This window comes from Burkholderia sp. E168m15 (assembly GCF_016586105.1).
Classification (GTDB): Bacteria; Pseudomonadota; Gammaproteobacteria; order Burkholderiales; family Burkholderiaceae; genus Burkholderia; species Burkholderia orbicola.
This window is the reverse complement of sequence record NZ_BCPO01000177.1, coordinates 1-57,278: the sequence shown is the minus strand read 5'-3', so window position 1 is coordinate 57,278 and position 57,278 is coordinate 1. Positions and strand designations below refer to the sequence as shown.

At 68.1% G+C, this 57,278-nt stretch carries 49 protein-coding genes and 2 pseudogenes (1 of these 51 running past the window's edge); 22 read left to right on the top strand and 29 right to left on the bottom strand.

Going from position 1 to position 57,278, the window contains the following annotated elements:
• On the bottom strand, positions 1-75 hold the 5' portion of the coding sequence (locus JMF86_RS28485; RefSeq protein WP_011548926.1) for an MgtC/SapB family protein. The gene continues 624 nt to the left of window position 1, outside the view; the window shows 75 of its 699 coding nt (coding positions 1-75); it begins with the start codon at positions 73-75; the stop codon falls past the left edge of the window.
• Positions 76-190: 115 nt separating this feature from the next.
• Here JMF86_RS28485 and JMF86_RS28480 point away from each other — a divergent pair, with 115 nt between their 5' ends.
• Complete coding sequence (locus JMF86_RS28480) at positions 191-1,300, top strand: AGE family epimerase/isomerase (RefSeq protein ID WP_027812333.1); 1,110 nt, start codon at positions 191-193, stop codon at positions 1,298-1,300.
• Here JMF86_RS28480 and JMF86_RS28475 read toward each other — a convergent pair.
• Positions 1,273-2,892, bottom strand: a complete 1,620-nt coding sequence (locus tag JMF86_RS28475; RefSeq protein WP_011548924.1) for a methyl-accepting chemotaxis protein — start codon at positions 2,890-2,892, stop codon at positions 1,273-1,275. The two genes, JMF86_RS28480 and JMF86_RS28475, sit on opposite strands and share 28 nt — an antisense overlap.
• A gap of 277 nt (positions 2,893-3,169) precedes the next feature.
• Here JMF86_RS28475 and JMF86_RS28470 point away from each other — a divergent pair, with 277 nt between their 5' ends.
• A complete protein-coding gene (locus tag JMF86_RS28470) occupies positions 3,170-3,613 on the top strand; it encodes a PaaI family thioesterase (protein ID WP_006480333.1) in 444 nt (147 codons plus the stop codon).
• Positions 3,614-3,655: 42 nt separating this feature from the next.
• On the opposite strand, the gene JMF86_RS28465 is transcribed toward JMF86_RS28470, so the two are convergent.
• The 4 genes and pseudogenes from JMF86_RS28465 to JMF86_RS28450 all read right to left on the bottom strand — a co-directional run bounded on the left by JMF86_RS28465 (position 3,656) and on the right by JMF86_RS28450 (position 6,226).
• Positions 3,656-3,874, bottom strand: a complete 219-nt coding sequence (locus JMF86_RS28465) for a type II toxin-antitoxin system RelE/ParE family toxin (RefSeq protein WP_011548923.1) — start codon at positions 3,872-3,874, stop codon at positions 3,656-3,658.
• Between the two features lie 47 nt (positions 3,875-3,921).
• Positions 3,922-4,157: pseudogene (locus JMF86_RS28460) on the bottom strand (type II toxin-antitoxin system Phd/YefM family antitoxin).
• Between the two features lie 128 nt (positions 4,158-4,285).
• Positions 4,286-5,338 (bottom strand): CaiB/BaiF CoA-transferase family protein, encoded by a 1,053-nt coding sequence (locus tag JMF86_RS28455; RefSeq protein ID WP_011548921.1) that lies wholly within the window; start codon positions 5,336-5,338, stop codon positions 4,286-4,288.
• 123 nt (positions 5,339-5,461) lie between these two features.
• Complete coding sequence (locus JMF86_RS28450) at positions 5,462-6,226, bottom strand: IclR family transcriptional regulator (RefSeq protein ID WP_011694884.1); 765 nt, start codon at positions 6,224-6,226, stop codon at positions 5,462-5,464.
• 134 nt (positions 6,227-6,360) lie between these two features.
• On the opposite strand from JMF86_RS28450, the gene JMF86_RS28445 reads away from it, so the two are divergent.
• The 7 genes from JMF86_RS28445 (at position 6,361) to JMF86_RS28415 (ending at position 13,871) form a co-directional block, all read left to right on the top strand.
• Positions 6,361-7,143: a crotonase/enoyl-CoA hydratase family protein gene (locus tag JMF86_RS28445; protein ID WP_011548919.1), complete on the top strand. Its 783-nt coding sequence runs from the start codon at positions 6,361-6,363 to the stop codon at positions 7,141-7,143.
• Positions 7,144-7,223: 80 nt separating this feature from the next.
• Positions 7,224-8,444, top strand: a complete 1,221-nt coding sequence (locus JMF86_RS28440; RefSeq protein ID WP_011548918.1) for a CaiB/BaiF CoA-transferase family protein — start codon at positions 7,224-7,226, stop codon at positions 8,442-8,444.
• The gene (locus JMF86_RS28435; protein ID WP_011548917.1) at positions 8,441-9,238 is read left to right on the top strand and encodes an enoyl-CoA hydratase/isomerase family protein; all 798 of its coding nucleotides are present in this window, start codon (positions 8,441-8,443) and stop codon (positions 9,236-9,238) included. Before JMF86_RS28440 ends, JMF86_RS28435 begins: the two co-directional genes overlap by 4 nt.
• A gap of 81 nt (positions 9,239-9,319) precedes the next feature.
• Entirely contained in the window at positions 9,320-10,372 is a 1,053-nt protein-coding gene (locus JMF86_RS28430; protein ID WP_011548916.1) for a porin, read from the top strand.
• A gap of 10 nt (positions 10,373-10,382) precedes the next feature.
• On the top strand, positions 10,383-11,702 hold the full coding sequence (locus JMF86_RS28425; protein WP_011548915.1) for an MFS transporter: 1,320 nt from the start codon (positions 10,383-10,385) through the stop codon (positions 11,700-11,702).
• A gap of 37 nt (positions 11,703-11,739) precedes the next feature.
• Entirely contained in the window at positions 11,740-12,894 is a 1,155-nt protein-coding gene (locus JMF86_RS28420; protein WP_011694885.1) for an acyl-CoA dehydrogenase family protein, read from the top strand.
• Positions 12,895-12,932: 38 nt separating this feature from the next.
• Positions 12,933-13,871, top strand: a complete 939-nt coding sequence (locus JMF86_RS28415; protein WP_011548914.1) for an alpha/beta hydrolase — start codon at positions 12,933-12,935, stop codon at positions 13,869-13,871.
• Positions 13,872-13,929: 58 nt separating this feature from the next.
• On the opposite strand, the gene prpF is transcribed toward JMF86_RS28415, so the two are convergent.
• From prpF to prpB, 4 genes are all read right to left on the bottom strand, one after another.
• On the bottom strand, positions 13,930-15,120 hold the full coding sequence (gene prpF / locus JMF86_RS28410) for a 2-methylaconitate cis-trans isomerase PrpF (RefSeq protein ID WP_011548913.1): 1,191 nt from the start codon (positions 15,118-15,120) through the stop codon (positions 13,930-13,932).
• Between the two features lie 26 nt (positions 15,121-15,146).
• Complete coding sequence (acnD, locus tag JMF86_RS28405; protein WP_011548912.1) at positions 15,147-17,741, bottom strand: Fe/S-dependent 2-methylisocitrate dehydratase AcnD; 2,595 nt, start codon at positions 17,739-17,741, stop codon at positions 15,147-15,149.
• A gap of 81 nt (positions 17,742-17,822) precedes the next feature.
• Positions 17,823-18,995, bottom strand: coding sequence for a 2-methylcitrate synthase (gene prpC / locus JMF86_RS28400; protein WP_006480321.1), 1,173 nt, complete (start codon positions 18,993-18,995; stop codon positions 17,823-17,825).
• A gap of 40 nt (positions 18,996-19,035) precedes the next feature.
• Positions 19,036-19,929: a methylisocitrate lyase gene (gene prpB / locus JMF86_RS28395; protein WP_006480320.1), complete on the bottom strand. Its 894-nt coding sequence runs from the start codon at positions 19,927-19,929 to the stop codon at positions 19,036-19,038.
• A gap of 170 nt (positions 19,930-20,099) precedes the next feature.
• Between prpB and prpR the strand changes: the two genes are divergently transcribed.
• Positions 20,100-22,088, top strand: a complete 1,989-nt coding sequence (gene prpR, locus JMF86_RS28390) for a propionate catabolism operon regulatory protein PrpR (protein ID WP_011548911.1) — start codon at positions 20,100-20,102, stop codon at positions 22,086-22,088.
• 22 nt (positions 22,089-22,110) lie between these two features.
• Here prpR and JMF86_RS28385 read toward each other — a convergent pair whose 3' ends face one another.
• Positions 22,111-22,770, bottom strand: coding sequence for an ABATE domain-containing protein (locus tag JMF86_RS28385; RefSeq protein WP_011548910.1), 660 nt, complete (start codon positions 22,768-22,770; stop codon positions 22,111-22,113).
• 254 nt (positions 22,771-23,024) lie between these two features.
• On the opposite strand from JMF86_RS28385, the gene JMF86_RS28380 reads away from it, so the two are divergent.
• Complete coding sequence (locus tag JMF86_RS28380) at positions 23,025-23,408, top strand: VOC family protein (RefSeq protein WP_011548909.1); 384 nt, start codon at positions 23,025-23,027, stop codon at positions 23,406-23,408.
• A 189-nt stretch (positions 23,409-23,597) separates the two neighbouring features.
• On the opposite strand, the gene JMF86_RS28375 is transcribed toward JMF86_RS28380, so the two are convergent.
• On the bottom strand, positions 23,598-24,446 hold the full coding sequence (locus tag JMF86_RS28375) for an ureidoglycolate lyase (protein ID WP_011548908.1): 849 nt from the start codon (positions 24,444-24,446) through the stop codon (positions 23,598-23,600).
• Between the two features lie 660 nt (positions 24,447-25,106).
• On the opposite strand from JMF86_RS28375, the gene JMF86_RS28370 reads away from it, so the two are divergent.
• Both JMF86_RS28370 and JMF86_RS28365 read left to right on the top strand, forming a co-directional pair.
• A complete protein-coding gene (locus JMF86_RS28370) occupies positions 25,107-25,928 on the top strand; it encodes an IclR family transcriptional regulator (protein ID WP_006480315.1) in 822 nt (273 codons plus the stop codon).
• A gap of 174 nt (positions 25,929-26,102) precedes the next feature.
• On the top strand, positions 26,103-26,654 hold the full coding sequence (locus JMF86_RS28365) for a hypothetical protein (RefSeq protein ID WP_011548905.1): 552 nt from the start codon (positions 26,103-26,105) through the stop codon (positions 26,652-26,654).
• Positions 26,655-27,318: 664 nt separating this feature from the next.
• Here JMF86_RS28365 and JMF86_RS28360 read toward each other — a convergent pair.
• The 5 genes from JMF86_RS28360 to JMF86_RS28340 form a co-directional block, all read right to left on the bottom strand.
• Positions 27,319-29,676: a GNAT family N-acetyltransferase gene (locus JMF86_RS28360; RefSeq protein ID WP_011548904.1), complete on the bottom strand. Its 2,358-nt coding sequence runs from the start codon at positions 29,674-29,676 to the stop codon at positions 27,319-27,321.
• A gap of 579 nt (positions 29,677-30,255) precedes the next feature.
• Complete coding sequence (locus tag JMF86_RS28355) at positions 30,256-30,561, bottom strand: H-NS family nucleoid-associated regulatory protein (RefSeq protein ID WP_011548903.1); 306 nt, start codon at positions 30,559-30,561, stop codon at positions 30,256-30,258.
• Positions 30,562-30,664: 103 nt separating this feature from the next.
• Positions 30,665-30,937, bottom strand: coding sequence for a hypothetical protein (locus JMF86_RS28350; RefSeq protein ID WP_011548902.1), 273 nt, complete (start codon positions 30,935-30,937; stop codon positions 30,665-30,667).
• 61 nt (positions 30,938-30,998) lie between these two features.
• Positions 30,999-31,535 carry a BON domain-containing protein gene (locus JMF86_RS28345; protein WP_011548901.1) on the bottom strand — a complete coding sequence of 179 codons (537 nt, stop codon included), beginning with the start codon at positions 31,533-31,535 and terminating at the stop codon, positions 30,999-31,001.
• 54 nt (positions 31,536-31,589) lie between these two features.
• Positions 31,590-33,077, bottom strand: a complete 1,488-nt coding sequence (locus JMF86_RS28340) for a sigma-54-dependent Fis family transcriptional regulator (protein WP_011548900.1) — start codon at positions 33,075-33,077, stop codon at positions 31,590-31,592.
• Positions 33,078-33,403: 326 nt separating this feature from the next.
• Here JMF86_RS28340 and JMF86_RS28335 point away from each other — a divergent pair, with 326 nt between their 5' ends.
• A complete protein-coding gene (locus JMF86_RS28335) occupies positions 33,404-34,807 on the top strand; it encodes a GntP family permease (RefSeq protein WP_011548899.1) in 1,404 nt (467 codons plus the stop codon).
• A 345-nt stretch (positions 34,808-35,152) separates the two neighbouring features.
• Positions 35,153-35,404 carry a DUF4148 domain-containing protein gene (locus tag JMF86_RS28330; RefSeq protein WP_011694888.1) on the top strand — a complete coding sequence of 84 codons (252 nt, stop codon included), beginning with the start codon at positions 35,153-35,155 and terminating at the stop codon, positions 35,402-35,404.
• Positions 35,405-35,443: 39 nt separating this feature from the next.
• Here JMF86_RS28330 and JMF86_RS28325 read toward each other — a convergent pair whose 3' ends face one another.
• A complete protein-coding gene (locus JMF86_RS28325) occupies positions 35,444-37,039 on the bottom strand; it encodes a thioredoxin family protein (RefSeq protein WP_011694872.1) in 1,596 nt (531 codons plus the stop codon).
• A 260-nt stretch (positions 37,040-37,299) separates the two neighbouring features.
• On the bottom strand, positions 37,300-37,800 hold the full coding sequence (locus tag JMF86_RS28320) for a GNAT family N-acetyltransferase (protein ID WP_011548896.1): 501 nt from the start codon (positions 37,798-37,800) through the stop codon (positions 37,300-37,302).
• A gap of 592 nt (positions 37,801-38,392) precedes the next feature.
• Here JMF86_RS28320 and JMF86_RS28315 point away from each other — a divergent pair.
• The 3 genes from JMF86_RS28315 (at position 38,393) to JMF86_RS28305 (ending at position 42,413) form a co-directional block, all read left to right on the top strand.
• Complete coding sequence (locus tag JMF86_RS28315) at positions 38,393-40,726, top strand: phosphocholine-specific phospholipase C (RefSeq protein ID WP_011548894.1); 2,334 nt, start codon at positions 38,393-38,395, stop codon at positions 40,724-40,726.
• A gap of 270 nt (positions 40,727-40,996) precedes the next feature.
• Positions 40,997-41,266 (top strand): hypothetical protein, encoded by a 270-nt coding sequence (locus tag JMF86_RS28310; protein WP_006480304.1) that lies wholly within the window; start codon positions 40,997-40,999, stop codon positions 41,264-41,266.
• A gap of 154 nt (positions 41,267-41,420) precedes the next feature.
• A complete protein-coding gene (locus JMF86_RS28305) occupies positions 41,421-42,413 on the top strand; it encodes a DedA family protein/thiosulfate sulfurtransferase GlpE (protein WP_011548893.1) in 993 nt (330 codons plus the stop codon).
• Positions 42,414-42,467: 54 nt separating this feature from the next.
• Here the strand turns inward: JMF86_RS28305 and JMF86_RS28300 are convergent, their stop codons facing one another.
• From JMF86_RS28300 to JMF86_RS28270, 7 genes are all read right to left on the bottom strand, one after another.
• On the bottom strand, positions 42,468-43,940 hold the full coding sequence (locus JMF86_RS28300) for an OprD family porin (RefSeq protein ID WP_027810513.1): 1,473 nt from the start codon (positions 43,938-43,940) through the stop codon (positions 42,468-42,470).
• A gap of 167 nt (positions 43,941-44,107) precedes the next feature.
• The gene (locus JMF86_RS28295) at positions 44,108-45,127 is read right to left on the bottom strand and encodes an ABC transporter ATP-binding protein (protein ID WP_011548891.1); all 1,020 of its coding nucleotides are present in this window, start codon (positions 45,125-45,127) and stop codon (positions 44,108-44,110) included.
• On the bottom strand, positions 45,124-46,116 hold the full coding sequence (locus JMF86_RS28290; RefSeq protein WP_011548890.1) for an ABC transporter ATP-binding protein: 993 nt from the start codon (positions 46,114-46,116) through the stop codon (positions 45,124-45,126). The genes JMF86_RS28295 and JMF86_RS28290 overlap by 4 nt, the downstream gene beginning before the upstream one ends.
• A 1-nt stretch (position 46,117) precedes the next feature.
• A complete protein-coding gene (locus tag JMF86_RS28285) occupies positions 46,118-47,020 on the bottom strand; it encodes an ABC transporter permease (RefSeq protein ID WP_011548889.1) in 903 nt (300 codons plus the stop codon).
• Positions 47,021-47,033: 13 nt separating this feature from the next.
• Positions 47,034-47,972: an ABC transporter permease subunit gene (locus tag JMF86_RS28280; RefSeq protein WP_006480299.1), complete on the bottom strand. Its 939-nt coding sequence runs from the start codon at positions 47,970-47,972 to the stop codon at positions 47,034-47,036.
• Positions 47,973-47,983: 11 nt separating this feature from the next.
• Entirely contained in the window at positions 47,984-49,597 is a 1,614-nt protein-coding gene (locus tag JMF86_RS28275; RefSeq protein WP_006480298.1) for a peptide ABC transporter substrate-binding protein, read from the bottom strand.
• Between the two features lie 179 nt (positions 49,598-49,776).
• The gene (locus tag JMF86_RS28270; RefSeq protein WP_011548888.1) at positions 49,777-50,355 is read right to left on the bottom strand and encodes a cupin domain-containing protein; all 579 of its coding nucleotides are present in this window, start codon (positions 50,353-50,355) and stop codon (positions 49,777-49,779) included.
• A gap of 497 nt (positions 50,356-50,852) precedes the next feature.
• Between JMF86_RS28270 and JMF86_RS28265 the strand changes: the two genes are divergently transcribed.
• Positions 50,853-52,373, top strand: coding sequence for a peptide MFS transporter (locus JMF86_RS28265; RefSeq protein WP_011548887.1), 1,521 nt, complete (start codon positions 50,853-50,855; stop codon positions 52,371-52,373).
• A gap of 120 nt (positions 52,374-52,493) precedes the next feature.
• Positions 52,494-52,700, top strand: coding sequence for a hypothetical protein (locus tag JMF86_RS28260; RefSeq protein ID WP_011694889.1), 207 nt, complete (start codon positions 52,494-52,496; stop codon positions 52,698-52,700).
• Positions 52,701-52,743: 43 nt separating this feature from the next.
• On the opposite strand, the gene JMF86_RS28255 is transcribed toward JMF86_RS28260, so the two are convergent.
• The 3 genes from JMF86_RS28255 to JMF86_RS28245 all read right to left on the bottom strand — a co-directional run bounded on the left by JMF86_RS28255 (position 52,744) and on the right by JMF86_RS28245 (position 55,511).
• Positions 52,744-53,868 carry an OpgC domain-containing protein gene (locus JMF86_RS28255; protein WP_011548886.1) on the bottom strand — a complete coding sequence of 375 codons (1,125 nt, stop codon included), beginning with the start codon at positions 53,866-53,868 and terminating at the stop codon, positions 52,744-52,746.
• Between the two features lie 428 nt (positions 53,869-54,296).
• On the bottom strand, positions 54,297-55,196 hold the full coding sequence (rarD, locus tag JMF86_RS28250) for an EamA family transporter RarD (RefSeq protein WP_011548885.1): 900 nt from the start codon (positions 55,194-55,196) through the stop codon (positions 54,297-54,299).
• A gap of 18 nt (positions 55,197-55,214) precedes the next feature.
• Complete coding sequence (locus JMF86_RS28245) at positions 55,215-55,511, bottom strand: acylphosphatase (protein ID WP_006480292.1); 297 nt, start codon at positions 55,509-55,511, stop codon at positions 55,215-55,217.
• 152 nt (positions 55,512-55,663) lie between these two features.
• On the opposite strand from JMF86_RS28245, the gene hpnA reads away from it, so the two are divergent.
• Together hpnA and JMF86_RS28235 are read left to right on the top strand one after the other, a co-directional pair.
• Positions 55,664-56,671 (top strand): hopanoid-associated sugar epimerase, encoded by a 1,008-nt coding sequence (hpnA, locus tag JMF86_RS28240; RefSeq protein ID WP_011353724.1) that lies wholly within the window; start codon positions 55,664-55,666, stop codon positions 56,669-56,671.
• Between the two features lie 108 nt (positions 56,672-56,779).
• A pseudogene (locus JMF86_RS28235) lies at positions 56,780-57,278 on the top strand (phage tail protein); the annotation flags it as partial.

Sequence of the window (57,278 nt, the reverse complement as noted above, 5' to 3'; positions counted from 1 at the left end):
GCGCTCGAAGCCGATGACGCTGCCGAGCGCCGCCGCGAGAACGAGCCGCATCACGAGTTCCAGGTTGCTGAGCATCCGATTTCTCTCCTTTTTTTGGTGCCGGCCGCGCGGAATGTTTTATCCTTGGCCCCGGCCGCGCCGATTCTCCGGGCCGCGCCGACACGTTTCGATCCAAGCGCTCAACCCCGCCATGTCCGTTTCCGACTCCGCTTCCGCCCAGGCCGCCCAGTTGCGCCACCATTTCGCGCACGTCGTCTTGCCGATCTGGCGGGGTTCAGGGTTCGACTCGGCGTTGCAATTGCCGTTCGAGGCCGTCGATCCGGCCACCCACGCGCCGCTGCCCGTGACCCGTTATCGCGCAATGGCGTGCGCAAGGCAACTCTTCGTGTTCGCGCAGGCCGGCGACACCGCCCACGCGGCCACGCTGTTCGACGCGCTGTGCCGGCACTTTCGCGACCCGCGCCACGGCGGCTGGATCTACAGCGTCGATGCGCAGGGCGCACCGCTCGATACGACCAAGGATCTCTATACGCACGCGTTCATCGTGTTCGCGTGCGCTGCGTGGCATGCGGCGTCGGGCGACGCCGCCGCGCGCACGGTGGCCGAGGAAACCGCCGCGCTGATCCAGGACCGCTTCGCGCCGCGCCACGGCGACGCGTTGCTCGATGCCGCGCGCCATGCCGACTTCTCGTCATCCGGCAGCGGTGCGCTGCAGAATCCGCTGATGCACCTGACCGAAGCGTGGCTCGCGGCCGCCGATGCGTTCGGCGACCCGGCATTCGACGATGCGCTCGCACGCACCGCGCAGGCCGTCGAGCGCACGTTCGTCGATGCGGCGACCGGCTGCGTGGCCGAGCTGCCGCTCGGATCAGCCGACAACCGTTTCGAGCCCGGCCATCAGTTCGAGTGGTTCTATCTGGTCGATGCGGCCGGTGCGCGGCTCGCGCAGACCGGGCTGCCCGCCGCGCTGTCGCGCGCGTTCGCGTTCGCCGAGCAATACGGCGTCGATCCGCAGACGGGCGGCGTGTGCGCGGCGCTCGACGCGCAAGGCGCATGCATCGACGGCACGCAGCGGATCTGGGCGCAGACCGAATACCTGCGCGCGCTCGCAACGCACGGCGGCACGCCGGCCTCCGCGCCGCTCGCGCGCCAGATCGAGCGGTTCGCCACGCGCTTCCTGCATCCGCGCGGCTGGTTCGAATGCAAGACGGCGGACGGACAGGTATCGCGCGCCGACATGCCGTCGACGACGCCCTATCACCTCGCGACCGCCTACGCGGCGCTGCCGACCGGTTCGTAATCCGTCGCGGCGAACGACGGCGCCGCGCGGCCGCCGTGGGCGACGCGTCCGTCGCCCAGTTCGAACACCGACACCGCCTGCATCAGGTGCGCGGTCTGGTCGTTCAGCGATGCGGCCGCCGCCGCGACTTCCTCGACCAGCGCCGCATTCTGCTGCGTGAGCTGATCCATCTGCGTGACGGCCTGGTTCACCTGCTCGATCCCGACGCTCTGCTCGACCGACGCCGCCGTGATCTCCGACATCGTCTGCACGACGCGCGTGATCGACGCCGACACCGTGCGCATCGCGTCGCCGGCGCGCTCGACGAGTTCCGCGCCGCCGTTGATCTGCGCGACCGAATCCTCGATCAGCGCCTTGATCTCCTTCGCCGATTGCGCGCTGCGCTGCGCGAGCGAGCGCACTTCGCCCGCGACCACCGCGAAGCCGCGCCCCTGTTCGCCGGCCCGCGCGGCCTCGACCGCCGCGTTCAGCGCGAGGATGTTGGTCTGGAATGCGATGCCGTCGATCACCGAGATGATCTCCGCGATGCGCCCCGAGCTCTGCGCGATGCCGCGCATCCGGTCGATCACGCTGTCGACCACGCCGCCGCCGTGGCTCGTCGCTTCGAGCGCCGCGTCGGCCAGCGCGCTCGCCGCGCGCGCGCTGTCGGTGTTCTGCCGGACGGTCGCGGTCAATTCCTCCATGCTCGCGGCGGTTTCCTCAAGCGACGCGGCCTGCGTGCCCGTGCGCGCCGACAGGTCGGCGTTGCCGCCCGCGATCTCGCCCGCGCCGAGGTGGATCGCATCGGACGCCTGGCGCACCGTGCGCACGGTGCCCGCGATACTCGTCTGCATCGCGCCGAGGGCGCGCAGCATCCGGTCGATCTCGAACACGCCGCCCGCCTGCACGGCTTCGTCGAGACGGCCCTGCGCGATCCGCTCGAAATGGCGGCCGGCCTGCTCCAGCGGCGCGACGACCGCGCGCCGCGCGGCCGCGTAGATCGCGGCGCTCGCCGCGAGCATCGCCACCAGCAGCACGATGCCGACCGACTTGAACCACAGCATGCCGCCGTCGATCGTGTCGAGCGCCGCGCGGCTCGACGTGCCGCCATAGTCGGTGAAGCGATGCAGCTCGGCGATGTACGCGTCCTGGAAGCCCTGGGTCGGCTGGTCGAGGAACGCCTGGATGTTGTCGGCGTCGAGGAACTGCACGAGCTCGCCCAGCGCGCCGCGCAGCGCGCGATAGCGCTCGGTGAGCGCCGCGACGCGCGCGCGGTTGGTGTCGTCGACCGCCTGCGCGGCCGTCAGTACCGCGAACGCCTTGTCCGCTTCCGCGAGCGACGTGCCCGCGTGACGGATGATGTCCTCGGGCTTCGGCCCGCCGCGCACCATCCGCGTGCCGGCACGCGACAGGTTGATGCGCGCGTCGAGCAGTTGCTCGGTCGCCCGGCTGGCCGCGTCGACCTGCGCGATCGCGACGTTCGACAGATCGTCGACGCCGCTGCGCGTCGACGTGAGCGCCCAGAAGCCGAGCGCTTCGATCGCGAACAGGAAGAGGCAGAACACGGTCAACACGCCGAGCAGACCCGACGCGAGCTTGATTTTTCCGAACATGGGGATTCCTGGAGAGCGGACGATGAGGCAATGCCCCGGCATTAGCGGCATTTCTTCGTCGGACTTTAGGCGGAATGGCCACCACGCAGGTCAATCGCGCGCTTCGCGCGCGCATTCGCGTCGAATCGCCCGCAAACGCGGAGATCTTGCGTATTCGACGCAATAATCGCGTCGCATCGCGCCGGGATTTGCACGAAACGCGGACGAATTTCCTTGCTTATCCGGAGCCCCCTTCCTAGAGTTCAGCGCAAGCGGGCACTCATTTCAAGGAAGTTCGATGACCGACATCACGGACCACGCGCGCGGCGCATTGCGCGCGCAGCCGTTCAGCATGCTGCTGGGCACGGAGCTGATGCATATCGGCGACAACGAAGTGTCGCTGTGTCTGCCCGTGCGCGAGGAACTACGGCAGCAGCATGGTTTCGTGCACGGCGGCGTCATCAGCTATCTCGCGGACAACGCGCTGACGTTCGCCGGCGCGCTCGTGCTCGGCCCGCGCGTGATCACCGCCGAATACAAGATCAACTATCTGCGGCCGGCCGTGAACGGCACGCTCGTCGCCCGCGCGAAGCTCGTCTACGCGGGCCGGCACCAGGCGACCTGCCAGTGCCACGTGTTCGTCATCGACGGCGATCACGAGCGGCTCGTCGCGATCGCGCAAGGCACGATCAACCGCGTCGGCGACGGCAAGATGCCGGATGCGCCGGTGGAGACGGCGTGAATTGCTGCGTCGGCAAGCATCGATGCCGCGACGCCTGTCGCGCTAGCGTTTCATCGCAGCCAGATAGACCGCATCACGCTCGCGGCGGCCCACCGCGACCACCAGCACGATGACTTCCGCGTCGCGCACTTCGTAGACGAGGCGATAACCGACACCGCGCAGCTTGATCTTGTAGCGATCCGGGTGGCCATGCAATTTGGCTGACGGGATACGAGGATGCGCGAGCCGCTCGGCGAGCTTGGCCTTGAATTGATCGCGCACGGTGCGATCGAGCTTCCCCCTTCAATGCAGGCTCGAGAAAGGCGAGATCAAAGGTCATTCAAATTGACCTTGACGATCTTCTCCCTGGCGCGCGAATCGGCCAACGCATTGTCGTCGGTGTCTTCCAGGCGTTCGACCATCGCCTCCCACGTCTTCGCGGGAATGCAGTAGAACGCGGGTTCGTTGTGATTCAGGAGGCGACCGGAAAACCCTCGCCCGCGGCAACGGTTCCCATCGGATTCCGCTTCAGCTCCGAGACGCTAGCCAGAATGGTATGAGGCATATCTGCTCTTTCTCCAATCGAGCGCCGATTGTACTTAATTTGATACGAGACTAAGCACCAAAATTGACACTCTGATGCACTCGACACTCGACCGTCGACGAACGGAAACCACCTCCTGAAAGACAGCCCTAGTCTGTCTCATCCCCCGCCAACGGCAAAAACCGCGGCGCCACCCGCGCCCGCACGTTCCCGTGCTCATCGGTCCGATAGATCCCGCGCGCCGCGTTGTGCGGGTGCACGGCCGCGTCGACCACGCTCAGCACCGGCGCGAAACACGCATCGGTGCCTTCGAGCAGCGCGCGCCAGTGCGCGGATGGCTGCTGCGCGAACACCTCCGCGAAACGCGCCTTCAGCGCAGGCCAGTGCGCGCGGTCGTACTGCGACGCGGGATCGACGTCGGTCAGCCCGAGCCGTTCGACCAGCAGCGCATAGAACGGCGGCTCGAGCGCGCCGATCGTCACGCATTCGCCGTCCGCGCAGCGATACACGTCGTAGAACGGCGCGTCGTGGAACAGGCTCGGCTGCGCGCCGTCGAGCTGCCCGTTCGCGCGCGCCCACAATGCGAGCGAACCGAGCATCGACACGATGTCGACGATCGCGCCGTCGACCACGCGCCCCGGCCCGCCGCCGCGTACGTCGAGCAACGCGCAGACGATGCCGAACGCAAGCCCGAGCGCGCCGCCCGCATCGCCGACGACGGTCGGCGGCACGCCCGGCCGGCCGTCGCGCGGCGCGGACAGCGACAGCAGCCCGGTCAGCGCGACGTAGTTCAGGTCGTGCCCGGCCGCGGCCGCGAGCGGTCCATCCTGGCCCCAGCCCGTCATGCGCCCGTAGACCAACTTCGGATTGCGGCGCGCGCAAGCGTCGGGCCCGAGGCCGAGCCGCTCCATCACGCCGGGCCGCAAGCCCTCGATCAACGCATCGGCCTGCGCGATCAGGTCGAGCGCGGCGTCACGCCCGGCCGGCGCCTTCAGGTCGAGTTCGACGATCGTCTTGCCTTCGCGCAACAAGTCGCCGTCGCGAGCCCGCAGCGCGTCCGGCGCGCTCGTGCGGCCGGACGGGCGCGCGATCAGCGTGATGCGCGCACCCATGCCGGCGAGCATCCAGCCCGCGAGCGGGCCGGGGCCGAGACCTTCGAATTCGACGATGTGGATACCGGCAAGCGGTGCATTCAATGACATGGCGACCTCGCTGAACTGCAGTCGGGACAGGAGCGGCGAAACTTTCCGATTCTATGCGAATGCCTGCGCGCACCGGCTTCGCGACCAGCGCCTGCTCACGCTAGTGACGGGCTTGCGCTGGCCCTAGCGCAACCCGTCGCCCGCCCGCTCCGCCAGCGCCGACCGCATCGCGCGCACGATCGCGTCCCGATGCGGGTCGATCCGCTCGACCGGCCCGGCCACGCCCATCGCCAACGGCAGCCCGTTCCAGCCGTCCGCGATCACCATCGAGATCATCGCGGCGCCCTGCGTCACGGTATGCGCCGAATACGAATAGCCGAGCCGGCGCGTCTGTTCGACCTTGTCGAGCACGACGTCCTCGTCGATCGTCCTGCCCGACTTCCCGATCCGTCGGATGCTGCGCGACACGAGCCGGCGAATCGCGCTGTCGGGCTGAATGCTCAGCAACGCCCAGCCGAGGCCCGACATGCAGATCTCGCGACGCGTGCCGATCGGCGCATAGAACTGCACCGGAATCGAATGCGAGCCCTCGACCGCGTCGATGTACTGCACGTACAGGTCGCTCTGCACCGCGATCACGACCGCCTCGTGCGTGCGCGCCGCCAGTCGCTTCGCGACCGCATGCCAGTGCCGCCGGCTGCCGGCCGCCGAATCGACCAGCGCTTCGCCGAGATTGACGAGCCGCGCGGTGGGCGCATACGCATGGGTTGCATCGTCGTAGGCAAGATAGCCGAGCGTCTTCATGCTGGTGAGCAACGCCGCCGCGCTCGACCCCGGATACCCGCAGCGCGTCGCGATCTCGCGCACGCTCAGCGGCCGCTGCAAGGTGCTGAAGAGTTCCAGCACCTCGAATACGCGCGCCGCGCTCTTGACCACGTTTCCGCTCATCCCGCCCCCTCCGCAGCGACCGGCAGGGGCCTTCCACGTATGTGGAACGGAATTTCCCGCCGTCGACCGTCGTGACGATACTAGGCTTCGGCCCGCGACGTGAAGTCCCGCGGCACAGAACATACGGAGACACCATGGCAGCCTTTTTGATCCGTGAACGGCAGGGCCCGATCCTGACCGTCACGATGAATCGTCCCGACACTCGCAACGCCATTTCGGACACCGATGCGATCGACGCGTTGACCGAATGCTGCGACGAAGCGAACCGCGACGAATCGATCCGCGTGCTGATACTGACCGGAGCCGGCACGACGTTCTCGTCGGGCGGCAACGTGAAGGCGATGCGCGCATTCGTGGAAGCCGGCCCACACGACCCTGCCGCGATCCGGACCAGCTATCGCCGCGGCATCCAGCGGCTCGCGCATGCGTTCGAGCACCTCGAAGTGCCGGCCATCGCGGCGGTCAACGGCGCGGCCATCGGCGCCGGCACCGATCTCGCATGCATGTGCGACATCCGCATCGCCGCCGAGCGCGCGCGCTTCGCGGAGAGCTTCATCGCGCTCGGTCTCGTGCCAGGCGACGGCGGCGCATGGTTCCTGCCGCGGATCGTCGGCGCCGCGGTCGCCGCGGAAATGTCGTTCACCGGCGATGCGCTCGACGCGCAGGCCGCGCTGCGCTGCGGGCTCGTGTCGCGCGTCGTGCCTGACGGCGACCTCCTCGCGCATGCGCACGAACTGGCCGACCGCATCGCCCGCCATTCGGGCAGCGCGCTGCGGCTGACCAAGCGGCTGCTGCGCGAAGGCCGCCACGCAAGCCTCGACACGCTGCTCGACCTGTCGGCGTCGTACCAGGCGTTCGCGCACGCCAGCCCCGAACATCGCGCGGCGGTCACCGCGCTGTTCGCCGCGCGCGACTGAACCCGCGACGCATCGCGACCGTGCAGCCGGCGCAGGCCGGCCTGCCGGCCCGCCGAATCCACATCGAAGGAGACATCGTCATGACCAGCAGCAACGAAGGCGCACTCGCAGGCGTGCGCGTGGTGGACCTGAGCCGCGTCTATGCGGGGCCGTTCTGCGCGCAGACGCTCGCCGACCACGGCGCGGACGTCATCAAGATCGAACCGCCGCAGGGCGACGAAACGCGCGACTGGGGGCCCGCGATGCCGAACGGCATCTCCAGCTACTACTGGGGGCTCAACCGCAACAAGCGCAATCTCGCGCTCGATCTGTCGCATCCCGACGGACGCGACGTGCTGTTGCGCGTGCTCGAAACGGCCGACGTGCTGATCGACAACTTCAAGCAGGGCACGCTCGAACGCTGGGGCATCGGCTACGAAGACTGCCTGCGCGCACGCTTTCCGCGCCTCGTCCACTGCTCGATTTCCGGCTACGGCACCGACGGCCCGCTCGCGCGGTTTCCGGGCTACGACGCGGTCGCGCAGGGCCTCGCCGGCTTCATGTCGATCAACGGCGAGCCGGGCGGCATGCCGCTCAAGGTGCCGTTTCCGGTCGTCGATTACGCGGCCGGCCTGAGCGCCGTCTCCACCATCCTGATCGCGCTGGTCGAGCGGACGCGCTCCGGCCTCGGACAGCACGTCGACATCGACCTGTTCAGCACCGCGCTGTCGATGCTGCATCCGGTCAGCACGAGCTGGATGGCGACCGGCGACGTGCCCGTCGCGACCGGCAACGTGTACGGCGCGATCGCGCCGTACGGCGTCTATCCGTGCAAGGACAAGCCGGTTGCGACCGGCGCCGGCAACAACCGCACGTTCGCGCGGCTCGTCGACGCGCTCGGCGTGCCCGAGCTGGCGCGCGATCCACGCTTCGCGACCAATGCGCAGCGCGTCGCGCATCGCGAGGCGCTCGACACGCTGCTCGGCCAGCTGACCGCCGAACTGCAGGCGGACGAGGTCGTCGAGCGGCTGATGCACGCCGGCGTCGCGACGGGGCCGGTGAACACCGTGGCCGATGCGTTCGGCCATCCGCAGGCGGCGCGCAACGCGATGTTCGTCGACACCGATACGTACACCGGCGCGGGCATCCCCGCCAAGCTGTCCCGCACGCCCGGCGCGATACGCCGGCCGCCCCAGCCGTTCGCCGCCGACACCGACGCCGTACTCGACGCATTCGGGATCGACGCGGCGCGCCGCGACGCGCTGCGGCAGGCTGGCGTGCTGCACGACACGCGGGCGGACGTGGCCGGGAGCGCGTCATGACCACCCCGCGCTTTGCTTCACCGGCGGGCGACGATGCCCCGTCGATCCTGCGCGACGACGCCGACGGCATCGCGTGGCTGACGATCCATCGCCCGCACGTCGCCAATGCGCTGTCCGCCGACGCGATCCGCCGCCTGTGCGACGAGCTCGTCACGCTCGACGACAACCCGTCGATTCGCGTCATCGTGATCCGCGGCGCGGGCGAACGCGCGTTCAGCGCGGGCGTCGATCTCGGCGACCCCGAGATCCGCGGAATGCAGCCGATGCGTGGGCTCGCACGCAACGTGCACGAGCTGATCCTGGAGCTGCGCAAGCCGACCATCGCGGCCATCAACGGCTACGCGATCGGCGGCGGCTGCGAAATCGCGCTCGCGTGCGACCTGCGGATCGCCGCCGATCACGCGACCTTCGCGTTGCCCGAAGCGCGGGTCGGCATGGGTGCGAACTTCGCGAGCGTGCTGCTGCCGCGCATGTTGCCGCACGCGATCGCGATGGAGCTGCTGTTCACGGGCCGCCGCTTCGACACGGACGAAGCGCAGCGCGCCGGCCTGCTGAACCGCGTCGTGCCCGGCGCCGCACTCGACGACACCGTGCGCGAGCTCGCGCAGACGATCGTCGCGAACGCGCCGCTCACGATCCGCCGCATCAAGGAAACCGCGACGCGCAGCCAGGGGCTGCCGGTGGCCGCCGCGCTGCGGCTGGACGTCGGCCCCGACGTCTACGCCAGCGAGGACCGGATCGAGGGCGCCCGCGCGTTTCTCGAGAAGCGCAAGCCGGTGTTCAAGGGACGCTGAGCCCGGCGCCGCACCGCAGCACCCGCGCGCACCGCTCCCAGAACGCGGGCGCGTCCAAAAAACATGGACGGAGACACCTTCATGCAACGGAAAGCATTCCTGGTCGGCGCGTGCGTGCTGTGCGCCACGCCGGCGCACGCGTCGTCGGTCACGCTGTACGGGATCGTCGACAGCTACGTCGAATTCGATCGCATCGGCAGTCTATCGAGCATGCGGCAAAGCGGCGGTGGCGCGTCGACGAGCCGCTTCGGCCTGACGGGCGTCGAGGATCTCGGCGGCGGCACGTCGACGAAATTCGTGCTGGAAAGCGGTTTCTCGCCGGCCGACGGATCGTTCCAGGGCGGCACGCTGTTCTACCGGCAGGCGTACGTGTCGCTGCAGAACACGCGCTACGGCGACCTGCGGCTCGGCCGGCAATACACGCCCGCGTTCTACGTCGTGTACGACGGCGATCCGTTCGGACTCAACGAACGGCTGTCGCCGCTTGCGCTGCTCGCCACGTCGACGGACACGATCACGAGCAACACGACGCCGCCGATTCCGCGCTTCAACCAGGCGGCGTCGTACCTGAGCCCCGACTGGAACGGCCTGCGCGTGATGGCCACGTACGGCTTTCCGACGCCGAACGCGCTCTCGACGCAGGCTGGACGCAACTACGGCGCCGGGCTGCAGTACCGGATCGGCGGGCTGTACGTCGGCGCCGGCTTCCAGGGCGATACGTCGGCCGGCAACCTCGCACCCGTCATCTCCCCGTCGACGACCCGCCACTACGTGTTCGCGGCCAACTACGCGTTCGCGCGCGTCAAGCTGTACGCCGCGTTCCTGTACGGCGTCGGCACGGCCGCGCGCCTGCCCGCGTTCTCGACCGCGAGCGTCGGCGCGTCGATCAACGTCGGTGCGCTCGATCGCGTGCTCGTGTCGGTGGTGCGCCGCGACGTGAAGGGCTCGGCGAACGACGCGACCGCGCTCGGCGTCGGCTACGACCATCCGCTGTCGAAGCGGACCTCGCTCTACGCCCGCTATCTCTACATGAAGAACGGCGGCGACGCCCGCAATACCGTCGTCGCCGGCCTGCAGCCGCAACCGGGCGGCACCGAGCAGGTGTTCGCGCTCGGCATCGTTCACCGCTTCTGACGGAGTGCCCATGGCCTCGACCCTTTCGACCCACCCGGCCGCCGTCGACGACGGCGCGACGCAGGCGCTCTATCGCCGGATCTCGCGCCGGCTGCTGCCGTTCCTGATCCTGTGCTACACGCTGTCGTTCATCGACCGGATCAACATCGGCTTCGCGCACGCGCAGATGGCCGCCGAACTGCACTTCTCCGACGCCGTCTACGGGCTCGGCGCGGGCATCTTCTTCATCGGCTACATGGCGTTCGAGATTCCGAGCAACGCGTGGCTCGCGCGAATCGGCGCGCGCCGGACGATTGCCCGGATCATGGTGCTGTGGGGCCTCGGCTCGGCCGCGACGATGTTCGTCACGACGCCCGCGCAGTTCTACGCGTGCCGCTTCCTGCTGGGCGTGTTCGAGGCCGGCTTCTTCCCCGGCATCCTGTTCTATCTCGGCGCGTGGTATCCGCCGCGGCAGCGCGCCAAGGCGTTCGCGCTGTTCATGACCGCGCTGTATCTCGCGGGGTTGATCGCCGGCCCCGTGTCGGGCGCGATCCTGTCGTACTTCGACGGCGTGGGCGGCCTGAGCGGCTGGCAATGGCTGTTCGTCGTCGAAGGGCTGCCGAGCAGCGCGCTCGGCCTCGTCGCACTGCGCTTTCTCGACGACCGGCCGGACGACGCCCGCTGGCTGTCGGACGCCGACAAGGCCGCGCTGCGCGCCGCCCACGCGCAGGCCGAAGCCGATACGCCGGCCGCGAACGCGGCGCGGCCGTTGCTCGCGCATCGCGATTTCTGGCTGCTGTGCGCGGCCAATTTCGCGATCGCGGCCGCCGGCTACGCGCTCGTGTTCTGGATGCCCGTGATCCTGCATCGCGGCGGCCTGCATGGCGCGATGCAGATCGGACTGCTGTCCGCACTGCCGTACCTGTGCGGCATCGTCGGCATGCTCGCGATGGGCTGGCGCACCGAGCGCCGGCGCGAATGGCGCAAGCACGGCGCCGTCGCGATGCTCGCGTGCGCGGCGGCGCTCGCCGGCCTCGCGAGCAGCGCCGGCACGTCGCATCTGATGATCGCGCTGTGCATCGCGGTCGCCACGCACGCCGCGGCACTGCCCGCGTTCTGGGTGCTGCCGGGGCTCGCGCTGCCGAAGCGCTCGATGGCGGTCGCGATCGCGGCGATCACGATGACCGGCGCGATCGGCGGATTCGCGAGCCCGTTCCTGATGGGCGTGCTCAACACGGCCACCGGATCGATGCGCGGCGGCCTCTATTTCAATGCCGCGCTGCTGGCGGCCGGCGCGCTCGCGTTGCTCGGCACGCTGCGCGCCCGCGCGGCGCACGCGAACGCCGGCTGACGGCGCGCCTTCTTTCTCTCCTGAACGGACCACCCTCATGAATTTCGAACTCGAACTCGAACACCGGATGATCCGCGACCTCGTCGCGCGTTTCGTGAAGGACGAACTGATTCCGCTCGAAGCGGCGGTGATGGCGCGCGAGGCCGACGGCCAGCGCTTCGGGCTGCTCGCCGACGAACGTGCGCACCTCGACGAACGCTCCCGGCAACTCGGCCTGTGGGGACTCGACGCGCCGCTCGACGCGGGCGGCTCGGATCTGCCGGCCGTCGCGATGGTCGGCGTGAACGAGGCGATCGGCACGACCGTGACCCCGTACATCCTGCCGCCCGACTCGCCGAACCTGCGGATGCTGTGCGATGCGGCCGACGCGGCGCAGCGCGCGCGCTATCTCGACCCGTACGCACGCGGCGCCACGCGTGCCGCGATGGCGATCTCCGAGCCGGGCGCCGGCTCCGATCCGGGCGCGCTGTCGACGACCGCCGTGCGCGACGGCGACGGCTGGGTGCTGAACGGCCGGAAGATCTGGATCAGCCACGCGGCCGAAGCCGACTGGACGATCGTGATGGCGCTGACCGATCGCAGCAAGGGCAAGCGCGGCGGCATGTCGGCGTTCATCGTCGATCGCGACACGCCGGGTTTCGTCATCGAACGCAGGATTCCGATGATCGGCGGGCTGTCGACCTACGAAATCGCGCTGGAAGACTGCCGCATTCCCGGCGCGCAACTGCTGGGCCGGGAAGGCGCCGGCTTCGCGCCGATGCAATCGCGGCTCGCGAACCGGCGGCTGGAGATGGCCGCGTGGTGCATCGGCCGCGCCGAGCGCGCGGTCGCGCTCCTGTGCGACCATGCGAAACAGCGCACGACCTTCGGCGTGCCGCTCGCGGAGCGCCAGGCGGTCCAGTGGTGGGTCGCCGACGCGCTCACGCAGATCCACGCATGCCGCCTGATGACTTACGAAGCGGCCGCGCGCGTGGATGCCGGGCAGGACGCCCGCACGCAGATCTCGATGGTCAAGGTGTTCGCGACCGAAATGGCGTCGACCGTCATCGATCATGCGATGCAGACGCTCGGCGCGATGGGCATGACGAAGGAAATGCCGTTGCAGCAGATGGCCAGCGAGGCGCGGCTGATGCGCATCTTCGAAGGCCCGACCGAGGTGCACCGTTGGGTCGTCGCACGCAGCGTGCTCTGACCGCGGCGCGCCGCCCACTTCCACGATGGAGCCCTGCGTTGAACACCCTGCCTCTCGTCGATCCCGAAATCCGCCCGCTGCTCGAGACCTGGCCGACCGTCACGCTCAGCGCCGACAACCTCGCACAGTCGCGCCAGCGCGTGCTGCCGCTGCCGCCGCCCGATCCGGCCGGCAGCACGCTCGAACGCCGCACGGTACCCGGCCCGGCCGGCGCGCCGGACGTCCCGGTCCTCGTCTATTTGCCCGACGGCCACGCGCGCCCGCTCCCGGCGATCGTCCACATGCACGGCGGCGGCTACGTGCGCGGCGCGGCGAAGGAGCTCGAAGCGGTGCACCGGTTGCTCGTCACACACCTCGGCTGCGCGCTGATCTCGATCGACTATCGCCTCGCGCCGGAAACGGTGTTTCCCGGCGCGATCGAAGACTGCTACGCGGCGCTCGCATGGGTGTTCCGTCACGCCGATACGCTCGGCATCGACGCCGCGCGTATCGGCGTGGCGGGCGAAAGCGCGGGCGGCGGACTGGCCGCCGCGCTGGCGCTGCTGGCCCGCGACCGCGGCGAATTCCCGCTCGCGTTCCAGCACCTGATCTATCCGATGCTCGACGATCGCACCTGCACGCGCCCGCCGCATCCGCATGCCGGCGAATTCATCTGGCATGCGGCCAACAACCGGTTCGGCTGGACCTCGCTGCTCGGTCACGCGCCGGGCATCGACGGCGTGTCGCCGTACGCGGCGGCCGCGCGCGCCACGCGGCTCGACGGCCTGCCGCCCACGTTCCTGTCGATCGGCTCGCTCGACCTGTTCCTCGACGAAAATCTCGACTATGCGCAGCGCCTGCTCCGCGCGGGCGTGCCGACCGAACTGCACGTGCTGCCCGGCGGCGTACACGGATTCGACATCGTGCCCGGCGCGCGGGTCTCGGAAACGGCGCGCCGCCTCAGCCACGACGCGCTGCGCCGTTTCCTGCACGGCTAACGAAAACGACGCGGGTGGCCGAAGCGGCCCGCATCCGCGCCGATCCCAACGGCAACGATCAGAACGCATCCCCCGGCACCCGCACCCACCCTTCCATCAGCACGCGCGCGCTGCGGCTCATGATCGCCTTCGTGACGGTCCATTCGCCGTTCTCCCGCCGCGCTTCCGCCCCCACGCGCAGCGTGCCCGACGGATGCCCGAAGCGCACCGCGTTGCGTTCGCCGCCGCCCGCCGCGAGATTGACGAGCGTACCGGGGATCGCCGCGGCCGTGCCGATCGCGACCGCCGCCGTGCCCATCATCGCGTGGTGCAGCTTGCCCATCGACATCGCGCGCACCAGCAGGTCGACGTCGCCCGCGTTCACGCGCTTGCCGCTCGACGCGACGTAGTCGGCCGGCTTCGCGACGAACGCGATCTTCGGCGTATGCTGCCGCGTCGCGATTTCGTCGAGCGTGTCGATCAGGCCCATGCGCAGCGCGCCGTGCGCGCGGATCGTCTCGAACTTCTCGAGCGCCTTCGGGTCGCCGTTGATCGCGTCCTGCAGCTCGGTGCCCGTGTAGCCGATCGCTTCCGCGTCGACGAAGATCGTCGGGATGCCCGCGTTGATCATCGTCGCCTTCAGCGTGCCGATACCCGGCACGGCCAGGTCGTCGACGAGGTTGCCGGTCGGGAACATCGAGCCGCCCGCGCCTTCCTCCTCGGCGGCCGGGTCCATGAATTCGAGCTGCACTTCGGCGGCCGGGAACGTGACGCCGTCCAGTTCGAAGTCGCCCGTCTCCTGCACCGCACCGTTCGTGATCGGCACATGGGCGATGATCGTCTTGCCGATGTTCGCCTGCCAGATCCGCACGGTCGCGACGCCGTCGCGCGGCACGCGCGCCGGATCGACCAACCCGCCGCTGATCGCGAACGGGCCAACCGCCGCCGACAGGTTGCCGCAGTTGCCGGTCCAGTCGACGAACGCCTTATCGATCGCGACCTGACCGAACAGGTAGTCGACGTCGTGGCCCGGCCGCGTGCTCTTCGACACGATCACCGTCTTGCTGGTGGACGACGTCGCGCCGCCCATCCCGTCGATCTGCTTGCCGTACGGGTCGGGGCTGCCGATCACGCGCAGCAGCAGCGCGTCGCGCGCGGCGCCCGGCGCCTGCGCGGCATCCGGCAGATCCTGCAGCCGGAAGAACACGCCCTTGCTGGTGCCGCCACGGATATAGGTCGCGGGAATCCTGATTTGAGGAATATGAGCCATGTTTGCGTAATCCCTGTGTGCGCCGGTCAAGCCGCCTGCGACGATTCGAGGAAGTCCTGCGCGAAACGCTGCAGCACGCCGCCCGCCTCGTAGATCGACACTTCCTCGGCCGTATCGAGCCGGCACGTCATCGGCACCTCGACGCGCTCGCCGTTCTTGCGGTGAATCACGAGCGTCAGATCGGCGCGCGGCGTGCGCTCGCCGATCACGTCGAAGGTCTCGGTGCCGTCGATGCCGAGCGTCGTCCGGTTGGTGCCCGGCTTGAACTCGAGCGGCAGCACGCCCATCCCGATCAGGTTCGTGCGGTGAATCCGCTCGAAGCCTTCGGCGGCAATCGCCTCGACGCCCGCGAGCCGCACGCCCTTCGCGGCCCAGTCGCGCGACGAGCCCTGGCCGTAGTCGGCGCCGGCCACGACGATCAGCGGCTGCTTGCGATTCATGTACGTCTCGATCGCTTCCCACATCCGCATGACCTTGCCTTCCGGCTCGACGCGCGCGAGCGAGCCCTTCTTCACCGCGCCGTCGACGACCGCCATCTCGTTGACGAGCGTCGGGTTCGCGAAGGTCGCGCGCTGCGCGGTCAGGTGGTCGCCCCGGTGCGTCGCGTACGAGTTGAAGTCTTCTTCCGGCAGGCCCATCTTCGCGAGATATTCGCCGGCCGCGCTATCGAGCAGGATCGCGTTCGACGGCGACAGGTGGTCGGTCGTGATGTTGTCGCCGAGCACCGCGAGCGGGCGCATGCCCTTGAGCGTACGTTCGCCGGCCAGCGCGCCTTCCCAGTACGGCGGACGGCGGATGTACGTGCTCTGCGCGCGCCAGTCGTACAGCGGCGCCGCGCGTTCGCCCGCGTCGGCGCTGCGTGCGAACATCGGCTCGTAGACCTTGCGGAACTGCTCGGGCTTCACGCTCGACGCGACGATCGCGTCGATCTCCTCGTCGGTCGGCCAGATGTCCTTCAGCGTGACGGGCTTGCCATCCTGATCGTGGCCGAGCACGTCCTTCTCGATGTCGAAGCGGATCGTGCCGGCGATCGCATACGCGACGACGAGCGGCGGCGACGCGAGGAACGCCTGCTTCGCATACGGGTGAATGCGGCCGTCGAAGTTGCGGTTGCCGGACAGCACGGCCGTCGCGTACAGGTCGCGCTCGACGATCTCCTGCTGGATCTTCGGGTCGAGCGCGCCCGACATCCCATTGCAGGTCGTGCACGCGAACGCGACGATGCCGAAGCCGAGCTTCTCGAGCTCGGGCAGCAGGTTCGCCTCTTCCAGATACAGCTCGACCGCCTTCGAGCCGGGCGCGAGCGAGCTCTTGACCCACGGCTTGCGCGTGAGGCCCTTCGCGTTCGCGTTGCGTGCGAGCAAGGCGGCGGCGATCACGTTGCGCGGGTTGCTGGTGTTCGTACAGCTCGTGATCGCGGCGATGATCACCGCGCCGTCGGGCATCTCGCCCGGCTTCTCGTCCCACTGGCCGGCGATCCCGCGCGCGGCGAGATCGGACGTCGGCAGCCGCTTGTGCGGGTTCGACGGGCCGGCCATGTTGCGCACGACGCTCGACAGGTCGAACGTCAGCGTGCGCTCGTACTGCGCGTTCGCGAGCGTATCGGCCCACAGGCCGGCCGCCTTCGCGTAGGTTTCGACGAGCTTCACCTGCTCGTCGCTGCGGCCCGTGAGGCGCAGGTAGTCGATCGTCTGGCCATCGATGAAGAACATCGCGGCCGTCGCGCCGTATTCAGGCGCCATGTTCGAGATCGTCGCGCGATCGCCGAGCGTGAGGCTCGCCGCGCCTTCGCCGCGGAACTCCAGGTACGCGCCGACCACCTTTTCCTTGCGCAGGAACTCGGTCAGCGCGAGCACCACGTCGGTCGCGGTGATGCCGGGCTGACGCTTGCCGGTCAGCTCGACGCCGACGATGTCGGGCAGGCGCATCCACGACGCGCGGCCGAGCATCACGTTCTCGGCTTCGAGCCCGCCGACGCCGATCGCGATCACGCCGAGCGCATCGACGTGCGGTGTGTGGCTGTCGGTGCCGACGCAGGTGTCCGGGAACGCGACGCCGTCCTGCGCCTGGATCACCGGCGACATCTTCTCGAGATTGATCTGATGCATGATGCCGTTGCCCGGCGGGATCACGTCGACGTTCTCGAACGCCTTCTTCGTCCACTCGATGAAGTGGAAGCGATCCTCGTTGCGACGATCCTCGATCGCGCGGTTCTTCGCGAACGCGTCCGGGTCGAAGCCGCCGCACTCGACGGCGAGCGAGTGGTCGACGATCAGCTGCACGGGCACGACCGGGTTCACCTTCGCCGGGTCGCCGCCGCCGTCGGCGATCGCGTCGCGCAGGCCGGCGAGATCGACGAGCGCCGTCTGGCCGAGGATGTCGTGACACACCACGCGCGCCGGGAACCACGGGAAATCGCGTTCGCGCTTGCGCTCGATGATCTGCTTCAGCGAATCGGCGAGGATCGCCGGATCGCAGCGGCGCACGAGGTTTTCGGCGAGCACGCGCGACGTGTACGGCAGCGTGTCGTAGGCGCCGGGCGCGATCGCGTCGACCGCGGCACGCGCGTCGAAATAGTCCAGCGACGTGCCGGGCAGGGGTTTGCGGTTGGCGGTATTCATGATGTGGGGCGGAATTCGAGGTAAGACGTGCCGCACGCGCCGGCCGCCCGCATCACGGGCGCCGACGTGCGCGGCAGACGATCAGCGCTTCTCGATCGGCACGAACTGCAGGTCTTCCGGACCGGTGTAGTTCGCGCTCGGACGGATGATCTTGTTGTCGATGCGTTGCTCGATGATGTGCGCGCTCCAGCCCGACGTGCGCGAGATCACGAACAGCGGCGTGAACATCGCGGTCGGCACGCCCATCATGTGATACGACACCGCGCTGAACCAGTCGAGGTTCGGGAACATCTTCTTCGCGTCCCACATCACCGATTCCAGGCGCTCGGCGATGCTGTACAGCTTGGTATCGCCCGCTTCCTTCGACAGCTTGTGCGCGACGCCCTTGATCACCTTGTTGCGCGGATCGGAGATCGTGTAGACCGGATGGCCGAAGCCGATCACGACTTCCTTGTTCTCGACGCGGCGGCGGATGTCGGCTTCGGCGTCGTCCGGCGAGCTGTAGCGGCTCTGGATCTCGTACGCGACTTCGTTCGCGCCGCCGTGCTTCGGCCCGCGCAGCGCGCCGATCGCGCCGGTGATCGCCGAGTAGATGTCCGAGCCCGTGCCCGCGATCACGCGGCCCGTGAACGTCGACGCGTTGAATTCGTGCTCGGCGTACAGGATCAGCGACGTGTGCATCGCCTCGACCCACGACTTCGACGGCGTCTTGCCGTGCAGCAGGTGCAGGAAGTGGCCGCCGATCGAGTCGTCGTCGGTTTCCGTCTCGATGCGCTTGCCGTTGTGCGAGAAGTGATACCAGTACAGCAGCATCGAGCCGAGCGACGCCATCAGGCGGTCGGCGATGTCGCGCGCGCCCGGCAGGTTGTGGTCGTCCTTCTCCGGCAGCACGGTGCCGAGCACCGACACGCCGGTGCGCATCACGTCCATCGGGTGGGCCGACGCCGGAATCTGTTCGAGCGCGGCCTTCAGCGCGCTCGGCAGGCCGCGCAGCGCGCGCAGCTTAGTCTTGTAGGCGGCCAGTTCCGTCAGGTTCGGCAGCGTGCCGTGCACCAGCAGGTGCGCGATTTCCTCGAATTCGCACGATTCGGCGACGTCGAGAATGTCGTAGCCGCGATAGTGCAGGTCGTTGCCGGTCTTGCCGACCGTGCACAGCGCGGTGTTGCCGGCCGTCACGCCCGACAGCGCCACCGACTTCTTCGGCTTGAATGCGCCTGCGGCGGCCGGTGCTGCTGCGTCTTTCGTCTCGCTCATGTTGTCCTTCTCCAATGGGTATCGGGGGGTGCGGGCCGCGTTACTTCTTGCCCTGCGCGAACAGTTCGTCGAGCTTGCGCTCGTATTCGTGATAGCCGAGGAAGTCGTACAGCTCGGCGCGCGTCTGCATTGTCGGTACGGCCGCCTTCTGCGTGCCGTCGCGGCGCAGCGTCTCGTAGAAGTTCAGCGCGGCCTTGTTCATCGCACGATACGCGCCGCAGCAGTACAGCGCGATGTCGACGTTCGCCTCGCGCAGTTCGTCGACGGTGAACAGCGGCGTCGAGCCGAACTCGGTCAGGTTCGCGAGGATCGGCACCTTCACGGCGGCCTTGAAGCGGCGGTAGTCGTCGAGCGTCTTCATCGCTTCCGGGAAGATCATGTCCGCGCCGGCTTCGACGTACGCGACCGCGCGCTCGATCGCCGAGTCGATCCCTTCCGCGGCGGCCGCGTCGGTGCGCGCCATGATCACGAACTGGTCGTCGGTACGCGCATCGACCGCGGCCTTCACGCGATCGACCATTTCGTCGATCGGCACGACTTCCTTGCCCGGGCGGTGGCCGCAGCGCTTCTGGCCGACCTGGTCCTCGAGGTGCACGGCCGCGACGCCGGCGTTGATGAACGAGCGGACCGTGCGCGCGATGTTGAACGCGCCGCCCCAGCCCGTGTCGATGTCGACCAGCAGCGGCAGATCGGTCGCGTTGGTGATCCGGGTCGCGTCGATCAGCACGTCTTCCATCGTGCTGATGCCGAGGTCGGGAATGCCGAGCGAGTTCGCCGCGACGCCGCCGCCCGACAGGTACACGGCCTTGAAGCCGACGGCCTGCGCCATCTTGGCCGCGTACGCGGTGATCGCGCCGACCACCTGCAGCGGCTGCTCGGCCGCGACTGCCGCGCGGAACTTCGCGCCGGCGCTCTGAAGATGCGTATTGCTCATGAACGGCCTCCTGATGGAATGCCCGATAACAGCAAGGTCCGGGCCAGCTTGCGGAATGTCGCTAACCCACTGATTCTTAAGCAAGCGCCTTCAGCATTGCATCGCCCGTCGATTTCAATTTGGCAATTCCATGTTTCAAAAATGAAATCGTGCGCGCATAATCGGCCGTCATGGACCTCTCCTCGACCAAGGCCGTCGGCCCGGCCGACCGCGCCGTGCGCCCGCGCATCTGGGCGATGGGCATCAGCCGGCTGCGCGAGCTGTTTCGCGAGATCGCCGGCGAATTCGACGAACGCGCCGACGTGCGGATCGTCACGCGCGCCTACGAAGATGCGCTGAGCGCGATCGCCGAGGCCGGCACCGCGCGCCCCGACGTGATCGTCGCGGCCGGCTCGAACGGCGGCTTCCTGAAAACGCGTGCGCAGGTGCCGGTGGTGGTCGTGTCGCCCACCGGCTTCGACGTGATGCAGGCGCTGGCGCGCGCGCGGCGCGACGCAGCGCGGATCGCGCTCGTGAGCGCCGGGGAAACGCCGCCCGAGGTGCGCCGCTTCGTCGCCGCGTACGGCCTCGACGTGCAGTTTGCGTCATATCAGTCCGCCCAGGAAGCGGAGGCCTGCGTGCACGACCTGCGCGATCGCGGCATCGAGACGATCGTCGGCCCGGGCCTCGTCACCGATCTCGCGGCCAGCGTCGGCATGGGCGCGGTGTTCCTGTATTCGCATGCGTCGGTGCGCAAGGCCGTCGAGACGGCGCTCGAAGTCGCGTATGCGACGCACGCCGAGGCGTTCCGCCGCCAGCGGCTCGATACCCTGCTGCAACATCTGCGCGACGGCGTGGTCGCGCTCGACGCGCACGGCCGCGTCGAAGCGATCAACCAACGGCTCGCGTCGGCGCTCGGGGTCGAACCCGCGGCGGCCGTCGGCCGCGCGCTCGTCGATCTGCGTCCCGAGTTGCGCACGCTACGCGGCGAGGACGGCGACGCGCTCGCGACCGTGCGCGGCGTGCGTTACGTCGTGCATCGCGGGCCGCTGGTCGATCGCGGCGTCACGTCGGGCAGCGTGCTCACGTTCCAGGAATCGCGCGCGGTCGAACGGCTCGATCGCGCGTTGCGTTCGCAACCGACCACGCAGCAGTTCGCCGCCCGTTACGCGCTCGACGACGTGGTCGGCGCCTCGGCGCCGATGACGCGCGTGCGCGAGCTCGTGCGCCGCTACGCGAAATCCGATGCGACCGTGCTCGTGCTCGGCGAGAGCGGCACCGGCAAGGAGATGATCGCGCAGAGCCTGCATGCGCTGTCCGCGCGGCGCAGCTATCCGTTCGTCGCGGTCAACTGCGGCGCGTTTCCCGAAGCGCTGCTCGAGAGCGAACTGTTCGGCTATGAGGAAGGCGCGTTCACCGGCGCGCGACGCGGCGGCAAGACCGGCCTGTTCGAGGCCGCGCACCGCGGCACGCTGTTTCTCGACGAGATCGGCGAGATGCCGCCGTCGCTGCAAAGCAGGCTGCTGCGCGTGCTGCAGGAGCGCGAGGTGATTCGCCTCGGCTCGACCGAGCCGATCCGCATCGACGTGCGCGTGATCGCCGCGACGCACCGGCCGCTGCTCGCCGCCGTCGAGGCCGGCACGTTCCGCGCGGATCTCTATTACCGGCTCAACATCCTGAACATCGGCCTGCCGCCGCTGCGCGAGCGCGCGGCCGACATTCCCGCGCTCGCGGCGACACTGCTCGTGCAGGCCGCGCGGCGCGAGCCGCGGCTCGCCGAACGCGTGCGCGACACCGACGACGCGCTGCGCGTGCTCGACGCGACGCAAGCGACGCTCGCGCGCTACCGCTGGCCCGGCAACGTGCGCGAACTGCAGAACGTGGTCGAGCGGATCGCGGTGGAGCTGGCGGAGGCAGTCGACGAAAGCGATCCGGGCGCCGCGTGCGCGGCGCTTGCCCCCGGTGCGCTGCACGTGATCGCGCCCGAGCTGTTCGCCGCGCCGCTCGATGCGGCCGGCGCCGCCGACGACGATGCGCAGACGCTGCAGGCGCGCCGCCGTCGCGCGGAAGCCGACGAGATCCGCGCGGTACTCGACGCATGCGGCGGCGACCGCGACCGCGCGTGCGCGATGCTCGGCATCAGCAAGACGACGCTATGGCGGAAGTTGTCGGCGAAATAGGTGCGAGGTTCGGGCCGCCCCGTCATTCGGCCTTGTGATAGTGGCGATACGCCTTCGCGCGATTGCCGCACGACGACATCGAGCACCAGCGTCGGCTGCCGTTCTTGCTGTCGTCGATGAACAGCCACTGGCATGCATCGTTCGCACAGCGCTTGACCTTCACGAGCCGCGCGCCGCCGAGCAGATCGATCGCCGACCACAGCACCGGGCTCAACAGCCCCGCGAGCGTCGCCCCCGACGCATCGATCCGCCACGCATAGCGGCCGTCCACGCGCGCCAGCGCAACGCGCGGCGACGCCTCCGCGAGGAAGCCGCCGAGCAGCGCGAGATCGTCGGGCTGCGGCTCGCGTTGCTCCGCCTGCGCGTGAAAGAGCCGGTATAGCGCCTCGCGCAACGCGAGCGCCCGCGCAAGCATCGCCGGCTCGTCGCCCGTCTCCTTCTCTTTCGCCTTGTCGGGCACGCGACATGCGTCGACCAGACCGGCCGGCACGCCCGCCTGTTCGCGACACCACGTCAGCAAGTCGTCCAGCCGGCCGAAGGTTTCCGTCGGCGGATCGCTGCCGCGCCAGTACAGCGTGTTCGCGAAGTCAAGGCTCAAGGTCTCGGGCGGCGCCGGGATCAGGCAGTCGATCGTGACGGAAGGTTGCGTTTTGCTCATGACGCGATCGTATCTAACCACCATGCCGGTTGACAAGCGCCCAAGCGATTTCTAACATAACCGGCATGGTGGTTAAAAACAGGCTTCGCTGCACCGACGCCCCTTCAATCCAAGGAGACACAGATGATCGATCGCTTTTCGTTCAGCGTTATCCACACCGTCGCCGGCCGCACGTACGAGGCGACCACGCTCGGCGCGCTTCGCTACAAGCGGCTGGCATGGTGCCTCTAGACAGGTTTGCCGTTCTGACGTCCCCCTCAGTTCAAGGAGAGCCAAAGATGATCGACCACCTTTCATTCGGCGTTGCCCATATCGACCGCAGCCGCACCTTCTACGACAGCGCGCTCGGCGCACTCGGCTACAAGCGTCTGTATAGCGACGACAGCGCCATCGGGTACGGCACGACCGAGCCCGAGCTGTGGTTGCAGCACGCGGCCCGGCCCGTCGTCGCCGATCCCGAATCGGGGATGCACCTGTCGTTCAAGGCCGCGTCGCCGGTCGAGGTCGATGCGTTCTACCGTGCCGCGCTCGCACACGGCGGCAAGGACAACGGCGGGCCCGGCAAGCGCGAACACTACGGCCCGGGCTACTACGCGGCGTTCGTCGTCGACCCCGACGGATATCGACTCGAAGCGCACTGCGAACTCGACAACGTCGTTTGATCCGCTTCGCACCGGCGCGAACAAGCGACAAGGGCCCGATTCCGCCTCGCGCGGAATCGGGCCCCTGGTTTTGGCTACATCGTCGTTCGGTACGCGCCGGTTATCGTCGGCGGTCATGCCGACGGGTCGGGCAGCATGGCCAGCGCGCGGGTGACTACGTCCAGGAGCCGACCCGCGCCGCTCACGCGCTTATTGCGCGTCGCGCGTGCGCTGCAACTGCTCGCCGAGCCCTTCGATGCCGAGGCGCACCGTCTGGCCAGCCTTCAGGAACACCGGCGACGGCTTGACGCCCATGCCGACGCCCGGCGGCGTACCGGTCGTGATCACGTCGCCCGGCTGCAGCGTCATGCAGGTCGACAGATAGGCGACCAGCTGCGCGACGGTGAACACCATCGTGCGCGTATTGCCGTTCTGATAACGGTGGCCGTCGATTTCGAGCCACAGGTCGAGGCGCTGCGGATCGGGCACTTCGTCGCGCGTGACGAGCCACGGGCCGATCGGGCCGAACGTGTCGAAGCCCTTGCCCTTGTCCCACTGGCCGCCGCGCTCGATCTGCCATTCGCGCTCGGACACGTCGTTGACGACGCAGTAGCCCGCGACGTAATCGAGCGCGCGCGCTTCGTCGACGTCCTTGCACTTCGCGCCGATCACGACACCCAGCTCGACTTCCCAGTCGGTCTTGACCGAACCCTTCGGGATATCGATGCCGTCGTTCGGGCCGCAGATCGAACTCGTCCACTTGCCGAACACGACCGGCTCCTTCGGCACCGGCATGCCGGCTTCGGCCGCGTGGTCGGCATAGTTCAGGCCGATGCCGATGAACTTGCCGACGTGACCGACGCACGCGCCGATGCGCGGCTCGCCGGACACGAGCGGCAGCGTGGCCGGATCGATGGCGCGCAGCCGCGCGAGACCGGCGTCGGACAGCACATCGCCGGCAAGATCCGGCACATGCGCGGACAGGTCGCGAATCCGGCCGGCCGCGTCGAGGATGCCAGGCTTTTCCTGGCCGGACGGGCCATAGCGAAGCAGTTTCATCGTGCTTAACCTCTGTTGTCGAATGGGACAGGATACCGGCCGACGCAGCCTTTCGCAGCCGCGCGCCGGACTGATCGTCGATCGTCGACTGCACGCGTCGGCGCCGCATGCGGCAGTCGACGCGCGAGGGTCGCGCGGGCGCAGCGATCGCGGCGCCGTACGCCAGTAGGGCGCGCATCGAACGGGCGGCCGCCGGTCTGCGCATCGGCGACGACGGCCCGGCATCCGCGACGCGTGCCGGCCCATGCCGGCCGGCTGCACGCGCGGCCGCACCGTCGCTGGCCCGCCAGCCTTTGTACCATCGGCCGCGCGCCGTGAAATGGCGCGCGACGGATACCGACTATTGGTGCGCCTGCCGACGCTGCGGCGCAGCACGCGCTGCACCGGCGCCGATCGATCGGCTGTCGTTCGGGGCAGCGCCTGCCATCGGTGCATGAATACTGGCTATTCGGGGTGCCCCTGTCATCGAAAACGTTTGACCATCCGTTCTTGTCCGGTAATGATCGGTAAAAAGACGCTGCATTGCACACCGTATGTTTATTGCTAAGCTCATACGAATGGCTTTCACCGCCATACGCGGGCCCGCTCCTATACGCGTGCAGAACCGGCCAGCGTGCGTCGCCAACCGATCGACGGTAATCCCCCAACCTCACATCGACAATGCAGACAACCAACGACCCGCTTCCCGGCTGCGACGCACGGGAATCGATGGCCGCTATCGACCGCTATCGCGCACCCGCGCTCGACAAGGGCCTCGACATTCTCGAACTCCTGTCCGAGCAGAAGGAAGGACTCACCCGCACCGAAATCACGAAGGAACTCGGCCGTAACGCGAGCGAAATCTACCGGATGCTCGAACGTCTCGTCGCGCGCCGCTACGTGATGCGTTCGACCGGCGGCGACCGCTACACGCTCAGCCTCAAGCTGTTCGCGCTTGCGCACCGGCATCCGCCGATGAACCGGCTGATCGCCGAGGCGCTGCCGCCGATGCAGCGCTTCGCGGATGCCGCCGAACAGTCGTGCCACCTGTCCGTCTACGATCGCGGCAACATGCTCGTGATCGCGCAGGTGGACGGGCCCGGCCCATGGGGCGTATCGGTGCGACTCGGCTCGCGCGTCGGGCTCGCCGATACCGCGTCGGGACGCATGCTGCTGGCGTTCCAGGGCCCCGAGCAACGCGCACACATGCTGGCCGAGCATCGCAAGGTCAAGGGTGAAGCACCGCTGAACGAGCAGGAACTCGCGAATGCGTGCCAGTCGATCCGGCAGTCCGGCTACCTGCGTCAGGACAGCCGCCAGGCGTACGGCGTGACCGACCTGACCGTGCCGATCCTCGGGCCGGCCGGCCATGCGATCGCGGTGCTGACGTGCCCGTACATGCGGCGGATCGATGCGCACATGGCGCCGTCCGTCGACGTGGTCGTCGACGCGCTGCGCGACACAGCTGCCCATCTGTCGATGTGCCGCACCGAGGCCTGCTGACGCGCGGGTTCCCCGGCAAAGCGCACCGGGCACGGCGCAGCGGCACCGACTCCGGTTGCGCGCAACGCCCGCGGTGGCCGATGCGCGATGTCGCATCGGCTACCCGCGGCGCTACGCTAGAATAGCGGCCCTCTCAAAAACTACGGCGGCCGGTTGTCGCGGCCGTCGTGTCCGATGGATGTCATGGCCAAACTTCTGAACGATCAAGAATTCCAGCGTTTCTCCGAACTTCAGCAGAAGCAGGCAAGCTTCACGATCACGCCCGAGGAAGCGGACGAGCTGCGCGACATCGTCGCGCGCGCGCAGAAGAAGCGCGACGATCGTGCCGCCGCAATGCAGGCGATCGAGAACTACATCGAGCAGTTCGACATCACGCCTGACGAACTCTTCTCGCCCGAGCAGATCGGCGACGCGGCGCGTACCTACGGGCTCATCACGGCGACCAAGAAAGAACGCACGCTGCCGCCGTCGATCACGTTCAACGGCAAGCCGTACCAGTGGACCAAGACGCTTCCGGACGACGTGCGCAGCGCACTGTTCGACGCGTTCACGTCCGGCGAGTCGGTCAAGCGCTTCATCGCGATGCCGAAAGACACCGCGCGCTGCGCGCTGACGATCGCCCGCCTCGAGCGCGAAACCGGTGCGGTCTATGCTGATCCGCACCTCGAGGAACTCGCGATTTCGCGCGACCAGGTGAACGACGCGGCGTCGAAACTCGCTGCGTGAATGTAATCACGGGCACGGTTCCTGCGTGCCCGTACCCCCGCGTGACGCCGGCATTGGCCGGCGCCGCCCCCGCGGGAGCCGTGCATTCGCATGCTCCCGAAAAAGCTCACCTCAGCATCCCGCAAGCGCTCACCACAGCCTCCCGTAAAAGCTCACCCAAGGCTCCCGGAGACGCTCACTGACGCCTCCCGAACGTCCTCACCGATCGCTCCCGCAAGTGCTCACCGGGGCGTCCCGGAAAGGCTCACCGCCCTCTCCCGCAGGTGCTCACCGGCCGTTCCCGGGAAGGCTCACCGAAGGCTCCCGTATCGGCTCACCACGCTGTCCCGGAAAAGCTCACTCGCCGCTCCCGAAAAGTCTCACCTTGATGACGGCTTCGAATTTGCAAGGCCGGAATATGGCCACGCACGTGTGCAAGCACATCGCTTGAAACGGCTACCGAGGGTGAACGCAGGATGAATGTCGGCAGCACGTGACGAGCATCGCAGGACATCGCGCGCTTCGCGGTATCGCTGCGATCGACGGGTTCGACACGTTCGCAAGCGCTTCACGCGGGAGGCTGGCTCAAAAGCTTTGCATTCCTGAGTTAACTTCCGACATGGCGAAACGTCAGGACGCATTGCCGCCATGCGCTACCCTCGAGCATCGAACCACAGGGTGACGCCTACGGCTGCAACTTCATCCTGAAACCCACGACGCCGGGTTCCTCCGTCGTCGACACCGCAAACCCGCATGATTTCGCGAGCGAGATCATCGCCGAATTCTCGCGCAGCGCCTCGCCGACCATCCAGGCGGTGCCGCGCGAGCGGGCGTAGTCGATGATGCGGGTCATCATCAGCCGGCCGAGCCCCTTGCCCTTTTGATCGGGCCGTACCGCGATCGCGAACTCCGCCGTCTCGTTGTCGGGATCGGCAACCGCACGCGCCACCGCGAGCGTATGGTCGCGCCCCGACACATCGGTAAACGACACGATGAAAGCCATCTCGCGGTCGTAGTCGATCTGGGTCATGCGCGCCACCTGTGAATGATCGAAGCTGCGCACCGCGCCGAAGAAACGCATCCGCAGATCTTCCGGCGTCATCGCACCGAGCAGTTCGTTGTGTGCGGCCTCGTCCTCCGGACGGATCGGACGGATCGTCACCGTCTCGCCACGCCACTCGAGTGTCTGCTCGAGGTGTCGCGGATACGGCATGATCGCGAGCCGGCTGCGCCCCGAGGCGAGCGTGATGCGCGGCGCGATCACCCATGCGCGGTCGGACAGCACGCGCAGCGTGACCGACATCGCCACCACTTCCCGCACGTCGCAGACGACCTGCGACAGCGCCGTCAGCGCGTCGAGCGTCGGCTCGACGGGCGTGCTGCGCGCATACGGCGAGCGCTCCATCACCGCGCGGGCGAGCACGGTGTTCAGCGGCGGCAGGCCGTAGACGACGAACGGCGCCGATACGCCGTCCGCAGGCGGCACGGCATAGCGAAACACGGGACCGAAATTCGAATCGTCGTACATGTCGATCGTGATATCGACGACCTTCTTGCCGGCCGGTTCGTTGGGCTGCTCGCCCTGCAGACCGAAATGGGACAGCCAGCGCAGCGCGGCTTCGCCGGCCAGTTCATGCTGACCGGCTTCGACCAGGCGGCGCGCGTCGGCCTGGGCGGACGCCACGCACTCGGCCGGCTGCGGCGGCGTGCCCTCCGGCGTCTGCATCAGCAGTTGGCGCCCGAGGTTGTAGTCGACGAGACGCGCATACGCGCGTGCGAGCCGCTGCGGCGTCGTGTGCACCGGAATGCCGTTCGCGTGCAGCGCATCGCGCGTCGCCGCGTCGACCGCGCCGAAGAAACACGCGAGGATGCCGCGATGCGCGTACTGCCGCGAGTCGATCAGCGTGCGCGCGACCGAATCGGCCGGCGCGCTGTGCGAAGTGGAATGGACGACGAACAGCGTACCCGTCTGCGGAAACGGGGCGAGCGCCTTGATCGCCGCCGCAAAGTGCTCGGGGTGTGCATCGTCGCCCAGCGTGAGCGGATTGCCGGGCGCCGCGAGATGCGGCAGCGCGGCCGCGACGGCCGACGTTGCGGCAGGCGACCAGTCGGTCAGCACGTCACGCACCTCGGCCACCGCATCGACCGCGAGTTTCGCCACGCCCGCGTCGCTCGTCACGAGCGTCGCCGCCCCTCGCGCGGTGACGCGGCCGACGCCGAGCGTCTCGATTTCGTCGAGCAGATCGTCGAGCGCATCGACGCGCACCATGCCCGCGCGCTGGAATGCCGCCGTGTAGAGCGCGTCGCCGGGATCGGCACGGCCGGTGCGCAGCGCGAGCACCGGCTTGTTGCGTGCCGCCGCGCGCGCCGCCGACATGAACTTGCGCGCCGCGCGCACGGTATCGAGCTCGAGCAGGATCGCGCGTGTGCCGGGATCGCTCGCCAGATAGTCGAGGACATCGCCCGCATCGACATCGGATTCGCTGCCGAGCGCGACGACGTGCGAAAAGCCGAGGCCCCGCGCATCGGCCCAGCCCAGCACCGCGTTCGTCAACGCATTCGATTGCGACACCCACGCGACGCCGCCCGATCGTGCCGTGTAGGCAGGCGCGCCGAAATGCGCATGCCGCGCGGGCGACAACACGCCCAGGCTGCCGGGCCCGACGATACGGAGCACGAACGGCTTCGCCGCCTTCAGCATGCGATCGACCGCAGCGCGATCGGCGTCGGTGCGCGCCTCGCCGACGATCACCGCGACGCGCGCACCCAGCTCACCGAGCTTGCGCACGATGCCGGCCCAGGTCGCGGGCGGCGTGCAGATCACGGCAACCGACGGCGGCGCGGGCAACCGGTCGACGTCGGAAACGACCGCATGCCCGTCCAGCTCGCGATATTTCGGATTCACGGGCCACACGGGCCCCTGGAACGCGCCGTCGAGCACGCGCGACCACACCATCGCGCCGATACTGCCCGCGCGCGACGACGCGCCGACGACCGCAACGGACTTGGGCTGGAACAACGCATCGAGATGGCGAACGGTCACATCGGCTCCCTGCGGTGACGAAAGACGACACGATCGGCTTGCGGCCGGCGGGCCGCGCGCCAATCGACGCGAACCCCAAGCATAGGCGAAGCGCCTGCGACTGCCTATATGCCGAATGGCCGACTATTCGACGGACGTCAACGCTCGCACCATGGACTGCAACACACGCGGCCCCGCATCACGGCGCCGCACGCACGATGCACGCAATGCGGCACGACGCTGCAGCCGCTTTCTCAAAGGTGAGGATTTACAGGAGCCATGGTGAGTATCTTCGGGAATCGCACGACACACCGCGCCAACACGCGAAAGGTGATGAAAATCGGCACCATGCATGCACCGCGAAAATCGCGAATGCCAATGCGTGTGCGTTACGTCATTACACGCTTGTTTACGGAAATTCCCCGCAATATGCGGCCGGATCGCAGCGAATTCGCAAAACAGGAGCCGTTAATTGCGCGACATTGCACTTCAATTCGGCGGGGAAAATCGCATGGCGGCCGCACCAAAACAAAACGGTGCGAAGGCCGGAAGGCCGTTCGCACCGTCAGTCGGTACACGAAAGGTGAGGATTTTCGGGAGTCAGTCCTTGATCAGGAAACGTCCGCGATTCTTGCCGAGCCATGCCGGCGCGCGCCCGCGGCCACTCCACGTTTCGCCCGTCTTCGGGTTCAGGTACTTCGGCGGCAACGTGCGCTTCGGCTTCGCGGTGGCAGCAGCAGTACTCGATCCTGCGGGGCGAAAACCGAGCTCTTCCGGCGTAATGTCGTATTCGTCGATTTTCGCGCGGATATGCGCAATCGCGTCGGCAATCGCCTTTTCGCGTTCCTTGTCGATCTTTTGCTGAAGCCGTTCGAGCTGCGCGCTCAGTTGCCTGTAGGTCGCCATATGGATGGGACTCCGTGAGTGTTATTCGTGAAAAACAAGTGACTCAAAGCAAACAGAAAAGCGCTTCGCCCGATCGTGGTCTCCTCAACCGGTCAGGTCGGGATCAATAACCGCTCTTCTTCTTGCATGCGAAGAGAAGATTTCGCACGGCGTCATCCGTCGATTGCTGGATCACGTCGAAATCGCCGTTGCACATGGCCCGGGCATTGTCCGTGCAATTGCTCCAGTCGTTGCCGGTGCATTGCACCTGGGTGGTCGGGCGCCCGTCCGAAGTGAACAGCGGAGCACCGCCGCCGCACCCGCCGAGCCCTGCAACCAGAGCCAACATCACGGCCACCCGAGGCCACCGACAAACCGACGCAAGCATGTGTTTCATTGTGGTTCCCGTCAACCTTTTTTTGAATGTGGCGAGTATGCCATGGGCGGCCCTTCGACCGTCAGTCCGGCGTGCGGTCGGGTTGCCCGCGCGCCTTGTACGGCAAGCGCTTGCGCGGATCTTCGGTGATGCGAACGAAAACCTGCTCCACGTCCGGAAGCGCCTCGAATTCGCGTTGCAACGCCTGGCGATCGAGCGTCGTATCCGCGCATCCCTCGACGTAGATGAAACGTCGCTGCACGGTGATCCACAGGCTCGTGCCGCGCAGATGATCGGAGCCCGCGAAGTGTGCCTTCGCCGCATCGGCGATCGACGCGTCATACATATAGGAGTTCGGCTTCGTGCAGCGATGCGCGAGCCAGCAGGTCGTGCCGCGTTCGGCGCGGTAGTGCGCATCGTCAGTCATCTCGGCGCGCGTCATCCACGGGCCGAGCGGCAACGGGCATTCGGCCACGTCCTGCGACAGCGCGACGAACGGATCGTTGTACCAGTTGCGCCGCGCGTCTGGAGCGTCGGGCCCGTCGATGTTGCTGGCCTGCGCGAGTGCGGCGCTCGCCAGCACCATGGTCAGCCATCCTGCGATGCCGATTCGCTTCATCGTGATCTCCTGTTCGATGCATTACATCGGGAAGCACCGGCCTCGCCGATCGGCCTACCGGTCGATGCCCAGCGCCGCCAGTTTCTTGTACAGCGTCGCGCGGCCGATGCCGATACGCGCAGCCGCGTCGACGACCTTGCCGTCACAGGCCGCGAGCGCATCGGTCAGGAACTGGCGCTCCCACGCCGCCAGTGCATCGGCATACGAGACGGCCGGCGCACCGGATGCCGTCGGGGCATCGCCCGCGCGCTGCTCGGCCGGCACCGCGCCAACCCGCTGCGCCGGCGCAGCGCCGTCCGGCGAAATGCGCACCGGCCCGAGAAACGGCGCGAGCGCGCGCGCATCGATCACCGAGCGATCCGACAGCATCAGCGCGCGCTCGAGCGTATTGCGCAACTCGCGCACGTTGCCGGGCCACGGATACGCGCACAGCATCCGCAACGCATCGTCGGTCAGTTCGCAGTGTGCGGCGCGCCCGTGCTGCGCGGCCAGCTCCTCGAGCGTCGCGTAGACGAGCGCCGCGATGTCGGAAGCGCGTTCGCGCAGCGGCGGCGCATGGATCGTCAGCACGTTCAGCCGGTAATAGAGATCCGCGCGAAAACGCCCAGCCGCCACCAGCGCCGGCAGGTCGGCCGACGTGGCGGCGATGATGCGCACGTCCGCGCGCACGATCCGGTTCGAACCGACCGGCTCGAACTCCTTGTCCTGCAGCACGCGCAGCAGCTTGCCCTGCAACGGCAGCGGCATGTCGCCGATCTCGTCGAGAAACAGCGTGCCGCGATCGGCCAGTTCGAACTTGCCGACGCGCCCCTTGCGATCGGCGCCGGTGTACGCGCCGGGCGCCGCGCCGAAGAATTCGGTTTCGAGCAGCGTGTCGGGAATCGCGGCGACGTTGACGGTCACGAGCGGCTGCAGCGCACGCGCCGACGCCGCGTGAATCGCGTGGGCGAGCAGTTCCTTGCCGGTGCCCGTCTCGCCGAGCAGCAGCACCGGCGAATCGACTTGCGCCGCGCGGCGCGCCTGGCGCTTGGTCTCGAGGCTCGCGGCACTCGTGCCGACGAAGCTCGCGAACGTGTATTTCGCGCGGCGCGCCTGCGCGAGCGAGCGCTGCGTCGCGATCAGCTGCTGCTGAAGCTGCGCGTAGCGGGAAAAAATCGGCGTGAGGGTCTTCAACTGGTCGAACAGCGCGAAGCCGATCGCGCCGACCGTTTCGCCGGCCTCGTTCTTCAACGGCAGGCGCGTGACGACGAGCGGCTCGCGGCCCGTCTCCATGATGTCGAGCAGGATCGGCTGCCCGGTCGACACGACTTCCCGCATCAGACTGTTCGGGATCACGGCCTCGCAGTCGAGGCCGACGGCCTGCTGCGGATCGGCGAAACCGAAGCGTGCCGCGTAACGCTCGTTCATCCACACGACGCGCGCGTCGCGATCGACGACCACCGTGCCCGCACTCGAATCCTCGAAGGTCCGGAATAGCGACTCGGCGGCGCGCCGCAGCACGTCGCCGTAGTTGACGGGCAGGCGCGCCCAGTCGTTCATCATCGTGTCTTCGTCTCCGTATATTGTCGGCCGGATGTCTCCGGAACGAGACGGATTATCTCACTCTGGAGACACGTCGCAATCCATTGTCGGGGAAAGCCCTGCCCGATTTCGAGGGTCGACCGAACGGCCAAATCGTCTCCAGCTGGAGACGTTTTATGTAGAATCGTCAGACCTGCACCGGCGCGGGCCCGCCGGCCGCCGGCGGGCCCATGTCCGGCGGCGCAATCCGGCCGATGGCACGAAACCTGCACGAACCCGAACTGGTCCGCGGCGCATCGCGCGATCGAACAACAACCAAAGCCATTCCAAGCTTTTAGGAGACTCCCTTGTCTTTCGTGATCGTCCTCGCCGCGCTGGCGTTCCTGATGTTCGCCGCGTATCGCGGCTACAGCGTGATCCTGTTCGCGCCGATCGCCGCGCTCGGCGCGGTGCTCCTGACCGAACCCGCCGCCGTCGCACCGGTCTTCTCCGGCATCTTCATGGAAAAGATGGTCGGCTTCGTCAAACTGTATTTCCCGGTCTTCATGCTGGGCGCCGTGTTCGGCAAGGTGATCGAACTGTCCGGGTTCTCCGAGTCAATCGTCCATGCGGCGATCCGCTACATCGGCCGCTCGCGCGCGAATGCGGTGATCGTCGCGGTGTGCGCGCTGCTCACCTATGGCGGCGTCTCGCTGTTCGTCGTGGTGTTCGCGGTCTATCCGTTCGCGGCCGAACTCTATCGCCAGAGCAACATTCCGAAACGGCTGATGCCCGGCGCGATCGCACTCGGCGCGTTCTCGTTCACGATGGATTCGCTGCCCGGCACGCCGCAGATCCAGAACATCATCCCGACCACGTTCTTCAAGACGACCGCCTGGGCCGCGCCCGCGCTCGGCACGATCGGCTCGCTGTTCATCATCGTCGTCGGCCTCACGTATCTCGAATGGCGCCGCCGTTCCGCGATGGCGAAGGGCGAAGGCTACGGCACGTCGCTCGTCAACGAGCCGGAGCGCGTCGAGGCGAAGGCGCTGCCGCATCCCGCGCTGGCGATCCTGCCGCTGATCCTCGTCGGCGTGTCGAACTTCGCGTTCACGAAGTTGATCCCGCAGTGGTACGGCGCCGCGTCGTACACGGTCGCGCCGGAAGTGCTGCCGGGCGTGCACGCGCCGGTCACAACGTCGATCAAGACGGTCGTCGCGATCTGGTCGGTCGAGGCCGCGCTGCTGCTCGGTATCGTGCTGGTCGTGCTGACCGCGTTCAAGCGCGTCAGCGGCCGCTTCGCCTCCGGCTCGAAGGCCGCCGTCGCCGGTGCGCTGCTCGCCGCGATGAACACCGCGTCGGAATACGGCTTCGGCGGCGTGATCGCCGCGCTGCCGGGCTTCCTCGTCGTCAGCGACGCGTTGAAGAGCATCCCGAACCCGCTCGTCAACGCGGCCGTGTCGGTCAGCTCGCTCGCAGGCATCACGGGCTCGGCGTCCGGCGGCATGAGCATCGCGCTCGCCGCGATGTCGGACCTGTTCATCAAGGGCGCGCAGGCGGCCAACATTCCAATGGACGTGCTGCACCGGGTCGTCGCGATGGCGAGCGGCGGCATGGACACGCTGCCGCACAACGGCGCGGTCATCACACTGCTCGCGGTCACGGGCCTCACGCACCGCGAGTCGTATCGCGACATCTTCGCGGTCACCATCATCAAGACGCTCGCGGTGTTCTTCGTGATCGCCGTGTACTACGCAACGGGGCTCGTGTAAGCGTCGGCATCCCAGGCGGCGCGTCATTCGCCGCCTGCCCTCGCCCTTCAAGATCGGACCGCATGCGCACCGGAACGGATTCCGGAATGCGCATCCGGTCCGATTTCATTTCGCTGCCCGTCGAATCAGGCCAAATCCCCGCCGCAGCGCTTGTACGCGCCCGGCGGCCCCCCGGTCATTGCATAGCCTGCGCCCTTACTCGCCCATTGTTACCGGCAGCAGAACACTGCGTTGGGCGCGATCGCATTTTTCGCGCGGCCGCCCCGGCCTACACTGGTTTCAACGTCGCACGGCGCTTCAACGAACGAAGCGCTGCGATTCACCTGAATCGTGGAGGTCCCGATCATGAAGCGCCTGATCCAAGCCGTTGCCATCGCCCTGGCCGTCTCGGCCCCGTTCGCCGCGCAAGCCCAGTCGAACCAGCCGCTCACGCGCGCGCAGGTCCACGCCGAAGTCAAGGCGCTCAAGCAGGCCGGCTTCCAGTCGAGCGACTGGTTCTATCCGGCCAGCATCGTATCCGCCGAAGCGAAGATCGCCCGCGAGCACGACGCCGGATACGGCAGCGATCGCGGCGCATCGTCGGAATCGGGCCGGTAATCCGTCGTCCAGCCCGCCCGACGATCCTTCCCCGCGTCGTTACGCCTTCACGGGCTGGATCAGCTTCGTGCATGCCGCCGCCTGCGGATCGCCGGCCGGCAGTTTCCCGCACACGCCGTCGAACTGCTTGACGACCGACCTGACCGACGCATCGTGTGCGCCGCTGCCGCGCCAGCGGTTCAGCTGCGTGACGACCTTGGTCAGCGCGCGCAGGTTCGCGCCGTAGAACGCGTCCCGGGTCTTGTCGGCCTGCGCGAGCACACTGGCGGCAATCCCTTCGATGCGCGCCGAATCGTCCGGCGCCAGTTCAACCGCATTCGCGAAGTAGGTCGCGCCCCAGCGCAGCTTCGTCGCCGGGCCGCTCGCCGCGTCGTACGCCTTGCGATACCAGTCGAGCGCGGCCGCCTTGTCGCCGCGCGCCTTCGCGTTCGCGGCCAGCCCCGACATGAAGTAGTACGGCGTGGACGAACGCGGCAGCTCGGCCTTCAGCAACGCATCCGATTCGTCGTACAGCCCCGCGTCGGTCAGCGTGTCCGCGCCTTCGCTGACGAGCGCCTGCCGCTCGTATGCATTCGCCGCGCCCTGCACCGATGCGGCAATCTGCTTGCGCGCGGTATCGGCGAGCGCCGGTGCGGCGAGTGGTGCGCCCTTGCGTGCGTCGCCGCGCGCGAGCAGCACGCGGCCGTGCAGCGCCATCAGCCGGTCGATCGACGACAGCGTGGTGTCGGTCGACAGGCGCGCCAGCGCCGTGTCATACGCGCCGCGCAATTTCGTGCGCTGCGCGTCGTCGCCGCCGAGATACGCGACCACGCGCGCGGGTGCGGCGACCAGCACGTCCGAATCGGCCCGCGACAGCGCGGCATCGTGCAGCACCGTGCGCAGCGAATCGGCGAGCGCGGCCTTGTCGAGCGCGCCGGCCTGCGTCGGATCGTCCGACGCGGCGACCACCGCCGACTTCAGCGCGAAGCGCGCCGATTCGTCTTTCGCACCGGCCGCCCGCGCGCGTTGCGCGAGCGACTGCAGCGTCTGCGCGACACGATCGGCCGGCACCGGCAGCGCGCCGTCGGTATCCCATGAATAGTCGGCCAGCAGGCGCCATTCGTCCGGCGTCAGTGACGCGCCGCTCTTCAGCGCCGTCGCGAGCGTCTGCCGCACCGGATGCGCGGCCGTCATCCCGAGCGACAGCGCCTGCATGTAGCGGTCGAGATCGGCTTCGCCCGGCAGCCGCGTCACTTCGGTGCCGTCGGGACGGAACAGGATCATCGTCGGATAGCCGTGCACCTTGAAACGCTCGCCGAGCTTCTGCGCGCTTTCGGTATCGCCGTCGAGATACACGGGCACGAAGAACGACGAGCGCGTCTTGAATGCCTGCTGACTGAAGATCGTCGACTTCACCTGGTTGCACGACGGGCACCATACCGCGCCCCAGTACAGCAGCAGCGGCTTGCCCTCGCGCTTCGCGAGCGCGAACGCGGCATCGACGTCGCCGTGTTGCCACGCGATGCCGGGCGGCAGATGCGCACCGTCTGGCGATGCGCTCGCCACCGGGGCGCCCGCGGGCGTGGCGGCGGCGAGCGCCGCGCTGGCGGCCACGAACAGGCAGGCGGCGGTGAGATTGCGGAGAACGGTTTTCATCGAAGCGGGTTCCGTTGAAAAAGACGGTTTCAGGGCGATGCCGGGCACGCAACGGGGGCCGTGAAGCGATGACGATGAGGCCGGCCGACAGGCAGCGCCGCGCATGCATCGATACGGAAAAGCGAAGCCGGCCGCAGCGACCGGCAAATCGTTCGACGATACGACGGGTACAGCCGAAGGAAAACGAACGAATTCTCGATTGGATATGACGGGCGGCAGCACGTGCCGCGTGTGCCGTCACGTCGGCGACGGCCAGCCCTTCATTGCCGCGCCTTGATCCGGGCCATGTGATACACGGACGCATGCACGCCGTCGCGTAACGCGTAATCCGGCGATTCGCCTTCGATGCGGAAACCGTGTTTCTCGTAGAGCGCGATCGCCGCGCGGTTGTCGGTGAACACGGTCAGCTCGAGCCGCGTGATGTTCAGCCAGTTCTCCGCGAGATCGATCGCGGCCGCGAGCAGCCGGCCGCCGATGCCGCGCCCGTGACGGGCCGCGTCGACCATCATGCCGAGCGCCGCCGCGTGGCGCCGGCGCGGATTCGGTTCGGGATGCAGGCCGAGATGGCCGACCACCGTGCCGTCGATTTCGGCGACGAGGCTCATGCCGTGCTCGCGCACGCTGTCGAGCCGCTTCTGCCATTTTTCGAGCGACGGAAACGGCTGTTGCAACGTATTCATGTACACCGCGGGATGCGCGGCGATCTGCCGGATCGCGTCGACGTCGTGCGTCTCGCTGTGCCGGATTCTGATATCGGTCATGGGTGGGCCGGGTCCGAAAAGTCACGCCGAAGGCGCGGACTGCGCAGGCGCGCAGCAACGCATCGAGCTTAGCCGATTTCACGCCTTTGAAACACAGGTGTCACGCCGTCGCCAGTCACGTTGCATCCGCAACGAAACGCGCGCGCCATCCACGAAAATCCGGAAAATTCTGACCGGTCACGCCCACGGAGATCGGTAATTTCTTACCGTTTTCAACCCCGCATCGCACCTGAACGAATCGTTGCGCACGCAACGTCACGTGCGCGACATGCGATGTCATTTCTTCATCACGTCCACGTCATGTCGACGCCCTAGACTGGGCGCCGCCGCAGTCCCGCATACGCCGGGTTGGTATGTGTGCCGGCACCTGCCGCCGCGCATCACGAGCGCGCGGCGCACAGGATCGCGACGACGAAGCCGCGGCATCCGCGCGACGTCGGGCGTCGCGTGTCGGGCGCAATGCGTGCCCCGCTGCGACACGCGGCCGCCGCCCCGAACGCGCACGCATCGGCGATCGCCCCGGGGCCGGACGACGCCCGGGCACCCCCAGACGAACGCACGACCGCTCCCACCCTCACAGGACACGAACGCCATGACGTCACGCCGCAAATTCCTTCAGCAGACCGCCGGTTCCGGCCTCGCCGCCGCCGCGCTCTCCGCGTTTCCGCCGAGCATTCGCCGCGCGCTCGCGATTCCCGCCTTCCACGAAACGGGGACCATCCAGGACGTCAAGCACGTCGTGCTGCTGATGATGGAGAACCGCGCGTTCGACAGCTACTTCGGCACGTTCAAGGGCGTGCGCGGCTATGGCGACCGCTTCGCGGTGCCGTCGCCGAACGGCCGCGACGTGTTCTACCAGGCGTACACGAAGGCGACGCCCGCCGCGACCGTGACGCCGTATCACCTCGACGCGCGCCAGGGCAACGCGCAGCGCGCGGGCGGCACGCCGCACACGTGGGCCGACGCGCAGGCCGCGTGGGATCACGGCCGGATGAACCGCTGGCCCGACGCGAAGACGCCGCTGTCGATGGGCTATTACGACGCAGCCGAAGTGCCGTTCCAGCGCGCGCTCGCCGATGCGTTCACGCTGTGCGACCACTACCACTGCGGGATGCACACGGGCACGATCGCGAACCGCCTGTTCTACTGGAGCGGCACCAACGGCCCGAACGGCATCAGCCCGGCCGATGGCAGCCGCGTGAAGATCGCCGCGCTGAACAACCAGTTCAACGGCGGCAACGACATCGGCCCGTCGAGCCAGGGCTGGACCTGGACGACCTATGCCGACCGGCTGCAACAGGCCGGCGTGAACTGGAAGGTCTATCAGAGCCTGATCGACAACTTCGGCTGCAACGAGATGATGAGCTTCCGCCACTGGCGCGCTGCGATCGAGCAGATGCCGGCCGCGCGCCGGCCCGCGTACGTCGCGTCGACCGACATCACGCAGCCGGTGACGGCGGCCGGCGCGTTCTACGATCCGGCGATCGACGATCCGCTGAGCCCGCTCGCGAAGGGCTTCGGCAACACGATGCCGTACGGCTTTCTCGAAACGTTCCGCGACGACATCCGCAACGGCAAGCTGCCGGAAGTGTCGTGGATCATCCCGCCGTCCGCGTACAGCGAACACCCGGGGCCGTCGAGCCCCGCGCAGGGCGGCTGGTACGTGCAGGCCGTGCTCGACGCGCTGACGGCGAACCCGGAGGTCTGGAGCAAGACCGTGCTGCTGGTGAACTACGACGAGAACGACGGCTTCTTCGACCACATGCCGTCGCCGGCCGTGCCGTCGCGCAACGCCGACGGCACGCTCGCGGGCGGCCATACGCTGTCGGCCGCCGACGTCGCGGCCGAGTACCACGACTTCGCGCCGGCCACGTCGAGCCAGCCGGCCGTCGATGGCCGTCCGTACGGCCCGGGCCCGCGCGTGCCGATGTGGATCGTGTCGCCGTGGAGCCGCGGCGGCTGGGTCAACTCGCAGGTGTTCGACCATACGTCGACGCTGCGCTTCCTGGAGAAGCGCTTCGGCGTCGCGGAGCCGCAGATCAGCGCGTACCGCCGCGCGGTGTGCGGCGACCTGACGAGTGCGTTCAATTTCCGCACGCCGAACAACGAGCCGCTGCCGACGCTCGCGGGCCGCACGACGAAAAGCCAGGTCGACGCGCTGAGCGCCGCGCAGCAAACCGCGCCGAAGATCGTGCCGCCCGCCACGCCCGCGCCGCCCGCACAGGCGACCGGCGTACGTCCGTCGCGCGCGCTGCCGTACGAACTGCACGCGAGCGCGCGCACCGATGCCGGCACCGGCACCGTCACGCTGAAGTTCGCGAACACCGGCCGCGCCGCCGCCGTGTTTCACGTCTACGACAAGCTGCACCTCGACCGGCTGCCGCGGCGCTACGTCGTCGAGCCCGGCAAGCGGCTGCACGGCGACTGGGCCGCGCGTGCCGACGATGGCGGTAAATATGACCTGTGGGTGCTCGGCCCGAACGGCTTTCACCGCCGCTTCACCGGCGACCTGAGCCGCTTGGCCGGGGCGCGCGCGCCGCATCCGGAAGTGCGCGTCGGCTATGCGGGCGCGAGCGGCAACCTCCACCTGCGGCTGCGCAACGACGGCGGCGGCACGGTGCGCTTCACGGTGAAGTCGAACCAGGCCTACGGGCCGCTGTCCGGGCGGGGCGGGAACGACGACCACGGTCATGGCCACGGCAACGAAAACGGCAACGGCCATGGCACCGGCACCGCATGGACCGTCACGGTGCGCGCCGGCGACCAGTCCGAACTGCACTGGAAGCTCGACTCGACCGGCCATTGGTACGACTTCATCGTCACCGCCGACAGCGACGCGAGCTTCTCGCGCCGCGTGGCCGGCCGCGTGGAAACCGGCCGCCACTCGGTCAGCGACCCGGCGATGGGGCTCGCCGACCGCTTCTGACGCCACTCGGCGACGCGCGGTGCAGCGCGTGTCGCCGCCCGCGCCGGCGTGGCCGCGAACGCCATTCGGGTACCGGTTTCGGCCGGCGCCCGAACCGGCGGAAACGCCCGCCCGGCGCCGCTCAAACATCAGAAGGATCGGTGGTATAGCCCTCTTTTCGTCCCCACGAAAATGCTCCGTGTCGCGGCCCGTTCGCGTTAAACTGCGTCAAGCTGTATTCAACAAAGACATCTTTGCCGCCACGGCATCCACGACACGAGGATAGGTTCGATGCGCACTACCGGCTCATCCGGGGCAATGACCCTGCTCACCGAACACGACGCGGCCGACGGCCGCGAACTGCGCTCGCTCCGGCTCGAGGCAACGGGCGACGGCAAGAGCGTGCTGCTGATCGAGATCGACGAACGCAAGCCCGGCATCCACCGCGAGGTCCGCTACGAGATCACGCCGGCCGAACTGATCGCGGCGATCCGCTCGCACGGCGCCGAGCTGCCCGGCGAAAACCACGGCGCCGCATCGCTCGCCCGTACGCCTTCCTGATTCCGAACGGTGAGCCGCGTGCAACGCGCCGGCTCACCCACATCCCCCTGCCGCCGTCAGGCGCTTTGCGTCATTCCCGCCGCTGCCTTGAAAAAGGCCGATAATCGGCGCATCTGCATTTCCCGCCCACGCGTTTCCTTTTCGGCCAGCCGTCATGCTCCGTGACCTCGTCGCCCAGTACGGGCCGCTTCTCGTATTCGCCAACGTGCTCGCCGCGGCGGTCGGCCTGCCGGTGCCCGCGATGCCGACGCTCGTGCTGTTCGGCGCGATGTCCGCGATGCACCCGGCGATGATCGGCTCGCAGCTCGTGACGGTCGTGGCGCTGTCGGTGCTCGGCGCGCTGATCGGCGACACGGTCTGGTACGTCGCCGGGCGGCGTTACGGCGGCACGACGCTGAAAACGATCTGCCGGCTGTCGCTGTCGCGCGATACCTGCGTGAAAAAGACCGAGCGCTTCTTCGGCCGCTATGGCGTGCGCGTGCTCGCGGTCGCGCGTTTCATCCCGGGGTTGTCGCTGGTATCGGTGCCGATGGCCGGTGCGCTCGGCACGCGCTATCGCACGTTCGCCGGCTACGACGCGCTCGGCGCCGCGCTGTGGACGATCGTCGGGCTGGGAGCCGGCCTCGTGTTCTACCGGCAGATCGACTGGCTGTTCGCCGGCGCGAGCCGCCTCGGCCGCGCGGTGCTGCTGGTCATCGTCGCGCTGCTCGCCGTCTATGCGGCCGTGCGCTGGATGCGTCGCCGCGCGCTGATCCGCCAGCTCGCGAACGCGCGGATCGGCGTCGATGAACTCGACGTGCTGCTGCGCGACGCCGCCGCCCCGGTCGTGCTCGACGTCCGCTCGCCCGAGCACCGCAAGCTCGACCCGTTCACGATTCCCGGTGCGCAGTTCGCCGACGAGCGCCAGATCGGCGACATCGTCGCACGCTATCCGCTCACGCAAAAGTTCGTCGTGTATTGCTCGTGCCCGAACGAGGTGACGGCCGCGCTGATGGCGAAGCGCCTGCTCGATGCAGGCTTCACCGATGCGCTCGCGCTGCGCGGCGGGCTCGACGCATGGCGCGATACCGGCCGCCAGCTCACGTCGCTCGTGGAAGAGATGCCCGCCGCGAACGATCCCGTGGCGGGCTGGCACAAGCCGGCCTGATCGCACCGATCGCAGGCCGGCCGTGCGAGACAGGGGGCCTTGCGCCCCCTTCCATCAGAACGCGTGCAGCGGCAGGTTCACGACCAGACGGTACTCGGTGTTCGTCGCGTCCGAGTAGTGGGCCGAGCCGGCGTGCCACATCGCGATGAACGTGACCTTCGTGTTCTTCAGCTTGCCGCTCTGGAACGTGTACGACGGGATGAAGCCGAACTCGTGGTGACGGCCCTGCACCGGCGCGCCATTGCTCCAGTAGATGCTCGACTTGCTCGGATCGTTCGCCGCGCCCGCGCTGCCGTCCGCGCCCCAGCCCGTCACGCCCCACACCATCGCCTTGAAGCCCGGCAGGCCGGCGTCCTTGCCGTAGAACGTGTAACGCAGTTGCAGCGATTTTTCGTGCGGCGCGTTGTAGTCGACGTCCATCGAGTTGGCCAGGAAGATGCCGTTCGTTTCGTTCAGGTAGTCGAAGAACTGGTCGCCGAGCACCTGCTGGAAGCCGAGCAGCAGTTCATGCGGGCCATGCTGCGCGGCCAGCGACAGGCTGTACGCGTTGTTGTTGATCTTGCCTTGCAGCGCATCGCCCGTGTCGTGCGTCGAGTAGACGTTGCCGAAGCCGGTCCACTTGATCGTCTGCGGGCTGCCGATGCTGTGCTTCACCGACGCGTAGTACTGGTGCCACACGTCGTCGGCCTGATTCGCGTACAGCGCGACTTCGCCGTTCGGCGAGTAGTCCCACGTGCCGCCGACGTAGGTCAGGCGATTGATGCGCGTGCCGCCGTATTGCGTCGTCAGGTTGGTGAGCGTCGTATGGCCGCGCGCGTCGGTCTTCGTGAAGCTGCCGGCCTCGAGCATCACGTTCTTGAATTCATTGCTGACGAGCGTCGCGCCGAGGAACGTCGGCGGCAGCGCACGGTTGTCGTGCTGCTCCATGAACGGGTTGTCGACGGCCTGCAGACCGTACTTGACCACCGTGTTCGAGATGCGCGCCTTGACGTCGTAGATGCCCGGGTAGGCCCACGCGAGCTGGTTGCCGCCGCCGCCGCCCTTCGCGATGTGCACCATGCTGCCGGCGCCCTGGCCGCCGTCGAGCTTCAGCGCCGCATACAACGACGCATCGAAGCCGATCCCGATCAGGCCGGTCGTGTAGCCCGACTCGAAGTTCGCCATCGCGCCCTGGACCCACGCATGACGATGCGGGCCGCCCTTGTTGTCAAGCACGTCCGCATAGTTGCGGAACAGGAAGTCGAGATGGCTGTCGGCGATGAAGCCGTTCGACTTCGACTGCGCCGACGGCTCGTCGGGCGGCGTGACGGCCTGGCTCGCCTCGGCGTTGACAATGGCGTTCGGGGTCGTTGCCTGCGCAACGGATGCGCCCGACCCGGCGGCCGGCGCGGCCTGCGCGACCGTCAGCGGCGCGGAGGCCGCGTCGTCGGCGTGCGCGACGCCCGTCAGCGACACGCCGGCGAGCGCCGGCAGTCCCCAGGCAAGCAGCATCTTCGATGCCGTCCCGATCGTCTTCTGCTTTTTCATCGTAATAATTCTCGTCTTGTGTTGATATCGTCCACGCCGGTCGCGATCCGCTCCCAGCCCCCCGGCGAGCCCGGCTAAGGACGCGCCTGTACCCGCGGCGCGAAGATCGTTCGCGCCGCACTACCCCTGTTGACCTGCCTTGGTTTTGTTTGCTGCGTTACTTCACGTCACGCCGCGCCCGCGCGGATGCACGCGACGCGCGCCGCCGACCCCTGCCGCACTTCCGGCAGCGGCACGTCCTGCGCGCACGCGTCGATCGCGACCGGGCAGCGCGTGCGGAACGCGCAGCCGGACGGCGGGTTGAGCGGCGAGGGCATCTCGCCCGCCAGCAGCATCGGACGGCGAGCACGCTCGCGCGCCGGCTCCGGCGTCGGCGCCGCATCGAGCAGCGCCTTCGTGTACGGGTGTTGCGGCACGCCGTACACGTCATGCCGCGTGCCGAACTCCATCACGCGGCCGAGATACATCACGAGCACGCGCTGGCTGATGGCCTTCACCACCGCCAGATCGTGCGCGACGAACAGATAGGACAACGACAGTTCGCGTTGCAGATCGCGCAGCAGGTTCACGATCTGCGCCTGGATCGACACGTCGAGCGCCGATACGGGTTCGTCGCAGATCACGAGCTTCGGCTCGCTGATCAGCGCACGCGCGATGCCGACGCGCTGGCACTGCCCGCCGGAAAATTCATGCGGATATCTCAGCAGGTGATGCGCGTTCAGACCGACGCGCTCGAGCATCGTGACCACGCGGCGGCGCACTTCGGCACGGCCGAGGCCGGCGTGGTGCGTGACGAGCGGCTCCGCGACGACCTGCTCGATCGTCATGCGCGGATCGAGCGACGCGAGCGGGTCCTGGAAGATCATCTGCACTTCGCGCCGCATCGCGGTGCCGCGCAGGTGATCCGGCGCCACGGCCTGGCCGCGCCATTTCACGGTGCCGGCCGTCATCGGCACGAGGCCGATCAATGCGCGCGCCAGCGTCGACTTCCCGCAGCCCGATTCGCCGACGAGCCCGACCGTCTCGCCGCGCTTCACGTCGAACGACACGCCGTCGACCGCGCGCAACGTGCCTTTCGGCGACCACGGATAGCCGCCCAGCGGCACGCGGAAATGCACCTTCAGATTCTCGACGGACAGCAGCGTGTCGTCCGTCGCGCCGGCTTGGCGGCGTTCATCGACGCTCATCGCAGACCTCCCGTCAGATCGGCCACGGGCCGGTGGCACGCGCGCACCGCGCCCACGGCGCCATAGGTTTCGAGCGCCGGGCGAGCAATGCCGCAGCGTTCTTCCGCATAGGTGCAGCGCTTCGCGAACGCGCAGCCGGCCGGCGCGGTGCCGGGCATCGGCGGGTTGCCGGGGATCGCGACGAGCGGCGCATCGTCCGCGTCGGTCAGGCGCGGCAGCGCGTTGAGCAGGCCGATCGTGTACGGATGCGACGGCGCCGCGAAAATCGAGTCGGCCGGCGCGTATTCGACGGTGCGGCCCGCGTACATGACCATCACGTCGTCGGCGAGGCCGGCGACCACGCCCATGTCGTGCGTGATCAGCACGATCGCGGTGCCGCGCTCGCGGTTCAGCTCGCGCAGCAGGTCGATGATCTGCGCCTGCACGGTCACGTCGAGCGCGGTGGTCGGCTCGTCGGCGATCAGGATTTCCGGCTCGGAGAGCAGCGCCATCGCAATCATCACGCGCTGCCGCATGCCGCCCGAAAACTCGTGCGGATACATGCGGATGCGGCGCGCCGCGTCGGGAATGCGCACCGATTCGAGCGCCTCGATCGCGCGCTTGATCGCTTCCTTGCGCGACAGCTTGCGATGCAGCTGCAGCGTCTCGGTCATCTGCCGCTCGATCGTCAGGAACGGATTGAGCGACGTCATCGGGTCCTGGAAGATCATCGCGATCCGGTCGCCGCGCACCGCGTTCAGCGCGCGCGTATCCATGTCGAGCAGGTTGTCGCCGCGGTAGCGCGCGGTGCCGGTCGTCGTGCCGTTGCCGGCCAGCAGGCCGAGCAGCGCCATCACGGTCTGGCTCTTGCCCGAGCCCGATTCGCCGACGATGCCGAGCGTCTTGCCGGCTTCGAGCGAGAACGACACGCCGTTGACGGCGTCGATCGGCGGCGCATCCTTGCGCGTGAAGCGCACGCCGAGGTTTTCTACTTCCAGCAGAGCAGCCATTTCAGCGATCCTTCGGGTCGAGCGCGTCACGCAGGCCGTCGCCGACGAAGTTCACGCAATAGAGCGTCACGCACAGCATGACGGCCGGGGCCAGCAGCAGCCACGGCATCGATTCCAGTTTCTGCGCGCCATCCTGGATCAGCACGCCCCAGCTCGTCATCGGTTCCTGCACGCCGAGGCCGAGGAACGACAGCACCGATTCGGTCAGCACGATGTTCGGCACCGAGACCGTCGCGTACACGACGACCACGCCGAGCAGGTTCGGCACGACGTGACGCAGCACGATCGACGCCGGCGACACGCCGATCGCGCGCGCCGCGTCGACGAACTCGCGATTGCGCAGCGACAGCGTCTGGCCGCGCACGACGCGCGCCATGTCGATCCACGAGAACGCGCTGATGGTCAGCACGACCAGCATGAACGAGCGGCCGAACAGGGTCATCATCAGGATCGCGATCAGCAGGTACGGGATCGCGTACATCATGTCGACGACGCGCATCATCACGGAGTCGACGCGGCCGCCCGCGAAGCCCGCGGTCGCGCCCCACGCGACGCCGAACAGGCCCGACACGAGCGTGCCGAGCAGGCCGACCTCGATCGATACGCGGCCGCCGATCAGCGTGCGCACGAGCAGGTCGCGGCCGAGCTCGTCGGTGCCGAACCAGTGCTGGTTCGCCCAGGTCGGCGGCAGGCTGATCGAGCCCCAGTCGCTCGCGGCGGGATCGGCCGCGAGCAGCCACGGGCCGACGAAGCAGGCGAGCGTGATCAGCGCGAGCAGCACGAGGCTGAACAGCGCCGCGCGGTTGTGAAGGAAGCGCGCGAACGCCAGCTCGAGCGGCGAGCGCGAACGCGGCGGCGAATCGGTCTGCACGGGCAGGCCGACGACGGGAGTGGTCGGGGTCATCGCTGTGCCTCGCTCAATAACGGATGCGCGGATCGAGCCACGCGTACGCGAGGTCGACCAGCAGGTTGAACAGCACCGCGCAGACGGTCGTCAGCACGACGAGGCCGAGCACCAGCGTGTAGTCGCGGTTGATGGCGCCGTTCACGACGAGTTGCCCGAGGCCCGGCAGCGCGAACACCGATTCGGTGACGACGGCCGCCGTGATCGACGTGATGCAGACCGTGCCGAACAGCGACACGACCGGCATCAGCGCGGGCTTGAGCGCATGGCGCAGCACGATCGTCGAGCCGGGCAGGCCCTTGGCGCGCGCGGTGCGGATGTAGTTGCTCGACAGCGTCTCGATCATCGAGCCGCGCATCACGCGTGCGAGCAGCGACACGTTGATGAGGGTCAGCAGCGCGATCGGCAGCAGCCGGTACCGCCAGCCGCCGTCGCCCCAGCCGCCGGCCGGCAGCCAGCCGTTGCCTTCCGACGTCTTCAGCAGGATCGCGAAGATCCACACGAGCACGGGGCCGAGCACGAACGGCGGCACGACGTTGCCGAAGTTGCCGATCAGCATCACGAAACGATCGATCACGCTGTCGCGGCGCACGGCCGCGACGGTGCCGAGCAGCACGCCGAGCACGATCGAGATCGGGATCGACACGCCGCCCACGCCGAGGCTCACGGGCAGCGCCTTCTTCACGAGATCGTTCACCGACCAGTCGACGTAACGAAACGACGGGCCGAGATCGCCGTGCAGCAGCGAGCCGAGATACAGCAAGTACTGCTTCCACAGCGGCTCGTCGAGGTGGTACTTCGCGTTCAGGTTCGCGAGCGTCGCGGCGGACAGCTGCTTCTCCGTATCGAACGGGCCGCCGGGCGTGAAATGCAGCAGCAGGTAGCAGACGGTGATGACCGCGAGGATCGTCGGCACCGCCCACAACGTGCGCCTCAATGCGTAGGCCAGCATGATCGCTCCGCTCAGTGCTTGATCAGGTACATGTCCTGCGAAGCACGCATGTCGATCACGTTCTTCAGCGAATAGCCACCGACGTAGGACTTCACGAGACGGTCGGCCGAGTACTGGAACAGCGGCACCATCGGCGTGTCCTTCATCGCCATGTCGTGCGCCTGCGTGAGCAGCGCGGTGCGCGCGTTGTCGTCGAGCTTCTGGTTGCCTTCCTCGACGAGCGCGTCGACCTGCTTGTTGCAGTAGCCGACGGTGTTCTGCGAGCTGCCGCAGCGGATCAGGTCGAAGAACGTCATCGCGTCGTTGTAGTCGGCGAACCAGCCGTCGCGCGCGATCTGCACCTTGCCGTCATGCCGCTGCTTCATCAGCACCTTGAACTCGACGTTCTCGAGCTTCGTGGTGACGCCGAGCTTCGTACGCCATTCCGATGCGGTGAACAGCGCGACCTTCTTGTGCAGGTCGTTGGTGTTGTACGTGAGCGTGAACGACAGCGGCTTCGCATCCGAATAGCCGGCCTGCTTCAGCAGGTCCTTCGCGGTCGCGATGCGCTTGGCCATCGGCCACGACGCCCATTCCGGCGTGAATGGCTGCACGCCCTTCGTGCCGTTCGGCATCAGCCCGTACATCGGCTTCTCGCCGGCCTGCGTGAGCTTCGACGTCAGCACGTCGCGATCGATCACCATCGACAGCGCCTGGCGCACGCGCTTGTCCTTCAGCGCCGCGTCGCTGTTGTTCAGGTAGTAGTAGTAGGTCGCGAGCTGCAGGCCCGGGCGCAGTTCGGCGCCGAACTGCTTGCTGACCTGCTGGAAGATGCCCGACGGGATCGAGTAGCTGTAGTCGATCTGGCCGGCCTGGTACATGCGCATCGCGGTTTCGTCGCTTTCGATCGGCAGGTACGTGACCTTGTTGATCACCACCTTCGACGCGTTCCAGTACTTCGCGTCCTTGGTCGCCACGATGCGGTTGTTCGGCTGCCAGTCGACGAGCTGGTACGCGCCGTTGCTGACCAGGTTGCCGGGGCGCGTCCATGCGTCGCCAAACTTCGTCACCACGTCCTTGTTCACCGGCGCGAGCGGCGCCATCGCGGTCAGTTCGGGGAAGAACGCGACGGGCACGTCGGTCGTCACTTCCAGCGTGTACGGGTCGACCGCGCGCACGCCGAGCGTGGTCGGCGCGGCCTTGCCGGCGATGATGTCCTTCGAGTTCTTGATGAACTCGACGAGGATCGTGTATTTCGAGCCCGTCTTCGGATCGACGAGGCGCTGCCACGAATAGACGAAATCGGCGGCCGTCACCGGCTGGCCGTTGCTCCACTTCGCGTCGTGGCGAAGCTTGAAGATCCACGTCTGCGGCGTCTTGCGCTCCCACGACAGCGCGACGCCCGGCACGACCTGGCCGGCCGCGTCGATGCGCGCGAGCCCTTCGAACAGGTCGAGGCCGATCGTGTTGCCGGTCCACGATTCGATGTGCGCCGGGTCGAGCGACTCGACTTCGGCCGGCACCTGTCGCGTCAGGTCCTGTTGGGGAGCGAGTGCGACGTTCGACGGAACGGTCACGGCGTGGGCGACGGGCGTCGTCAGGGCGAGCGCGGCCAGCACGGCCGACATGGCATGCAAGGATTTCATCGTGGCAGTCTTGAGAAGGTTGTTCGGTGAGCGTCGCGCGGCGGATGCCGCGGATTACGCGTGAGACGCTGACGGGCGCAGCGATTGAGGAGGCCCGTGATTCTCGTATTGCATGTTAGTATTCCTTACATTTCTTTCGACAGGCATTCCGTCGAATGAAACGAAGGAATACCCGTGCGTTAGAACAGTCGCGGCGTACCGACCCAGACCACCACCGACTCGATCTTCGCGGTGTTGACCCAGCTGTGCGGCACCGTCGACTGATAGTGCGAACTGTCGCCGGCCTGCAGGACGAACGTCTTGCCTTCCAGCGTCAGCGACACTTCCCCTTCAATCACGTACAGGAACTCCTCTCCTGCATGTGTCGTCACCTCGGACCGTTTCTGCCCCGGCGGCATCCTCACGAGGATCGCCTCAAGCTGGCGCCCTTCGGACACGTTCGTCAGCCTCGCGAACAGGTTCGCCGAATCGGCAAACCCGAAGAAGCGCAACTGATCGCCTCGGCACACCGAGCGTTCCTCGCTCGGCGTATCCACGAAGTACTGCACCGTCACGCCGAGTGCGTGGGCAATACCGGCCAGCGACGTCAGTGACGGCGACGCGAGCCCGCGCTCGACTTGAGACAGAAACGGCTTCGAAATCCCCGCGGCGGTAGCGGTGTCGTCGAGCGTGCGCTTCAGACGTTGGCGCAACGCGCGAATCTTGCTGCCGAGTGCGACAGCGTCTGCCGATCGCGAGTTTTCAGTGGGGGGAACCATAGCAGGCCGAAAAGTGGTCGTCAAAAAATGTTTGATGGAAAGTAACTAAGTTAATTGGAGATAGCTTAATCTTCGGGTTCGTACACGCCTTCGGCGTTGAGCCCGGTGCACTAAACAGGGCCCGAAGCGCACGAAACGACGCGCTATCTTGCCAGACTCGCAGGCTTCACAGGCAAGCTGCAAGCGGCTCTCCGGGAATTTGCGGAGAACCGGCGTCAAGCTTACAGGTAGATGATGAGACAAATGTTCCTGAAAGCTGCTGCCATATCGGGAGTTTCCCTAAGTGGCGCGGACCCGACGCACCGGACCGGCAAACGTTACCATTCGCGCGCCGGTCGGGGCCGCGCTCCGCCTTCCCAGGTGGAATCCGACCCCGGCCCGGGCTAACCGCCCGACTGCTCCATCGCCGACGCAAGCCTACCCGGCCTCAGTGCTCCGGCGCCAGTTCGACCCCCAAGGCGACGCGCGATCCGCGCCGTCCGTTTCAAACGAGATTGATGATGCACGCACCTGTTTCACAGACCCGATCGTTTACGACGGTCTTCCTCATCGAAATGTGGGAGCGCTTCGGCTACTACGGCATGGCCGCGCTCCTGGTCCTCTTCATGGTCGACCGGCTCGGCTTCACCGACAGCCACGCGAACCTGACCTGGGGTGCATTCACCGCACTCGTCTACGCCGCGCCGTCGATCGGCGGCTGGATCGGCGACAAGGTGCTCGGCGCCCGCCGCACGATGATCATCGGCGCGTCCGTGCTGTGCGCCGGCTACCTGATGCTCGCGGTGCCGAACGATCACCTCGCGTACATGTACGCGTCGCTCGGCGTGATCGTCGTCGGCAACGGCCTGTTCAAGGCCAACGCAGCGAACCTCGTGCGCCGCATCTACGAAGGCGACGACGCGCGCATCGACAGCGCGTTCACGATCTACTACATGGCGGTCAACATCGGCTCGACGGTGTCGATGCTCGCGACGCCGTGGATCAAGGATCACTGGGGCTGGCACACCGCGTTCGCGGTCTGCTGCGGCGGCATGCTGCTCGCGATCCTCAATTTCATGCTGATGCACCGCACGCTCGCGCACGTCGGCTCGCAGCCGGACGACGAGCCGATCCGCTGGAAGCGCCTCGGCGCGGTCGCGGCCGGCGGCGTCGCGCTCGCGCTGATCACGCTGTACGTGCTGCAGCACAAGCAGCTCGCGGTCGCCAGCGTGTGGATGGCGGCATTCGCGATCCTCGCGATCTTCGCGTACATGATCGCGAAGTCGGAGCGCTCGGAGCGCGCCGGCCTGATCGCGGCGCTCGTGCTGATCGGCCAGGTGATCCTGTTCTTCATCTTCTACGTGCAGATGTCGACGTCGCTGACGCTGTTCGCGCTGCGCAACGTCGACCCGCGTTTCATGCTGTTCGGCACGACGCTGTTCACGTGGAGCGCCGCGCAGTTCCAGGCGCTGAACCCGATCTGGATCATGCTGCTGAGCCCGGTGCTCGTGTGGGTCTACAACGCCGTCGCGAAGGGCGGCCGCGACCTGCCGGTCGCCGCGAAGTACGCGCTCGGTTTCGGCGCGGTGGCAGCCGGCTACCTGGTGTTCACGATCAGCGGCCGCTACGCGGTCGACGGCCGTGTGTCGTCGTGGTTCATGGTGTGGGGTTACGGCCTGTACTCGCTCGGCGAACTGCTGGTGAGCGGCCTCGGCCTCGCGATGATCGCCCGCTACGTGCCGGCGCGCATGAGCGGCTTCATGATGGGTGCGTATTTCGTCGCGACGGGCGTGTCGCAGTATCTGGGCAGCGTCGTCGCAAACTTCGCGCAGATGCCGTCGCACGAACTGCCGGCCACCGAGTCGCTGCCGCTCTACCTGTCGCTGTTCGAGAAGCTCGGCTGGCTCGCCGCGATCGGCATGCTGCTCGCGCTGCTGCTGCTGCCGCTGATGAACCGCCTGTCGCGCCAGCATCAGCGCTGCACGGAAGAGCGCCGCGAAGAAGCGTTGCAGGCGCAAGCAGCGGCCGCCGCGCAGTAAGGACTATCCCTCGGCGTGCGGCGTGCACGCCACATTCTCCCGCCAGAAACGCGAACGCGTCCTACACTGGTTGCAGACAACGCATCCGCGTCGCGAGATGCGCACTGGCGGGAGAACACGATGAAAAGCAAGACAACGCGGCTTTTGAGAATCCTGTCGGACATCCGGCACGCGCAGCGCTGCACCGCGATGCGCGCCGCCCGGGCCGCGGCCGAAGCCGACGCGGTGCTCGCGGAGCGCGACGAGCCGGCGCAGGACGAACGCGACGACGCCGAATCCGACGACGCAACCGCCACGCCCCGCTCCCGTATCGGCTCACCTCACTGACACCGCGCGGCGCCTGCCGCGCCGCACACCAGCCTGCGCGCGCCTACGCCGCCGCGCCGCGCCATCGCGCGATCCACGTTCCCGAACCCGCCACCGCCATCATCAGCCCGACCGCGCACGCGTCGGCGACGAGGCCCACGCCGACGTGCCGCAGATCGGCGCTATGCACGACCGGGTGCAGCAGCGAATCGATCACGAGCGAGATCGCCGCGCCCGCGACGAAGCAGATCAGCCCGCGCTGGCCGACCGCCACGACGGGCTGCACGCCCTGCGCGATCCGCGCGATCCAGCCGAAGCGCACGCAATCGGCCATCAGCCACGCGATGGCCGCGAAGCTCACCACGCGCGGCAGCGCGAGATCGCGCTTGAGCACGCCTTCGGGCACCGGCAGCCCCGAGAACAGCTTGTAGCTCGCGCAGCCGAGCACGATCGCGCACGCGAGCCCGGTCGCCGCGGCGCCCCAGCGACCGAGTGCGACGTGCCGGTAGAACGGCTGGCAGCGTGCGAGCACGCCGGCGACGAACATCAGTTGCCACGCGAACGGGTTGAAGCTCCAGCGGAAGCCGTCGGTGTCCAGCAGTTCCGGGCCGAGCCAGCCCGCGGCGAGCCACGACGCGGCGCTGATCGCGACGAGCAGCCACGGATGGCGCCGCGCGAACGGCACCAGCACCGGCGACGCGAGCGCGAACAGCACGTACATCGGCAGCACCGACGCGAGATACGGCTGGCGCTGGAACGTCAACAGTTCGGCGAGACCCGTGAGCGGCGACGCGAGCATCACGCTGACGTCGTCGAGCGCGAGGTTCGGCGCGTCGATGCCGAAGTGATCGAGCACGGCCGACACGACGAGCATCAGCGTCGACGTCGCGAGAAACGCGCGGTAGATCTGCATCGCGCGCCGCACGAACCGCTGCTGCGCGGCGCGCGCGCCGTGTCGCTCGGCGATCGCGCCATACGCGCTCGCGGTCGCGAAGCCGCCGAGGAACACGAACACCTCGGCCGCATCGCACAGCGCGAACGCGTGCAGCGTCATGCGCGACAGCACGCTCGCGCCGATGTGATCGACGACGATCATCAACAGCACGAGCCCGCGAAAGAAGTCGACTTCGATCAGACGGCCGCTGCGCGACGGCTGCACCATGGCGGAACGCGGCGGGCTCAACGACATGAGCGCACCTGCACGACGGCGGTGCGGCACGCACCGGGGAAAGGATCGGGAGAGAGACGGCGAGCGCGATCAGCGGCGATACGCGTATGCCCGCATCGCGCCAACCCGGCTGGCCAGGCACGGAGATGACCGTTCATTGAAAAGCTGCATACGAAGGGAAGTCGGTCAGGCCAGTCTAGTAGCCGATCAGGGGAGACCCTAAGTAACAAAGTGCAACCGAATCTTCTGTTCGATTACAAGCGCGAGCGTTGCGCGGCGAAGCAGACAGCACCGCCAGATTCGCGTCAGCGCGTCGCCAGTTGGCGGTCAGGATCGAGGGATTCGGCGGGAGTGAGCGGAAGTCGGCAGCGCGACGCGCGGTATTCGACGCTCGGATGAAGCGCGCTGCGCGGCACGTTGCGCACGGCCGGCGCATCGCGACGAGGCGGTCATCCGCGCGCGGGCAAGCGCCGCATCAGCATCGCGCTGCGCCATGCGGTCAGCGCGACGGCGACCCAGATCGGCCCGTACGTCGCGAGCTGCGCGACGCTCAGCGTTTCGCCGAGCAGCAGCAGCGACACCACGACGAGCAGCACAGGCTCGACGTAGCCGAGAATCCCGAACAGCGCCATCGGCAGCATCCGGCTCGCCTTCAGGTAGCTCGCGAGCGCGAGCGTGCTGAGGATGCCGAGCCCCGGCAGCAGCGCGGCCCACAGCAGCGGCTGGCCGGCGACCTGCGTCGCGCTCGTCGCGACCATCGCGAACGCGATCGGGCACAGCAGCACGATCTCGACCGCGAAGGCAGCCAGCGAATCGGCGTTGATCCGCCGGCGCAGCACGAAATACGGCGGATAGCCGAGCGCGACGACCAGCGTCGGCCACGCGAACGCGCGCGTCGCCCACACCTCGTGCGCGACGCCGAGCGCCGCGCACGCGACCGCCGCCCATTGCAGCGGGTCGAGCCGTTCGTGATAGTAGAAGCGGCCGACGAGCACCATCGTCAGCGGCAGCAGGAAATAGCCGAGCGACACTTCGAGCATGCGGCCGTGCAGCGGCGCCCACAGGAACAGCCACAGCTGCACGCCGAGCAGCGCCGCGCTCGCCGGCAGCGCGATCAGCAGGCGCCAGTCGCGCGCGCTGCGCCGCGCCAGCTCGACGAGCGCCGGCCAGCGGCCGCGCAGCGCGATCAGCGCGAGCGCGCCCGGCGCGGTCCACACGATGCGCCACGCGAAGATGTCGAGCCCGGTGAGCGGCGCGAGCAGTTTCGCGTAAGCCGACATCAGCGCGAACAGCGTCGACGCCATCACCGACAGCGTGAGACCGCGCCCGGCTTCCGGATACCCCGTCATGATCGTTTTGTGCCTTTTTTACTGCTGCTGGAAGCGTTCGAAGCGCTTCTCGGTCCGGCGTTCCTCGAACGTCACCTCGGTCACGCGCGCGGCGGGCGGCCCGTGACGCAGCCACGCGAGCATCCGGTCGATCTGCGCGCCGGGGCCCTGGATCATCGCCTCGACGGTGCCGTCCTCCAGATTCGCGACCCAGCCGCGCAGCTTCAGCGCATGCGCCTCGCGCACCGTCGCATGACGAAAGCCGACGCCCTGCACGACGCCGCGCACCCGCACGTAGTAGGTCTCGATCCGTTCGTCCAGTTCATTGCGGCTCATCGCGTCGCCCTCCCGTTGCATTCAAGCCCGGCATTGTAGTCGCGTCGGCCGCTTCGCACACGCGCCGGCCGGGCGTCGCCGCGCACGCCGACCACGTACAATCTCGCCGATGCCCAACCGCCGCGCCGCCCGCGCGGCCCTGAAGGAAACGCATGACTGATACCTCCCGCGATCTCGTTCTCGTCACCGGCGCATCCGGTTTCGTCGGCTCGGCCGTCGCGCGCATCGCGCAGCAGAAAGGCTATGCGGTGCGCGTGCTCGTGCGCCCCACCAGCCCGCGCACGAACGTCGCGGATCTCGATGCCGAGATCGTCACCGGCGACATGCGCGACGAGGCGTCGATGCGCGCCGCGCTGCGCGGCGTGCGCTACCTGCTGCACGTCGCGGCCGACTACCGGCTGTGGGCACCCGACCCCGACGAGATCGAGCGCGCGAACCTCGAAGGCGCGGTCGCGACGATGCGCGCGGCCCGCGCCGAAGGCGTCGAGCGGATCGTCTACACGAGCAGCGTCGCGACGCTGAAGGTGACGAGCGCCGGCGATCCGTCCGACGAGAACCGGCCGCTCACGGCCGAGCAGGCGATCGGCGTCTACAAGCGCAGCAAGGTGCTCGCGGAGCGCGCGGTCGAACGGATGATCGCCGACGAAGGGCTGCCGGCCGTGATCGTCAATCCGTCGACGCCGATCGGCCCGCGCGACGTGAAGCCGACGCCGACCGGCCGCATCATCGTCGAGGCCGCGCTCGGCAAGATTCCTGCGTTCGTCGATACGGGGCTGAACCTCGTGCACGTCGACGACGTCGCGCACGGCCACTTCCTCGCGCTCGAGCGCGGCCGGATCGGCGAGCGCTACATCCTCGGCGGCGAGAACCTGCCGCTGCAGCAGATGCTCGCGGACATCGCGCAGATGACCGGCCGCAAGGCGCCGACGATCGCGCTGCCGCGCTGGCCGCTGTACCCGCTCGCGGTCGGCGCCGAAGCGGTCGCAAAGTTCACGAAGAAGGAGCCGTTCGTCACCGTCGACGGGCTGCGGATGTCGAAGAACAAGATGTATTTCACGTCCGCGAAGGCCGAGCGCGAACTCGGCTACCGTGCGCGCCCGTATCGCGAAGGGCTGCGCGATGCACTGGACTGGTTCGGCTCGGCGGGCTACCTCAAGTAACACAAAGCGGCGCCCCTCGCGCCGCTTTGCGCACTTTGTTACACGTCGCGCGCGGACCGGCATCGGCGCAGCGGTTAAAATCGCGGGTCTTACGCAGAGAAGACACGCATGAACCTGAACGATCAGATCGCTTCGCTCGCCACGGGCGTCGATCAGCTCCTCCACGATCACCACGCCGCGCAGCAGGCGGCACGCAGCGCGGAAGCGTTCGCGCGCGCCGCGGCAGCGGAAGCCCGGGCCGCGGCCGAGCGTCACGCGGCGGCGGAAGCCGAAGCGCAGGCCGCCGCGCAGCGCCACACGGCCGCGGCCGCCGATGCCGAAGCCGCGCAGCGGCGCCATGCCGACGCCACCGCCGCCGCCGAAGCGGCCGCCCAACGTCATACGGATGCCGCCACGCAAGCCGAAGCCGCGTCGCAACGCCATGCGGAAGCCACCGCGCTGACCGAAGCGCTCGCGCAACGTCACGCGGATGCCGAAGCCGCGTCGCAGCGCCACGCGGCGGCGATCGCCGAAGCCGAGGCCGCCGCGCAGCGTCATCACGCCGCCGCGACCGAAGCCGACGCGGCCGCGCAACGCCATGCCGCGGCAACCGCCGAAGCCGAAGCCG

Excerpts from the sequence above, each read along its gene's own strand:
- JMF86_RS28480 (WP_027812333.1), top strand. The coding sequence starts at position 191 with ATGTCCGTTTCCGACTCCGCTTCCGCCCAGGCCGCCCAGTTGCGCCAC.
- JMF86_RS28475 (WP_011548924.1), bottom strand. The coding sequence starts at position 2,892 with ATGTTCGGAAAAATCAAGCTCGCGTCGGGTCTGCTCGGCGTGTTGACC.
- JMF86_RS28470 (WP_006480333.1), top strand. The coding sequence starts at position 3,170 with ATGACCGACATCACGGACCACGCGCGCGGCGCATTGCGCGCGCAGCCG.
- JMF86_RS28455 (WP_011548921.1), bottom strand. The coding sequence starts at position 5,338 with ATGTCATTGAATGCACCGCTTGCCGGTATCCACATCGTCGAATTCGAA.
- JMF86_RS28450 (WP_011694884.1), bottom strand. The coding sequence starts at position 6,226 with ATGAGCGGAAACGTGGTCAAGAGCGCGGCGCGCGTATTCGAGGTGCTG.
- JMF86_RS28445 (WP_011548919.1), top strand. The coding sequence starts at position 6,361 with ATGGCAGCCTTTTTGATCCGTGAACGGCAGGGCCCGATCCTGACCGTC.
- JMF86_RS28440 (WP_011548918.1), top strand. The coding sequence starts at position 7,224 with ATGACCAGCAGCAACGAAGGCGCACTCGCAGGCGTGCGCGTGGTGGAC.
- JMF86_RS28435 (WP_011548917.1), top strand. The coding sequence starts at position 8,441 with ATGACCACCCCGCGCTTTGCTTCACCGGCGGGCGACGATGCCCCGTCG.
- JMF86_RS28430 (WP_011548916.1), top strand. The coding sequence starts at position 9,320 with ATGCAACGGAAAGCATTCCTGGTCGGCGCGTGCGTGCTGTGCGCCACG.
- JMF86_RS28425 (WP_011548915.1), top strand. The coding sequence starts at position 10,383 with ATGGCCTCGACCCTTTCGACCCACCCGGCCGCCGTCGACGACGGCGCG.
- JMF86_RS28420 (WP_011694885.1), top strand. The coding sequence starts at position 11,740 with ATGAATTTCGAACTCGAACTCGAACACCGGATGATCCGCGACCTCGTC.
- prpF (WP_011548913.1), bottom strand. The coding sequence starts at position 15,120 with ATGGCTCATATTCCTCAAATCAGGATTCCCGCGACCTATATCCGTGGC.
- acnD (WP_011548912.1), bottom strand. The coding sequence starts at position 17,741 with ATGAATACCGCCAACCGCAAACCCCTGCCCGGCACGTCGCTGGACTAT.
- prpC (WP_006480321.1), bottom strand. The coding sequence starts at position 18,995 with ATGAGCGAGACGAAAGACGCAGCAGCACCGGCCGCCGCAGGCGCATTC.
- prpB (WP_006480320.1), bottom strand. The coding sequence starts at position 19,929 with ATGAGCAATACGCATCTTCAGAGCGCCGGCGCGAAGTTCCGCGCGGCA.
- prpR (WP_011548911.1), top strand. The coding sequence starts at position 20,100 with ATGGACCTCTCCTCGACCAAGGCCGTCGGCCCGGCCGACCGCGCCGTG.
- JMF86_RS28385 (WP_011548910.1), bottom strand. The coding sequence starts at position 22,770 with ATGGTGGTTAGATACGATCGCGTCATGAGCAAAACGCAACCTTCCGTC.
- JMF86_RS28380 (WP_011548909.1), top strand. The coding sequence starts at position 23,025 with ATGATCGACCACCTTTCATTCGGCGTTGCCCATATCGACCGCAGCCGC.
- JMF86_RS28375 (WP_011548908.1), bottom strand. The coding sequence starts at position 24,446 with ATGAAACTGCTTCGCTATGGCCCGTCCGGCCAGGAAAAGCCTGGCATC.
- JMF86_RS28370 (WP_006480315.1), top strand. The coding sequence starts at position 25,107 with ATGCAGACAACCAACGACCCGCTTCCCGGCTGCGACGCACGGGAATCG.
- JMF86_RS28365 (WP_011548905.1), top strand. The coding sequence starts at position 26,103 with ATGGATGTCATGGCCAAACTTCTGAACGATCAAGAATTCCAGCGTTTC.
- JMF86_RS28355 (WP_011548903.1), bottom strand. The coding sequence starts at position 30,561 with ATGGCGACCTACAGGCAACTGAGCGCGCAGCTCGAACGGCTTCAGCAA.
- JMF86_RS28350 (WP_011548902.1), bottom strand. The coding sequence starts at position 30,937 with ATGAAACACATGCTTGCGTCGGTTTGTCGGTGGCCTCGGGTGGCCGTG.
- JMF86_RS28345 (WP_011548901.1), bottom strand. The coding sequence starts at position 31,535 with ATGAAGCGAATCGGCATCGCAGGATGGCTGACCATGGTGCTGGCGAGC.
- JMF86_RS28340 (WP_011548900.1), bottom strand. The coding sequence starts at position 33,077 with ATGATGAACGACTGGGCGCGCCTGCCCGTCAACTACGGCGACGTGCTG.
- JMF86_RS28330 (WP_011694888.1), top strand. The coding sequence starts at position 35,153 with ATGAAGCGCCTGATCCAAGCCGTTGCCATCGCCCTGGCCGTCTCGGCC.
- JMF86_RS28325 (WP_011694872.1), bottom strand. The coding sequence starts at position 37,039 with ATGAAAACCGTTCTCCGCAATCTCACCGCCGCCTGCCTGTTCGTGGCC.
- JMF86_RS28320 (WP_011548896.1), bottom strand. The coding sequence starts at position 37,800 with ATGACCGATATCAGAATCCGGCACAGCGAGACGCACGACGTCGACGCG.
- JMF86_RS28315 (WP_011548894.1), top strand. The coding sequence starts at position 38,393 with ATGACGTCACGCCGCAAATTCCTTCAGCAGACCGCCGGTTCCGGCCTC.
- JMF86_RS28310 (WP_006480304.1), top strand. The coding sequence starts at position 40,997 with ATGCGCACTACCGGCTCATCCGGGGCAATGACCCTGCTCACCGAACAC.
- JMF86_RS28305 (WP_011548893.1), top strand. The coding sequence starts at position 41,421 with ATGCTCCGTGACCTCGTCGCCCAGTACGGGCCGCTTCTCGTATTCGCC.
- JMF86_RS28300 (WP_027810513.1), bottom strand. The coding sequence starts at position 43,940 with ATGAAAAAGCAGAAGACGATCGGGACGGCATCGAAGATGCTGCTTGCC.
- JMF86_RS28295 (WP_011548891.1), bottom strand. The coding sequence starts at position 45,127 with ATGAGCGTCGATGAACGCCGCCAAGCCGGCGCGACGGACGACACGCTG.
- JMF86_RS28290 (WP_011548890.1), bottom strand. The coding sequence starts at position 46,116 with ATGGCTGCTCTGCTGGAAGTAGAAAACCTCGGCGTGCGCTTCACGCGC.
- JMF86_RS28285 (WP_011548889.1), bottom strand. The coding sequence starts at position 47,020 with ATGACCCCGACCACTCCCGTCGTCGGCCTGCCCGTGCAGACCGATTCG.
- JMF86_RS28280 (WP_006480299.1), bottom strand. The coding sequence starts at position 47,972 with ATGCTGGCCTACGCATTGAGGCGCACGTTGTGGGCGGTGCCGACGATC.
- JMF86_RS28275 (WP_006480298.1), bottom strand. The coding sequence starts at position 49,597 with ATGAAATCCTTGCATGCCATGTCGGCCGTGCTGGCCGCGCTCGCCCTG.
- JMF86_RS28270 (WP_011548888.1), bottom strand. The coding sequence starts at position 50,355 with ATGGTTCCCCCCACTGAAAACTCGCGATCGGCAGACGCTGTCGCACTC.
- JMF86_RS28265 (WP_011548887.1), top strand. The coding sequence starts at position 50,853 with ATGATGCACGCACCTGTTTCACAGACCCGATCGTTTACGACGGTCTTC.
- JMF86_RS28260 (WP_011694889.1), top strand. The coding sequence starts at position 52,494 with ATGAAAAGCAAGACAACGCGGCTTTTGAGAATCCTGTCGGACATCCGG.
- JMF86_RS28255 (WP_011548886.1), bottom strand. The coding sequence starts at position 53,868 with ATGTCGTTGAGCCCGCCGCGTTCCGCCATGGTGCAGCCGTCGCGCAGC.
- rarD (WP_011548885.1), bottom strand. The coding sequence starts at position 55,196 with ATGACGGGGTATCCGGAAGCCGGGCGCGGTCTCACGCTGTCGGTGATG.
- JMF86_RS28245 (WP_006480292.1), bottom strand. The coding sequence starts at position 55,511 with ATGAGCCGCAATGAACTGGACGAACGGATCGAGACCTACTACGTGCGG.
- hpnA (WP_011353724.1), top strand. The coding sequence starts at position 55,664 with ATGACTGATACCTCCCGCGATCTCGTTCTCGTCACCGGCGCATCCGGT.